The sequence below is a fragment of the Caballeronia telluris genome, from assembly GCF_001544495.1.
Lineage (GTDB): Bacteria > Pseudomonadota > Gammaproteobacteria > Burkholderiales > Burkholderiaceae > Caballeronia > Caballeronia telluris.
Map to the genome: position 1 here is coordinate 1 of NZ_FCNZ02000028.1, position 55,194 is coordinate 55,194.

Genomic DNA, 55,194 nt, shown 5'->3' on the forward strand with positions numbered 1-55,194 from the left:
TACGACGCCTGCCCGCATGCGCCTTTGGTGCGGGCCCAGCTGCACGGTGAAGGGCAGGCATCCTACAAACCTAAACTCAAACTGCCGAACGGTCACTTTGGAATCACGGGCGGTTCAGGGCCGGCGGGTCTGCGAGCGCGCTCGGGAAAGGCAACTAACCGTCTTTGAGCTCGTTCTCTGGCATATTGGGGCGTCCCGTGCACAGCTAATCGCGGTGACGAGCCGCACAGCAAAGTTAAACAGGCGGGCTCGGGGCGGTCGACAAAGGCGCGCGCAGTGATGCGCCCGGCTGAGAAGCACATGACGGCGCCTACTGCACCTAGAGCAGGAGCAGGCATCGTTGCCGCCGCTGAGTTGACTAGCAAACCGGTCGGCGTGAGCCCTGTCCAAACCCAAGGAATATCGAAAGACCTCACCTACCTCGCGCGAAATCCGACGACGTCAACTCGATAGTCGCCGCCGGATGGGCGAGCGCTTTGCGTGCCGCGATGGCGGTAATTCGCTGGTAGCCATCGCCGAAGCATTTGAGTGTGCGAGCGTCGCTTGCGCCCGGTTCAAGCCAGAAATACGCTTCGAGTGCCTCGAGGGCGACCACACACTCGACTGAGCCGATCGCTCGTACGAGGTCAAACGCGACACCGCGGTGATTTGCGAGGATGCGGGGTGCTGCCGCTGCGGCGTCCATGATTAAACTGTGTAATTGAAGTTAGGCAAGTGTTTGAACTCTGACCCGCGCAATAGAACGCAAGCCCGATGCGTTGCTACCAGTCGATACGGTGCTTGTCTTCCGTTTCCTGGTGCCGCCGGTCATCGTCGATATGCAGGTACAGGCTGGTCGTGGTCAGCGAAGCGTGACCCAGATTGTCACGAACGAGCCGAAGATCAACCTTTTGATCTGCCATGTGAGAGCCCGCGCTGTGACGCAGCCAGTGGGCCGACGCTTTCTCCAGTAAGTCTGAACGCGCCGAAGCACCATCTCGCTCGCGCAGTCGCGCAGCGGCTCTCGCAAATACGTCCTTGACGATCGCGTGCAGTCCGGCGCGCGTCAGTGGCGCGCATGCCTGCGTTCGGTCGTTGGCTGCGGTTGCCCCAATCGGCAAAACTAGCGGCGTCTCTTCGTTGGGCGACGGCAGTGCGCTCAGGCCCAGTTGCTGGCGGTAGCGCGAAAGCTCCATCATCATCTCGCGCGTCGCGGGGACGAGTCGCTCCTTGCCGCCTTTACCGTGAACGGCCAGCCACCAGCGAAGGGCGCCGTCGGCGTCGCGCCGCACGAAGAACTGGCCCATGCTGTTCGCGCCAACTTCAGCAATACGCAAACCACCCAGATACAGCAGCGTGAACAGCCACCGCACCCGGTAGGCGTGCGCACGCGCGCGATCGGTGTCGCGCGGCAGCGTCGCGATGGTGTCTTTGACTTCCTGCCAGAGCCCCGGCTCGAGATAGCGGGTGATGCGAGGAGCGGCGTGCTTCGTGCGCTGGCGGGATAGGGAAAGGGGATTGCCAGCCAAATAGCCCGCCTGCACGAGCCACGCAAACAACGCGTTGAGAATGACGATCGCCTGGCGCTGACTCGCGGGCGACAGGGGTCCATAGAAAGGCCGCCACCGTGCATCGTGGCGAGGGTGTTTGCGACCACCGCCGGCGACCCAGGTTGCGGCGGGTTGCGGATCGGCCAGGAATTGCTGGTAGCGCAGACAATCTTCGTGGGTGAGCGATGAGAGCGGCTTGCAGAGCGTTACGAGCGACCAGAGAAGCAGACGCTCGGCCTCCTTGCGATAACTCTCGAAGGTGGTCGTCGTGTCGTGAAAGCGCGAGAGCCAGGCGCGAATCGCATCGAGATCATTGCTGGCCGCGATCTGCGCCCGACCGTCCGTCGCGCGATTCGCCCCTAGACTACCGTCGAGCGTCGACGGAATCACGAGCGATTCGAGTGGCGCGGGTTGGAGTGCAATGGATGTCGGTGGCGGAAGAGCGGGCATCGAGTCTCACGCGGTTTCAAAGTCGGTACGACGCAAATGACTCAACATTATAGCACTAATGTCAAATATTTAAGTCGGCAAGGTTAGATAGGAATTGGAATACGTTGTATTATGAGCTATGTTCTTCGCCCTCACTGACCCATGTCCGACGTTCTTTCCGACGAAACCCGCCTCGCCGCCGATATCGAGCGCCTCAAGGTCGAGTTCCCAAAGACGCGTGAGCTCTATCGCGAGGTGTGCGCGCTACTGTTTTTCCGCTTCGGCGTCCCTCCCACCGCCAATCGCCTCTACAACTTGGTTCGGCGCGGCACCATGAGCACCCCGGCGTCGGTGCTAAGCGAGTTCTGGGCGGAGTTACGAGAGAAGAGTCGGGTGCGAATCGAGCACCCGGACTTGCCAAAAGAGCTGAGTGAGGCCGCAGGCGAGTTGATCGGAACGCTTTGGACGCGCGCGGCGGCCTCCGCACACGCCGAACTGACGTCACTTCGCGATGACGTCGAAGCGCGTCGCGCCGAGGGGGAGCAAAAGGTCGTCGCCGCGCGCGGCGAGCTTGGTCGGACTGAGACGGCGCTCGAGCAACGCACCGCGGCATTGCTTGCGGCGCAGGTCGAAATTCGAGAGTTGGAGCGGCAGCAGGCGCAAGAGGCGGCCGCACGCAAGGCACTCGAGGCGCAGGTCAAGCGTCTTGGCGACGAGGTCGTCGCGCGCGAGCGTGATCTCGACAAGGTTCGCGACACCTTCTCGCGTGATCTCGAAAAACTCCGCGAGACGGCGGGTCGTGCGGAGGAGCGCTTGCGCGCATCGGAAAAGCGTGCGCTCTTGGAAATCGATCGCGAACGCGGTGCAGTGGTAAAAGCGCAGAAAGAATTGGCGGAAGCTGCCAAGCGCGCCGAAAAGCGGGATGCCGAACATCGTCGAACAGTCGAAGCGCTGCAAGAGCAGCAGGGCGACGCTCGCCAGCAGACCGGGGTGTTGCAAGGCAAGCTGGCCGCGCTCGAAGAGGCATACAAGTCGCTCCAAGAGCAGTTGAAGTCGCTGCGCGCAACGACGCGTCCCTCAGCGCAACGCGCGCCCGCGGCAGAATCCCGTCCTTCAGCCAGGCGCGCAACGCGCAAGGCGACCGCTGGGAAAGCGGCGGGAACGAAGAGCCAAACGTAACCTTGGCGTCGTGGCGAGTTCGACCTCGCTCCCGTGCGTCCGGGAAAGGAGTGAAAAATTGAGAAGAACGGCAGAGAACAAACTGAGGGTGGTCGCAGTCCGCATCGACCCAGTCATCGAACAGAGGTTACGCGTGTTGGCGGAAGCGACAGGGCGAAAGCAGTCCTTTTTCCTGCAGCAGATGATCGAGGGCGGTATCGACGCGATCGAAGAAACTTGGCTGTCGTCCGATACGTTGGCGAAGGTTCGAAGTGGTGCTTTGCCAGATCTCCTGGACGAACACCGCACGACCTCGGATCTGTTCGACCACGGTGCGAGTGATCCGGCGCCATAGCGCACCCGGGGATCCAGATACGGCGCAATACATACATACACGCGATGCGCTGAGTCGCGAGAACGCCAGATTTTGCATCAAAAGGACACGACTCAACCACATCGACTATTCGTTGGCACGTCTTCGAGAACTGCGTGTCGGTTAGGCGCTTCTACCCACTCAACTGGCTCGCATTTCAGCGCTGGAACGAAGCGTAGAGCGACTCGTCGAGCCAAACAATCGGGATGCCGCGAGCTAAACGGCTCGTTGCCTAGCAGGTCGGGTGGCGCGTATGCGCAAGCGGCGGGCGGATCAAGCGGTAACCGTCCTTTTCGAGCTTGTATGGACCCGACGCCTTTCGCAAGCTAGCGAAAGTGAGGCTACGGCCACGATGAGTGTGCTGATTAATTTGCTTATGATACGTCGCTCCCTTGTTCGCACTCGATGTAGACGGAGACGGTGTCCGCCTGCTCCATAGCTGACCAGCAATCGCCGTGTCGCGCGCATCGCGTGTTGCCGGCTGAAAGCTGATCCGCGCTCAGGCGTAGACCCAGGGACGTGCCGCACGATCGGCGGCCTGATAAGCCGATATGCGTGCCTCACGCGCGACGGCCTGATCGACATCGTCCTGACCGTTGAGCAAGGCAACACGCTGCGACTCCGGCAAGCTGAAGGCTATCGGCTCCAAACCCGGTACGCGAATCAGGCAAGCGCGTAGATCGACTGTCAGCTCCGCGCCGCTCGCGGCAACGGGCATGATCGATGCAATCTGTTCTCGCGCGAGACGGATCGGCAGCACGCCGTTCTGGAAGCAGTTGTTATTGAAAATATCCCCGTAGCTCGACGCGATCACGCACTGGATACCGAACTCGTCGAGCGCCCACACCGCCATTTCACGCGAACTTCCACAGCCGAAATTCGCACCGGTCACGAGGATGCGGGCGTCGCGAAAAGGCGGCCGGTTCAGCACGAAATCCGGATTTTCGCTGCCGTCCGCGCGATACCGCATCGTCTCGAACGCCCATGGCTGAAACTGTCCGCGCTTCAGTTGCGAAATGCGCTCGATGCGCACGATGAGGTCGGTGTCCACATCGTCGAGCGCGAGGACGGCGGCGTATCCCTTACAGACTTCGAATGCTTTCATGACGCCCCCCGGATTTCGCCTGCCAGTGCCGATGCCGCAGCCGTTGCCGGGCTGGCGAGATGCGTCATCACGCCCGGCCCCTGACGACCCACGAAGTTGCGATTCGATGTGGATACGCAGCGTTCGCCGCTCGCACCCAGATCGCCGTTCGCGCCGACGCACATTGAGCAGCCCGGCTGACGCCATTCGAAACCCGCATCGCGGAAGATCTGATCGAGTCCTTCGCGCTCGGCCTGTTGACGCACCGGTTGCGAGCCCGGCACGACCCACGCGCTGACGTGCTTCGCGATCTTGCCGCTTTTCACGACTGCCGCCGCCGCCCGCAAATCGGTGATACGGCTGTTCGCGCACGAGCCGATGAACACGCGGTCGATCTTCGTGCCTTCCATGCGCTGCAAGGGCTTGAGTTGCATGTAGCACAGCGCGGCCTCGGATTGCGCGCGCCGCTGCACGTTGCGCTCGACAGCGGGGTCGGGCACCACGCCATCAATGCCCACCACTTGCTCAGGCGTCGTGCCCCACGTGATCTGCGCATCGACCCCGTCGACATCGACGGTGACGTCTTTATCGAACACCGCGTCGGCATCGGTTGCGAGTCGGCGCCAAGCGACGATGGCATCGTCGAACGCCTTGCCTTTCGGCGCATAGGGACGGCCGCGCAGGTACTCGAAGGTGACCTCGTCCGGCGCGATCATGCCGAGCCGCGCGCCCATCTCGATGGCGAGATTGCAGAGCGTCATGCGTGCTTCCATGTCAAGCGCGCGCGTTGCGTCTCCGGCAAATTCGAGCGCATGACCCGCCGCACCCGCGACGCCTAGCTGGCCGATCACGTGCAGGATCATGTCCTTGGCGGTAGCGCGACGCGCGGGCAGACCGCGCAGCGTGACGCGCATTTTCAGCGGCTTGCGCTGGCGCAGCGTCTGGCTCGCGAGCACCTGAACCTGTTCCGACAAGCCGATGCCCCAACCCATCGCGCCGAACGCGCCGTGCGTGCAGGTGTGACTGTCGCCGCAGACGAGCGTCGTGCCCGGCAACGTCAAGCCCTGTTCCGGCGCGATGACGTGAACGATGCCCTGACGTGCATCGTCGAGATCGAAGCGCTCGATGTTGAGCCGCTCTGTCTGTTCCCGCAGGGCGTCGACCAGTTCGGTGGCCCACGGCTCGTCGCCGCCGCGCCGTCCGGGTACGCTCGAAATCACGTGATCGGGCGTCGCGAACGTGAGCGAAGCATCGCGCACGGCGAGGCCGCGCCGCTCCAGCACGCGGATCGCTTCGACGGCGGTCAGTTCGTGCAGCAGATGGCGGTCGATATGCAGGGCCGTGGTGCCGTCGGACAACTCTTCGACGACATGGTCGGTCCAAATCTTGTCGAACATCGTCTTCGCAATCATTCGATATCCTTATTAGTTATACGGATGTCACCGTTGGCTCCTCCCTCGAAACCTTCACTTCAGCTCAAAGGGGAACCCATGCCCGCGAGCGCGGGCAGTTGGAGGATAAGGTCGGCGGAATGCCAGAGATGGCGCTTCATCGCCTGATAGGCCATGTCTGGATTGCCGGCGAGGATGCCCTCGGCGATGTCCTCGTGTTCGGCGAGCGCGTTCTTCATCATCTGCGCACTGCCGATGAGCTGGCGCAACTGAATCATGAAGACCGGCAATTGGTATTTGTCGATGAGTCCGCCCAGTTGCGGGTTCGCGCACATATGCACAATTTCCTGATGGAAGGCGCGGTTGTCGACGATGAAACGCTGGAAATCCGGGCGCTCGTTGTGAGCGCGGCCTTGCTCCAGCACGGCGACGAAGCGCTCGCGATTCTCGCCGATGTCGATATTTTGCGCGGCCATGCGGGCCGCGTATCCCTCGAGCGCCTCGCGAATCTGATAGACGTGCGCGACTTCCGCCGCCGACAGGCTGCGCACCACCGCGCCGCGATTCGGCACGACGTCCACGAGACCGTCCGCTTCCAGGCGACGAAACGCCTCGCGCAACGAGCCGCGGCTGATACCGAGCTGTTCGACGAGATCGCGCGAAATAAGCCGCTGGCCTGGCACGAGACGGCCATCGAGGATGCGGCCCTTCAGTTCGGAAGCAATCCGCTCGACAGTTTCGCCCGAGCGGCCGGCGCTTTCGAGATCGGGGTCGGCATCCACGGAAATAGGGTTATGAGGGAAGTCCATGAGCGCATTGTCCAACATTTTACGTTGACGCACCAGAGTTTTTGACATTTAATCCCTACAAAAGTGTTAGACACTTTTAATGACATCAAAAATCAGGAGACGTGCATGAAACTTTCAGTGCGCTTCGGCGCCCTCGCGCTGTCGCTGTCGGGACTGGCTTTCGCGGCTGTCGCTCAGGCGGACGACGTGGTCCGCATCGGTGGAACAAGCAACTACGGACCGGTTCTGCCGGTCGCGGCGGCGGAAGAGTTGAAACTCTTCGACAAGGTCGGCGTGAAGACGCAGTTCACCGGGTTCCCGGGCGGCGCCGCGTGCATGGAAGCGCTCGCGGCCGGTGAAGTCGACATGGTCAACTTCTTTCCGCCGGGACTCGCACTCGCCAAGCGCCGCGGCGTGAAAGCGACCATCGTCAGCGCCGATTCGCTGACGCCCCGCGGCTGGGACGTGATCGTCAAGAAAGACTCGCCGCTCAAAACCGTCAAGGATCTCGCGGGCAAGAAAGTCGGCATCTCGGCGACGGGGTCGACCACCGACTTCTTCGGCCTGTGGGCGGCGAACGAGGCGGGCGGTCCGGTGAACCGCATTCCGGTCGGCGGCCCGGGCATGGTGCCGAACCTGCTGTCCGGCAATGTCGATGCGATCGTCGCGTATCCACCGCTCAGCTACAAGATGCTGCAGGCGGGCACGGGCCGAAGCCTCGTCGACTTCGGCAAGGTGATGCCCGCCAATGTGCCCGACGTGTGGATGGCCTCCGACGAGGTCATCGCGAAGAATCCGGATGGCGTAAAGAAGACGCTGATCGCGCTCTACAGCGCTGTGGTGTACATGCAGGCGCATCCTGACTGGTCGATCTCGTTCATCCAGAAGCAGACGGGTCTGCCGCCCGAGATCGCCAAGCAGGAATACGACAACACGATCATGGGTCTTTCGCCGGACGGTGCGATCAAGACGGAATGGGTCGAGGAATCGCTCAAGCTCGCGAAACTCGCCGGTATGAACGACACGCCGCCCGCGAAGGATCTCTTCACGACGCGCTTCGTGCCCGTCAAGGTGGTGACGCCATGACGCCGTGGGCCACCCGACTCACGCAGGCGGCGATCGTCGCGGGCTTCGTGCTCGCCTGGCACGTGACGGTCGTGATGCGGCTCGTTGATCCGATGCTGCTGCCGCCGCCCGCCGACGTGTTCGCACGCATGATGCATCTGCTCGGCGACGCGCGTTCGCTGCACCATCTCGGCGTGACTCTTGGGGAAGTGACGCTCGCGGTCGTTCTGGTCACGCCGATCGGCATCGCGCTGGGTCTCTTCCTCGGCGAAAACGCTTATTGGGGCGCGGCGTTCCGGCCGCTCTTCTACTTCATGTCGAGCGTGCCGAAGTCGGTGTTCCTGCCGGTCTTCATCCTCGCGCTCGGCATGGGCTTCTCGCAGAAGGTCGCGTTCGGCATGTTCCAGGCGATCTTCGTGCTCGTGGTGGCCGCCATCGCGGCGGCTCAGAGCGTGCCCGTCGATTATGTCCGCACCGCCCGCTCGTTCGGCGCGACCCGCGCACAGATCTATCGCCATGTGTATCTGCCGTCGATGCTGCCGGTCATTCTCGAAGGCCTGCGCCTCGGCATGATCTTCAACATCACCGGCGTGCTGTTCGCCGAGATGTACGTGTCGCGAGCGGGTCTCGGCTATCTGATCGCCAACTGGGGCATGAACTTCGACATCGTCAGTCTGCTGGCGGGCATCGTGCTCGCGAGTCTGGTGTCGATCCTGGTAAACGAGGCACTTCGCTGGTACGAGCATCGCGTCGGCGCCTGGCGCGGTTAAAAGATGCACCCATCCCCGCACGAAACCACGAGCATTCGAATGAGCCAACCCAACGCAATCACCCGCACCGAAACCGCCGCGCTGCATATCGACGGCATCTCGCAAACCTATCAGTCGAAGAGCGGACCGGTGCATGCGCTCGACGACGTGTCGTTCAGCATCGACAACGGCAAGTTCATCGGCCTCGTCGGGCCGAGCGGTTGCGGCAAGTCTTCGCTCCTCATGATGATGGCGGGCCTGCTCGCACCGAGCGCGGGCTGTATCCGCGTGGGCGAGCGACGCATCACGCAGCCGGAGCCGGAAGAGATCGGCGTCGTGTTTCAGGAGTCGAGCCTGCTGCCCTGGAAGACCGCGCTCGAGAACGTCGAGTTTCCGCTGGAGCTGCGCGGTATCGACGTCGCGACGCGTCGTCAACTTGCGCGCGAGATGCTGACGCGCGTCGGCCTCGGAGAGTTTCTCGATCGCCGTCCGCACGAATTGTCGGGTGGCATGAAGCAGCGCGTGGCGATCGCGCGCGGCTTCTGCCAGAACCCGCGTGTCCTGCTGATGGACGAGCCGTTCGCCGCGCTTGACGAACAGACGCGCCTCTCGCTCGGCGACGAACTGCTGTCGATCTGGGAGCAGCATCGCAAGACGGTGGTGTTCGTCACGCACAGCCTCACCGAGGCCGTCTATCTTTGCGACGAGGTCGTAGTGATGGCGGCGCGTCCGGGCCGCGTGATCAAGCGCATCACGATCGACTTGCCCCGTCCGCGCACCTACAAAATGATGGCTACCGCTCGTTTCGGCGAACTGCGCGACGAGATCTGGGAACTCATCCGCACGATGGAGCACGCATGATCTCGCAGCTTTTGCCTCGCGCCAAGCAAGCGCCGGCCGAAGCCGGGCACGCCGGCTTGCCGCGCCGTCCGGCTTTGACGCCATCGGCGGTACGCATGCTCTGTATCGCGCTGTTGCTCGTATTCTGGGAACTCGCGCCGCGGCTCGGCTGGGTGCCGGAAGTGATGCTCGCGCCGCTCTCGTCGACGCTCGCAGCGGGCTTCGCCAACGGTTCGATGTTCGCGATCAATCTTGCCTCGACCGTGGGCGAGATGGCCGTGGCGCTCGCGCTGGTGTTCACGCTCGGCGGCGCGTGCGGGCTGCTGCTCGGCAGTGTCGCGGCGCTGCGCGACACGCTGCTGCCGCTCGCGTCCTCGCTGTATGCGGTACCGCTCGTGATTCTTTATCCGCTGCTGACAGCGTGGATCGGCATCGGTGTCGAGTCGAAGATCGTGTTCGGCGCGATCTACGGCTTCTTCCCGATGCTGCTCACGACGGCCGCCGGCGTGCGAACCGTCGACCGTCAGCTGCTTGTCGCGGCGCGCAGCATGGGCGCGCTGCGCATGCAGCTCGTGCGTCATGTGCTGGTGCCTGCCGCGGTGCCGTCCGTGTTGTCCGGCATGCGGCTTGGCAGCGCCATGACCGCGATCGGCGTGGTCGTGGCGGAGATGATGGCCGCGACCTCGGGCATCGGCTTCGTCATTACGCAGAACCGGACGCTCTTCAACACCTCGAACGTCTACTTCGGCGTGCTGCTGGTACTTGTGCTTGCCGTGGCGCTCGATCAGCTCGTCAATTTCCTTCAACGGATCGCCGCCCGGCGCTATCCCCAACCTGAAAACAAATCATGAAACCTGCCTCGCATGCCCGCGTGTTGCGTGAACGTCTCGAACGACGGGACATCATCGTCGTGCCCGGCGGTGGCTCGCCGCTCGAAGTCAAACTCATCGCGCGCGAAGGGTTCGAAGCCGCGTATCTCAGCGGCTATGCGACCGCCGCGTCGCGCTACGCGGTGCCGGATATCGGCCTCGTCGCGTACGGGGAAATCGAGAACGCCGTGCTCGCGACCACGCGCGTCGCGGACGTTCCGCTCATCGTCGATTGCGATACCGGCTACGGCGACGTCACCAACATGGCCCGCACCGTGCAAGGCATGGAGCGTCTCGGCGTGGCCGCGATCCAGATCGAGGATCAGGCGTGGCCGAAGCGCTGCGGTCACATGGACGCGAAGATCGTCGAGCCGCGTGAAGTCGCGTTGCGCAAGTTGCGCGCGGCACTCGATGCGCGTCTCGATCCTGATACGGTGATCATCGCGCGCACCGATGCGCGCGGACCGCACGGTCTCGACGAAGCGCTGGAGCGCTGCCTGATGTTCCGTCAAGCAGGCGCGGACGTCGTGTTCGTCGACGGTCCGCAGTCGCTGGAGGAGCTGCAGATCATCGGGCGCGAACTGGCGGGCGGACCGCTCGTCGCGAACATGTCGGAATCGGGACTGACACCGTTGCTGTCGGCGGCGGAATTGCAGGAACTGGGCTTCGCGATCGCGTTGTTCCCGAGCAGCACCGTGCGTTTGTGCGTGCGCGTCATCGAGGGCTTCCTCACCGACCTCAAGACGACCGGCGACTCCCGCGCGTGGGTCGATCGCATGGCGAGTCTGGCGCAGACCAATAGCGCGCTCGGCATCGATTCGATGCGCGCGTTCGAAGCCGGTATTCTCGCGGACGTTCAACGACGTCTCGGCCAATGATCCCATCTGGAGACTCAGGCATGACCTCGAATTACTATCCCTATCCGCCGGGCGGTCCGACCGTCACCGACCGCATTCTCAAGGGCGCGATCGACCTGCATCATCACGGCTACCCGGAAATCAGCTTCGAAGCGAAGACGCGTCTCGACGACGTCGACGAGATGTCGATCGCGCGTAACGCGGGCATGCTTGGCATCGTGCTGAAGTCGCACATGTTTCCGACGGTCGGCCGCGCGTATCACCTGCGCAACCTCGTGCCGGGCATCGAAATCTTCCCGAGCATCACGCTGAACTACGCAGTCGGCGGGTTGAATCCGCTCGCCATCGAAAGTGCTGCGAAGCAGGGCGCGAAAGTCGTTTTCATGCCGACGTGGAGCGCCGAGCACGACATCCAGCGCGGCGGCATGAGCCGGCACTTGCGGCACTTCATCGACCGCGCGGAAAGCACGCTGCGGCCGGGCAAGGGCATTCGACTCACTGGCAGCAACGGCAAGCTGCTTCAGGAAACGCGCGAATGCCTCGACTGCGCGCGCCAGTACGGCATGACGATCTGCACGGGCCACGTCTCGCCGCGCGAATCGCTCGCGCTCGCGCTGGAGGCGAAGGACTACGGCATCAACGAAGTCATCTTCTCGCATCCGGACAGCAATTCGGTCGGGGCGAATCGCGAGGAAATCCGCGACATGTGCGCGCTGGGCGCGGTGTGCGAGTTCTGCGCGCTAGGTTGCCTGCCGCCGCTCATGCGCATGAAGCCGAAGGATTTTGCGGATATCGTCGGCGATATCGGCGAGGACAAGGTGATCCTCACGACCGATTACTTCTTCGAATGGTCGCCGCCGGGTCCGGAGACGATGCGTATGCTGATCGGCACCTTCCTTGCGCTCGGCATGTCCGAGACCGCCGTGCGTAAGATGGTGCGGGAAAACCCGGCGCGCATGCTGGGCATGGACGCCGACCGGCTCACGAGCCTCGATGCTCAACAGGACGCGCATCGCGCACAAGCCACGCAGCCCTCGAACTGATTCTTTTAATAATCATTCGGAAAGCGAAACATAAGAACGGAGATGACTTTCATGATTCAGAAAGTTGCAAGCCGCGCGGGCTGGAAGAGCGCGGACCTCGCTCAGACGGAGAGCTGGTTTCATCGGCTGTCGAATGAAGCGATTGCGGACTTCGAGACGGCGATGCGCACGGCGATCGCGTCGGAAAAAGAGATGTTCGACCTGGACGTGCGCGACTTTCCGCTCGGCGAAGCGGGCAATGCCGCGCTTCGGTGTGTGCACGACGCTACGCAGGAGGGTCTCGGCGTGATGGTGCTGCGCGGCTTCCCGGTGCAGAAACATGCTCCCGCGCATCTGCGGCTTCTTTTCTGGGGGCTCGGACTTCACATGGGCGTGCCGCGGCCGCAAGGCAAGCAAAGTCAGTTCATGTCGGACGTGACGGATGCGGGCGGCGTCTATCGGAGCGCGAAGGGACGCGGCTACAACACGCGATCGAAGCTCGATTTTCATGCTGACAACGCGGACATCGTCGGCCTGATGTGCGTGAATGCCGCGATGAGCGGCGGCGAAAGCCTGATCGCGAGTTCGGTGCATGCGCACAACGTGATGCTTGAAGAGCGGCCCGATCTCGTCGCCTCGATGTACGAACCGTTCGTTTTCAGCCGTCAGGGGGAGGAAGCGCCGGAAGAGGAACCCTGGTACGAATCGCCGATCTTTTCGGTCACCGATGGTCAGTTCGCGTGCCGTCACGTGCGCAATCACATCAACGGCGCGCAGGCGGCCTTTCCGGATGTCGCACGCCTGAGCGCGCAGCAGACCGAAGCGCTCGATCTCTTCGATGCGATTCTCGCCCGCGACGACGTGCGATTCGCGATGCATCTGGAAGCCGGCGACCTGCAGTTCCTCAACAACCACACGCAACTGCACTCGCGCACCGAATACGAGGACTGGCCCGAGCCGGAGCGGCGCCGGCTGTTGTATCGCATCTGGCTCGCGATTCCCGATGCGCAGCCGCTCGCGCCCGGACTTCGGCCGACCTACAAGGACGTATCGACGCGTGCCGTGCGTGGCGGTTTTCGCGGCGTTGGCATCACCGAGGCGACGCGCGCGTTCGAGACGCGCATGGCCGCGCATCACGGGATGGCGATGCGCATCTACGGATAGTGTGCCGATGGAAAGTGGCTGGCCGCGCGTGTCGCGGCCAGCCTGATCGACGGAATCAGGGCTGCGCCATTCCGGCCATCGCGTCGGGTATCGTCTGCCTGAGCGAGCGGTAAGTGGTTTCGGTGATGATCCGTCGGAAGGTGCGCTCGGCGAAGTCCGCATCGCCAGACTTCAGCGCTTCGAAAAACTCGCGATGATGATGCACGACGCTGCCGCTGCGTGTCTCGTAATTCGCGTTGCTCTGCTGGTAGAGCCGCACGAGCGAACTGATCGAATGCCAGGTCGAATGCAGGAAAGTGTTCTCCGCGAGCCTGCAGACGAGTTCGTGGAATTCCCAGTCGACGTCGCGCAGCGAGCTCGCATTGTGTTCGGCTTCGGCCTGTTCGAGCGCCGCGAGCGATGCTTCGAGTTGCGCCACGACAGCCGGTTCGGTGCGACAGCGGCTCGCGACAAGCCGCGCGGCAAACCCTTCGAGCACCGCGCGCACGCCGGTCATGCGCAGGAAATCGTCTAGCGAGACTTCGGCGACATATGTGCCCTTGCCCCGCACCGTATAGACGAGTCGGTTGGCCTCCAGCGACTTCAGCGCTTCGCGCAGAGGGCCGCGGCTCACGCTCAGACGTTTTGCAAGCTGCGTTTCGACGATCCGCTCGCCGGGTTTCAGATCACCCGAGCGAATGGCGCCGACGATGCGCGCCTCGACCAGTTCAGGCAGTGAGTGTTGCTGGGGAAGATCCCATTTCTGATCGTGTGCGTTCATCTTCTTGCAGGTTCGAGGATCGCATGAGCCGCGCGACGCCGGATTTGCTGCGTCACGTCCGGGGCGGCTGCGATCCGAAATGGTATCAGATCATATTGCGCCTTCTTCCTTCAGCTTGTCCATTTGCGCGTCGGTCAGCCTGAGCAGGTCGCGGTAGATCTCGCCGTTGTGCTCGCCGAGTTCCGGTCCGAGCCAGTCGATGCTGCCGGGCGTCTGCGAAAGCCGCGGCACGACATTCGGTACGGCCAGTTCGCCGACGCGATCGTCGCGCATGTACTTGATGTTTTCGCGCGCTTTGTATTGCGGATCCTCGAAGATCTCGTCGATGCCATACACCGGACCGCACGGAACCTGGAACACCTCGCAACGCGCCAGGACTTCGTCGCGCGTGAACTTCGCGGTCCATTCGCCGACAGTGCGATCCACCTCAGCGCGGTCGCGATCACGCGCGGAAATATGACCCCACTTGCCATCGCCGGCGACTTCGGGTGTGCCCATCGCTTCGGCGAGGCGCGCGTAGATCTTGTCGCTCGTGCAGGCGATGGCGATCCAGCGTCCGTCCTTGGTCGGATAGTGGCTGTGCGGCACCACGTTGACGGTGCCGGGCCCCATGCGCTGACGCACGAAACCGTTCAACTGATACGACGGCGCAAGCTCGTCCAGGATGCGGAAGATTGGCTCGTAGAGTCCGATATCGACGAACTGGCCTTCGCCCGTGCGCTCGCGCGCCTGAATCGCGAGCAGCGCGCCGAGCGCGCCGTAGAGTCCCGCCATGTAATCGGGAATGGTCGCGGAACCCGGCGTAACGGGCGGCCGGTCGGGATAGCCCGCGAGAAACGACAGCCCGCCGAACGCATTGCCGATGCGCCCGAAGCCCGGCCGGTCGCGATACGGTCCGGTCTGCCCGAAGCCCGAGATGCGCACCATGATGAGCCGCGGGTTTACCTCATGCAGCACATCCCAGCCGAGGTCCCATTTTTCCAGCGTCCCGGGCTGAAAATTTTCCACGAGGATGTCCGCGTCCTTCACCAGTTGCTTTAGCAACGCCGCGCCGCCCGGCTTGCGCAAGTCGAGCGTGATCGACTTTTTGTTGCGGCATTCGGACAGCCACGGCAGCGTGACGCCCGCTTCGGTCATGGAACCGAAACGGCGTAGCGCGTCGCCGACATCGGGCAGTTCGGCCTTGATCACCTCCGCGCCGAATTCGCCGAGCTGGGTCGAGCAGAACGGTCCGGCCAGAAAGCTCGATACGTCGATCACGCGAATGCCGTCCAGCGGACGGATGGTCGTTCCTGCATTGGGTGCGGTCATGCGAAAGGTCTCCTGCGTCGATATGAAGTCAATGAGCGGCGTTGCGCGCAGCGATCTGCTCGGCCTTGTCGATCACGCGTTGCGCGCGATAGGCCAAGGGGTAGTCGATGAAATCGCCGTCGAGACGGACTGATGCGTTGCCTTGCGCTTCCGCCTGCGCGAACGCATCGACCACGGCGTGGGCGCGGCGCACTTCGTCGGCGCCTGGCGAGAAGGCGCGGTTCGCGGGCTCGACCTGTGCCGGGTGAATACACAACTTGCCCTGGAAACCGAGGCCGCGCGCGCGTTGCGCCGAAGTGTCCATGCCGTCGGCGTCGTCGAGCCGGACCCATACCGTGTCGATGGGCGGTTCGAGTCCAGCGGCGCGGGAAGCCAACACCAGCGCGCTCCGGTAGGGCTGGAGTTCGATTTCGTCGCGAGTCCATTCGAGATTCATGTCGAGGCAGAAATCGCCTGCGCCGAAAGAAAAGCGCCGCACGCGGCGTGTCGCTCGCGCGGCATGGCGCGTGAGCGCGTCGATGGCCGCGAAGCCCGCGCCCGTTTCGACGATCGGCATGATTTCGAGCGCGCTGGGCGCCAGACCGCGCCCGCGTTCGAGTTGCCCGATGATCCAGTCGGCGGTGTAGAGCTGCTCCACCGATTCGAGCTTCGGCAACACGATGCCGTCGACGCCGCGCACGACGACTGCTTCCAGGTCGCCGAGCGCGAAGTCCGTATCGAGCGCGTTGATGCGCACGAAGCCGCGCGTTGCGCGCCGCCGTTGCAGCGCTTCGATCACGAGCGCGCGCGTCGCGATCTTCTCGCTCGCGGCGACGGCGTCTTCGAGATCGAGGATCGCCGCATCGGCGTCGGATGCGAGCGCCTTTTCGACGCGCCGCGCGTGATTACCGGGCGTGAACAGAAAGGTTCTGGACAGACTCATCGTGCGTGCTCCTTCTATCGGTCGGTTTCGTGTTCGAGTGATTCCAGGCTTTTGCCGCGCACGTTCGGGCCCAGCAGTGCGAGCAGGATCGCCATCAGCACGTAGGCGACGCCCACCGAAGTGACGACATACAGCGGGTTTTTCAGCGTAAGCAGGGCGCTCGCGACCGCGAACGGCGTGATTGCCGAAGCGAGCCGTCCGATCAGCGCGGCGGTGCCGAGCCCCCGCAGGCGCACGCCCGTCGGCAGGATCTCGGGGATGTACGTCGCGAACCCGACCGACGAGATGAAAAAGATCGCCGTGACGAGCAGCAGCCCGACGCCCATCAGCGCAGCCGGGGCCGTCTGTTCCGCGTAAGCGATGCCCGCGCCGGCGGCGACCAGTGCCGCCACGACAAGCGCCCAGCGCCGCTCGAAACGATCCGCGAGAAAGATCCCGAGCAGTGGCCCGATGAAGCCGCCCATGAAACTGACGGCGGCGAACGTGAAGGTCGAGCCGAGCGTGAGGCCGCGCGACATGAAGAGCGTCGGCAGCCAGCTGATCAGCACGAACAGCCCGCTCAGATGGCAGATGTTGAACACGATGGCGAGCGCGAAACGGCCGCGCACGCCTCGCGAGAAGAGCGCGTCCCAGCCGAGATTGCGCACCGGGCTCAGCGTCGGCTCCGGCGCTGGCAAGTTTCCGCCATGACGCGCCGCGATCCTCGCTTCGATCGCCGAGAGCACGTCGGCCGCTTCGCGGTCGCGCCCGACGGAGACGAGCCAGCGCGGCGATTCGGGCATCAGCCGCCGGTTCGCGAACACGAGCAGCGCGGGAATGACGGCGAGCAGAAACAGAATGCGCCAGCCGATGTCCTCGCCCGTATTCGGCATAACGACGCGCGCCGCGAGCGCACCGAACGGCAGGCCGCCGTTGAGCAACAGCGCGACGGCCGACTGGAAGCGTCCGCGAAACCGCCGCGGCGTGAACTCGTTGAGATACGTGTAGCCGGTGACGGTGACCACGCCGATCGCGAACAGATTGATGGTGCGGAACGTGAGCAGCGTGCCGTAGTTCGCGGCGAATCCGCACGCGAGGCTCGACAGGCTATAGACCAGCACGCTCGCCTGAAAGAGCCGCCGCCTGCCGAGCCGGTCGCCAATCACGCCCGCTGCTATCGAACCGAATGCGGCGGCGATCAGTGGCAGCGAAATGAACGCGGCCGTCGTCGATGCGGTAAGCCAGCCGTGCTTGTGCAGCGCGGGCACGACGAAGCCGGTGACGGTCAGGTCGTAGCCGTCGAAGAACATCGCGACACCGAGGATCGCGAAAAACGTCCAGTGGAACGAGGAGAGTGGCAGGCGCTCCATCCGTCCGGCGATGTTGAGCGCCGGCGCGTGCGTGTCGGCGAGCGCCTCTGCGTCGTCGATGCTGCCCAGTGTGGCCTGTCTCATGCCGACCTCCGCGCGTCGTATCCGGCGATTTCGATGACCCGGTGCATGCGCGGGACGAGATCGATCGCGACGAATTCGCCATCGACGATGGCGGTGCCTTCTCCGCTCGCCTTGACTTGCTCGAACGCATCGATGATGCGGCGCGCCCGGGCGACTTCGCCGGCATCCGGCGTGAACGCGCGATGAACCGGCTCGATCTGCGCGGGATGGAACACGACCTTGCCGGAGAAGCCCAGTTCGCGCGAACGCGCCGCGTCCTCGAAGGTGCCCTGCGGATCGCGCAGGCCCGCGAGATAGGGCGCGTCGATGGCGTCGATGCGCAGCGCGCCCGCCGCGGCGACGATGGTCGAGCGCGCCCACAGCAGCGCGGTCGGCGTGATGGCAGCGCCGGTTTCCATCGTGTAGTCGCCCGAGCCGAAGAAGAAGGCACAGCAGCGTGGCGATGCATCGCCGATCGCGAGCGCGTTGAGCACGCCGCGCGGCGTTTCGAGCGTCACGATCAGGCGGATGGGCGCGCCGCGCCCGCCTTCGCGCGCCGTCAGCAGAACATCGAGCGCGCGCATCTGTTCGGCGGATTCCACCTTCGGCACGAGCACGGCGTCGAGGTGTTCGAGCGGCAGCGCATCGAGATCGTGGAGGCAGTCGTCGGTGCCCGGCGCATTGATGCGCACGACGCGTTCGCGCTCGCCGGTTTCGAGCGTCGGCAACACTTGGGACAAGATTTCGCGCGCTTCGTCGCGGCGCCCCGGCGGCACGCCGTCTTCCAGATCGAACGCGAATGAATCGACGGGCAGGTTCATCGCACCGACCACCCGGTCGCGGCGATGAGCGGGCGTGAGCAACATGGAGCGCCGGATGCGGCGTGTCGAGAGAGCGTTCATCGGTCGCTCCTTCGCGGCTGTCGCGGCCGGACGGGCGAGCATCGTGATGGAACAACAAGCGCCGGCAGGCGCCGGGCATATGCGCAAGAAGCCATTCGTTCGTCTCCTGATGAACTCGCCCTGGTGCGTTGCCGAGGCTGTCGAGAGTCATGATGTCATACTGTCGACAGTCGAACGACCGGGGTTTACACGAGCAATTCACCGCCCGCCGATCTCACGCGATGGACCGCCACACGCCGTCGCGCACGAGCGCATCGGTCTCCTGCCGCACGATGCGGTAGAGCGCCTTCATCGCGAGCGTCGCCTCTTTTTTTGGCGAGAACGCGATGGAGAGCACGCCCGGCAGCGTCGGCGCGACGATCGGCCGGGCTTTCAGCGTGCCTCGTTCGATGCGGCTTCTCACGGCCGCGAACGGCGCCACGCTGAAGCCCTGACCCGACTCCACCAGATCGAAGATCGCCACCATCGCGTCGATCTCGAAGGCGATGTTGAGCGTGAGCGCGCGCGCGTTCGCGGCGTCTTCGGCGAGCGTGCGCAGGCCATGCGGACGCGCCGGCAAAATCCACGGCAGACGCACGGCGTCGTCGAAGCGGATCGGCTCCATGTGCGGCGTGAGAATCTCGGCGTCGGACGGACCGACGAGCAGCAGATCGTCGGACAGTAGCGGTTCGATGCGGATCGTGCCGTGCGGCGTCACGTTGTACAGCACGCCGATATCGAGTTGCCCGGCGAGCAGCCATTCGAGCATGTAGCCGCTGAGGCCCTCGCGAAGACGCAGCTTCACGTCGGGGAATTCCGCGCGAAAACGTCTGACGAGCGGAACCAGCAGCACGTCGCCGAGCATCGGCGGAATGCCCATCGTGACGGTGCCGCCCGGAATCTTGCGCAGCGTCTGCATGTGATTCACAGCGGCATCGCTGCGCTCGAGGATGTCGGTGGCATTAGCGAGGAACTTGCGCCCCGCGTCCGTGAGCGACATGCCGTGGCCGTTGCGATAGAGCAGCGGCGGACCGAGTTCCTGTTCGAGCATCTGCACCTGGCGGGTGAGCATCGACTGGCTCACGCCGAGTTTCGCGGAAGCGCGCGACAGGCTGCCCTCGTTCGCGATCACCTTGAAGTATCTGAGCTGCTTGAGCTCCATGTCGTTCGTCTCCTGATCTTTGTCGTGATTGTCGCTACGCGCGTTTCCCCGCATATGCATAACAGGTATGCATGCGCGGCGCGCGGCGTCTCGCTACGCTTCATCTCACAGGCTGAACAACGGAGACGAAAGCGCAAATGGAAGAACTCAGACTGCTTAGCACAACGGCCATTCTTGGCTACGGATTCGCGCAAAGCGCATTCGAAGCGGGGCTCGCACGCAATCCGCATCTCATCGGCGCGGATGGGGGCAGTTCCGATCCGGGGCCGTACTACCTCGCGTCCGGCGAATCGTTCACGTCGCGAATGGCGACCAAGCGCGACATGAAGATCATGCTGGAGGCGGCGGTGCCGCGCGGCATCCCCGTGATCGTCAGCACCTGCGGCGGCGCGGGCGGCACGCCGCATCTGCAGATGATGGTTGAGATCACGAAGGAGATCGCGCGGGAAGCGGGTCTCTCGTTCAAGCTGGCCGTGATCCATTCGGAATTGCCGAAGGACGTGCTGATCGAGCACGTGAACGCCGGCAAGACGCGTCCGCTCTATGGCTTGCAGGACATGACGGCCGAACTCGTCGATGAAGCCGTGCGCGTGGTGGGCGCAATGGGACCGGAGCCGTATATCGCCGCACTCGACGCCGGGGTGCAGGTGATTCTGTCGGGCCGCAGCACGGACCCCGCGCCGTGGGCCGCGATGGCGATCCGCGCGGGCTTCTCGCCGGAACTCGGCTGGTACGCGGGCAAGATGCTGGAATGCGGCGCCGAACCCGCGCTGCCCAAGCGCGAAGGCTGCCTGCTCGCGACGCTCAGAAAGGACCACGTCGAACTCGAACCGATGCACCCCGACCAGGCCTGCACGCCGCGCTCGGTCGCTTACTTCGCGCTGCACGAGAACAGCAGCCCGATTCATCATCACGAACCGGGCGGCATGCTCGACACCTCCGAGTGCAGCTTCGAAGCGGTCACAGAACGCGCGGTACGCGTCTCGGGCATGCGCTGGAAACCCGCGCCCTACACGATCAAATTGGAAGGCGTGGCCGCGCGCGGTCATCGCGTGATCACGCTGTGCGCGACGCGCGATCCGGTCCTGCAGGCGCAGATGGACCGCTATCTCGCGCGCTCGCGGGAGATCGTCGAAGAGAAGGCGAGCGCCTTCGGAGCGCCGCCTGACACCTATTCGCTCGACTTTCGCGTCTACGGCCAGAACGGCGTGATGGGCGTGCGCGAGCCGCTCTCGTCCGACGCGCGGCATCCGCATGAAACAGCCATCGTGGCCGAGGTCGTCGCCGAGGACCGCGAGACCGCGAAGGCCGTGCTCGCCATTGCGCGCACGACGATCCTGCACTCCGAATTCCCCGGGCGTCTTTGCAAGGAAGGCAACATGGCGATTCCGTTCTCGCCGTCCGATCTCGATCTCGGGCAGGTCTACCGCTTCTCGATCTGTCATCTGCTCGAACCCGAAAACGCGCTCGCGCTCTTTCCTATCGACTACGAAAACATCGGAGACCGCCATGCCAGCCATTAAGGAATTCGCGAGCGTGTGCCGCAGCAAGAACGCAGGGCCGTTCATGGTCACGCTCGACATCGTGTTCGCCACGGACGAGATCTTCGATCGCGTCGCCGCGACCGGCGTCCTCAAGCCCGAACTGTTCGCCACGTTGTATGGCGTGAAGCCCGAGCAGGTGCAGTTCACGCCGTATCGCGCGGCGCGGGCGTTCAAGGCCACCTTGCCGCGGCTCGTTTCGTCGGGCGATATCGGCGACACGGACGTGTACGGTTCGCAGCAGCACGCACCGATGCTCGACATCGACATCCCGATCAAGCTGGAGAACACGCGATGAGCGAAGCAGAACTGCAGACGCGACGCGAAGCCGAAACCGCCGTCGAGCTTCAGACCTCGTTCCGGCAAGCGATGCGCCGGCTGGCGGGCGGCGTCGCGCTGGTGTCGACCGTGCACGAAGGCGTGCGCCACGGCATGACGGTGACGGCGGTGTCCTCGCTCACGATGGACCCGCCCGCGCTCGTCGTCTCGGTGAACCGCTACGCCTCGGCATTCGACGCGCTCGCGGCGAGCGGCCGCTTCTGCGTGAACCTGCTCACGCAGTCGCACGCCGATCTCGCCAGCGCGTTCGCCCGCAAGCCCGCTGGCGATGCGCGCTTCGCCAACGGCACGTGGCGCACCGGCGCGTCCGGCCTGCCGATGCTCGATGGCGCGGTGGCGTCCATCGTCTGCCGTCTGCACGATACGGTCGAGTTCGGCACGCACGCGCTGCTCATCGGCCGGGTCGAAGAACTCGATGTCGAACAGCAGCCGCTCGCGCCGCTCATTTACCTGAGCGGACAGTTCGGCGCGTTCTGGCCGCTGTCGGCGTAAGGAGACGCGCACATGTTCGATTCGAAATACGAGCGCAACAACTTTCCTCGCGTGCGGCCCGAGTGGCTCGCGCTCGTCGCGGAGAAGGCGGTCGAGCCGGAACTGCCGGTGATCGATCCGCACCACCATCTTTGGGATGTCGATACCGCGTTCTATCAGGCGCCCGAGTTGGTGGGCGACGTGTCGTCCGGGCATAACGTGGTGGCGACGGTGTTCGTCGAATGCAAGGCGCATTTCGATCAGGACGTTCCTGCGCCGCTCGCGCCCGTCGGCGAAACGCGCTTCGCGGTGGCCGAGGCGAAGCGCGCGGCGCAGCTCGAAGGCGGACACGACGCGCTGGTCAAGGGCATCGTCGCTTATGGCGATCCGCTCGCGCCGCTTCCGGCGGACGTGCTCCAGGCGCATGGTGAAGCGGGGCAGGGCCGGCTGCGCGGCGTGCGCGTGCGTGCCGCGTGGCACGCCGATCCGGCGTTCGCCGCGCCCGCCGACGGTCCTGACGAAGCCACGATCCGCTCGCCGGAACTCGACCGCTATTGCGGCGTGCTGGCGGACCTTGGCCTCGTGCTCGACCTGTGGGTCTATCACACGCAACTCGACGATGCCGCCGCGCTCGCAAAGCGTCATCCGACGCTGCCGATCGTGCTCAACCACTGCGGCGGGCCGCTCGGCATCGGTCCGTACGCGGGACGGCGCGAGCAGGTGCTCGCTGCATGGCGCACGTCGCTCGCGCGCGTCGCCGACAACCCGAACACGGTGGTGAAGATCGGCGGTCTCGCCATGCCGCGCACGGGCCTGTCCTTTGCCGATGCCGTGAAGCCCGCCACCTCCGCCGAACTGGCCCAACGCTGGTCGCCTTACGTGCGTACCTGCGTCGATCTGTTCGGCGCCGAGCGCGGCATGTTCGAAAGCAATTTCCCGGTGGACAAGGGCAGTTGCAACTACGTCTCGGTGTGGAACGCGTTCAAGGAACTGAGCGCGGCTTATTCCGCCGACGAACGGCATGCGCTGCTCTGCGGCACGGCGAATCGCGTCTATGCACTCGAAGTCGACGCGCTGCCGGATCGCGCGATGCGTTAAGCGAATGCCCGCGACTCGTGGGCGCCCATTCCCCGGCAAAGCGCAATACATAGTGGATGAACCACGCGCGCCCGGACCCCAAGGAGGAGACAAGTGAAGAACCGACGCATCTTCGTGTATGTGTTTCTGTTTTCGCTCACGAGCATCAACTATATCGACCGCGTGGCACTCTCGGTCGCGGCGCAGCCCATCGCGCACGAGTTCGGCATCAGTCCCGTGCAGATGGGTTTCCTGCTGTCGTCGTTCATCTGGACGTACTTCGCGAGCCTGATCGTGTGGGGTCTCGCGCTCGATCGCTGGGGCACGCGTTACGTCAACGCGGCAGGCATGGCGATCTTCTCGCTGGCGACGGTGGCGACCGGCTTCGCGTGGAGCTATGCGTCGATTCTCGTGACGCGGCTCGTAATGGGCGCGGGCGAGGCGTCGTCGTATCCGGCGGGCGGCAAGGTGATCCGCGAATGGATGCCGGCGCGCGAACGCGGCATCGCGGCCGCGACGCTCAATAGCGGCTCGTATGCGGGACCGGCCATCGGCGCGCTGCTCGTCGCATTCGCCGTGCAGCTCTTCGGCTGGCGCACGGGCTTCATCATCGTCGGCAGCTCGGGCGCGATCTGGCTCGTCTTCTGGCTGCGCTATTTCAGGAAGCCGGAGCAGGCGAGTTTCATCGGCGAGGAAGAGCGTGCGTACATCCTGCGCGAGCGCAACGGCGGCGCGCCCGAGCACAACACCGGTCCGGTGCTGTCCATCGGCGACATGCTGAAGTCCGGCAGCATCTGGGGCCTGCTCATCACGCAGGGCTTCGGCTCTTATGCGCAGTTCCTCTTTCTCACCTGGCTGCCGAGCTACCTGCAGACCGAGCGCCATCTCGACATCGTGAAGAGCGGCTATTTCACGGCCTTGCCGTATGCGCTCTCCGTGCTGCTCGCGCTCGCCATCGGCAAGATGAGCGACCGGCTGCTCAGTCCCGATGCGTGCCGCAAGGGCGGGCGCCGCAACATGGTGGCGTTCTCGATGCTGCTCACGTCGATCGTGCTCGTCACGCCATTCGTCGACGACGTGTGGCTCATGGTGGCCGTGTTCACGCTTTCGCTGACCGGCGCGCAGGCGGCACTCGCCATGAACATCGCGCTGATCGGCGACCTGTTGCCGTCCTCGGCGGAAGCGGGACGCGGCACCGGGCTCCTGATCACGGGCGGCGCCTCGTTCGCGATGATCGCCCCCATTGCGACCGGTTATGTCGTCTCGATCACGCACAGCTACAACAACGCGTTCTATATCGCCGGGGTGCTCGCCATCGCGGGCGCGCTCGTCGCGGTGCTGATGACCCGCACGCCGATTCGCCGCGACACCGCGTCCGCGCCGGTGGGCGAAGTGTCGGTGAGCGCGTGACGAAACCATGATGCGCGTCTTTGCCGCGCGCATCGAAACAGGAGATTGCGCATGACCAGCAAGACAAACAAGCAAATGACCCTCATCGGCTTTCTGCAGGCGCAGAACTGCTCGACGTATCCCGGCTCGTGGCGTCACGAAGGCGCGATGCAGGACTTCATGACACCCGAGTACTACCAGCGCATCGCGCGTACGCTCGAAGAAGGCAAGTTCCATCTCGCCTTCTTCGACGACCGCCTCGCGATGCCCGACATCTACGGCAACGATCAGGCGCAGACGGTGGAGCACGGCGTGCGCGCGGTGAAGATGGACCTGGTCTCGATTCTCACGGCGATGGGCATGGCGACCTCGAAGCTCGGCCTCGGCGCGACTTATTCGACCACGTACTACGAGCCGTTCCATATCGCCCGGACCTTCGCGACGCTCGACCTGATGACCAAGGGCCGCGCCGCCTGGAACGTGGTGACCTCGCTCAACGATTCGGAAGCATTGAACTTCGGCCGCGACGAGCATCTCGAACACGACCTGCGCTACGAGCGCGCCGACGAGTTCGTCGAAACGGTGATGGGCCATTGGGACTCGTGGGAACACGACGCCCTGATCCTCGACAAGGCGACCGGCCGCTTCGCAGATCCGTCGAAAGTGCATCGGCTCGATCACGAAGGCAAGTTCTTCAAGTCGCGCGGACCGTTCACTGTGCCGCGTTCGCAGCAGGGACATCCGGTGCTGATTCAGGCGGGGCAGAGCGGACGCGGGCGGACCTTCGCGTCGCGCTGGGCGGATCTCATCTTCGTTGTGTATCCGAACCTCGCGGTCGGCAAGAAGCAGTACGCGGAGATGAAGCAGGCGCTCGCCGATGCGGGCCGCAATCCCGACGACGTGAAGATCTCGACGGCGTGCTACACGATCGTCGCCCAATCGGATGAAATCGCGCAGAAGCAGCGCGAGTACATCGACTCGCTTGCCAAGCCCATCGACTCGTTGGCGCTGTTGTGCGAAGTGCTCAACACGGACTTCTCGAAGCGCGGCTACGACGACCCGTTCAGCGACGCCGAGATGGCAGGCATCTCCGGCTGGACGGGCTTCCGCGATCGCGTGGTGACGCTCTCCGGGAAGAAGAACCCGTCCGTGCGCGACTTCGTCGACTTCTCCAAGCGCGCGCGGATCGACGAATTCCCGGTGTTCTGCGGCACGCCGAAAACCGTGGCCGATCAGATGGAACAATGGTTCGTGGAAGGCGGCGTCGACGGCTTCGTGATCGCGCCGACGCACGTGCCTGCCGCCTACGAGGATTTCGTGCGCATGGTGGTGCCCGAACTCCAGCGGCGCGGCCTCTTTCGCAAGGACTATACGGGCGGCACGCTGCGCGAGAACCTCGGCTTGCCGATTCCGAAGTCCGGCGACTGGCGCAAACAGGCTTTTGCGCATGAGACGAAGATCAAGGCGGCTTAAATAGCTTGAATGAATGGCATCCGGCGCGAAACCGGATGCCGTCATCTCACGCGACGAGCGCGAGGCTTCGCAGCGTCCCGAGACAGGCGTTCGCGACTTCGCGCCCCTTCACGTTCATATGCTCGCGAAAGAACGCGACGTGCTCTTCGCCCGCGTGAAAATGATGCGGCGTCAGCACGGCCGAGAACACGGGCGTGAGCGTATCGAGCTGAACACTCATCAGTCCGTCGATGACGGCGGCCGCAACGAACTCGTGACGGTAGATGCCGCCATCCACCACGAGCCCGGCCGCGACGATCGCGTCGTATTTTCCGCTCATGGCGAGGCGCTTCGCGTGCAGCGGCAATTCGAACGCGCCGGGCACTTCGAAGCGGTCGACGAGCGCGGTGTCCACGTCGAGTTCGGCGAGGCGAGTGAGAAACGCATCGCGGCATTGATCGACGATGTCCCGATGCCAGCACGACTGAACGAGGGCAATGCGCAGTGCTTTCATAAAGCCGCCCGGTAGATATCGAGCGCGAAGGCTTCGGTCATCTCGCGCGGGTTGTTGATCAGAAGGCGCTGCTGTTTCATCGCGTCGGCGGCGAGCATCGGCAGATGCGTCTCCTCGACGCCCACTTCACGCAGTGTGCGCGGAATACCGGTTTCGGCGACCAGCGTTTCCATCGCCCGCACGAAGGCTTCGGCCTTGACTGCGTCGGTGGCATCGGGCGCGACCGCGCAGCCGAGCGTATCGGCGAGTTCGGCATAGAGGCTGGACGCCGCCGGCGCGTTGAAGCGCAGCACGTGCATCAAGACGAGCGCATTCGAGAGGCCGTGCGGCACGTGGAAATGGCCGCCGAGCGGATACGCGAGCGCGTGCACCGCCGCGACCGGCGCGTTGGAAAACGCTTGTCCCGCGAGCGTCGCGCCGAGCAGCATGGCTTCGCGCGCGGCGCGATTGCTGCCGTCGCGGCAGGCCGTGAGCAGATTCGCCGAAAGAAGACGCAGCGCTTCCTTGGCCAGCATGTCGGAAAGCGGATTCTTCAGGCGCGCGGACGTATAGGCTTCGATCGCATGCACCATCGCGTCGATGCCGGTCGCGGCGGTCGCGGCGGCGGGCAGGCCGAGCGAGAGTTCGGCGTCGAGCAGCGCGATGTCGGGATAGAGGATCGGCGAGACGACGCCGCTCTTGGTCGTTTCGCCCGTGGTGACGATGGAGATGGCCGTCACTTCGGAGCCGGTGCCGGCGGTCGTCGGCATGAGGACGAGCGGCAGGCGCGGTCCTTCAACGTTGCCCACGCCGTACATGCCGGTCAGCGGCTGGTTGGACGCGCACAGCACGGCGATGAGCTTGGCGACGTCCATCGACGAACCGCCGCCGAGGCCGAGCAGGATTTCGGCGCCGCTGGCCTTCGCCCGCGCGGCGGCGTCGAGGACGACGTGATCGGGCGGATCGGCGACGACGTCGTCGATCACCGTGACTTGCCAGTCGTGTGCCGCCAGGCTCTCCAGCGCGGGCGCGAGCAGGCCGCTCGAATGCAGGAAGCGGTCGGTGACGAGCACGAGGCGGGTCGCGCGATAGCGTTCGCGAACGAGCGCGCCGAGACGCCGCGCGCCGCCGTAGTCGATCAGAAGGGAGGGGACGGTGTTAAAGCTGAAAGCGTTCATGCCGGCGCCCGGGAGTCAGGAAAGGGAATCGGCGGTTTCGAGTTCGAGACTGCGAAAGCCGCGATTGAAGTATACGAGCGGCGCGGATTCGCTGAGCTCAACGGCTTCGATTTCACCGATCAGGACAGTATGGTCGCCTGCTTCGTAGACGTCGCGCGCGATGCACACGAGCGATGCCCGCGAGCCCGGCAGCATCGGCGGAAGCGGATCGTCGCCGGTGCCGTAGCGGAATTCGTGCGGGCCGAACTTGTCGACGCCCTTGCGCGCGAAATGCATGGCGATGTCCTTCTGCTCCTGCGCGAGGATATTGATCGAATAGCGGCGCGCCGAAAGGAAGGCCGGATGCGAGTCCGCCGTGTTCGCGATGCAGACCAGCACGAGCGGCGGGTCCATCGAGACGGACGAGAAGGAACTGGCGGTAAACCCCCAATGGCGGCCTTTTTCGTCCGTGGTCGAGACGATGGTGACGCCGCTCGGGAAGGCGGAAAGGGCGTCGCGAAATGTTTGTTTGTCTTTGAGCGTCATGAAAAAGTCTCCAGAGTTCGGGGCCATGGGCCCGCATTCAGTTCATGAATTGAAGTCTAGTGGCCCGCACGGAGCCGGACAATTTCGATGTCGCGATGGATTGATTGGAAAAACGGATAGATGCGCGCAAGGGGCCGAACGTTAGTTGAGCGGCGCATCGCTCGTCATCGCCGCGCCGAAGTTGGTCTGCAAATGGCGCACGAAACTGAGCGCGGCCGCGCTCAGTTCGGCATCGCGCGATCGAAGAATGCCAAAGCTGCGCAGCAGATTCACGTCGGTGACCTGCAGCGTCGCGCGATGATCGCGGGCGTAGCGCTGGGCCATCGAGCGGGGCAGGAAGGTCGCGCCGAGCCCCGCGTCCACCATGCCGAGCAGCGTGCTGAGATTCGCCGCCTGGTGCATTGGGCGCAGCGACAGCCCGCGTTTGGCGAACTCGCCGGCGAGCGTGTCGCGCAGCATCGAATAGCGGTCGAGCAGCATGAGCGGCACCTGCGCGAGTTCCTCCAGCGTGACTTCGCCGGCCTCGGCGAGCACATGCGACTTCGGCACGATGACGAGCATGTCCTCCTCGGAGAGCGCCTGAAAGCTGAGCTTGCTCGAATCGTTGTCGAACGCGACGACGGCGAGGTCCGCCTCGTTGCCTTCGATCTTCGCGACGACATCCTCGTACTGGAGGTCGCGCAACTGGATCTGGACGTCGGGATAGCGCTGGCAGAAAGAATGGATCAGCGGCGGCAGCATGACCGCCGCGATCATCGGCGTGGCGGCGATCACCACGCGCAGGCGCGCGCCTTCGGCGTCGGTCTGGAATTCCTGCATCAGCTTGCGCAGGTCGCGCAGCGCGGCTTCCGCGCGCTCGCGCAAACGGTTGCCGGCGGGCGTGGGTTCGACACGACGCGTCGTGCGGATCAGGAGCCGGGTCTTGAGCGTCGATTCGAGGCGCTGCACGCGGCTCGTGACGGAAGGCTGGGAGATATGCAAACGTTTCGCCGCCGCGCTGAAGCTCCCCAACTCGACCACGGCCAGAAAGGTTTCGAGTTCGACGAGGTCGAAACGCAGTGTCGGCGGCAGGCCCGCGTGCGCGTTCTCGTCCGGCTTGTCAGCCGTCATAAACAGGTCTCCGGTGCTTTTATCAGGAATGTCTATGAGTCTATCTCACAAAGCAAATAGTGTGGTCGCGCAGGGCTCGCCATAATCGATTGCACCTCGAAGCAACGACGAGCGCCGCGCCAAATGCTACGAATGGCACGCATTGCACCGGTTCGCATCGTTTGAAAACGGGCACGGCGCCCTCGCACCGAAAGACCGCAAGGAGACTTCATGAAAGACGAGATCAAGATCCTGACGCCCAACGGCATTCTGGGCTACGGCATTCCGGCCGCCGATTTCTGGCGCGGCATGGACCGGCAACCCGACGCGATGATCGTGGACGGCGGTTCGACCGATCCGGGCCCCTATTTGCTCGGCCTGCCCAAGACGCTGGTGACGCGCGAAGCGTATCTCCGTGACCTCTCGCTGATGCTCGACGCCTGCGCGAATCGCAAGGTGCCGATCTGTATCAGCTCGGCGGGCGGCCCCGGCATTCGCGAGCATGTCGATTTCATGGTCGACGTGATTGGGGAAATCGCGCGTAAGGAAGGCTACCGTTTCAAGGTCGCGAAAATCTATTCCGACATCGACCCGTCGTATGTGCGCGATGCGCTTGGTTCGGGGCGGATCGCGCCGTGCGCCTCGGCGCCGGAAATGGAAGTCTCGGACGTGGGCGCCTCGTCGCACATCGTCGCGCAGATGGGCGCCGAACCGTTCGCGAAGGCGCTGCGCGAGCATCCGGACCTCGACATCATCGTCGCGGGCCGCGCCTACGATCCCGCGCCGTTCGCGGGCCTCTGCATGCTGCACGGCATCGAACCGGGCATCTATTGGCACATGGGCAAGATCGTCGAGTGCGGCGCGAACTGCGCGGAGCCGAAAGGCAAGGTGATTCTCGCCACCGTTCGCCGCGACAGCTTCGACCTCGAACCGATGAACCCGCTCGAACGCTGCACGCCCGCTTCGGTGGCGGCGCACACGCTCTACGAGAAAACCCGGCCCGACTTGCTGACCGGTCCCGGCGGCGTGCTCGACCTGCGCGAAGCCACTTACGAACAGATCACCGAGCGCGCCGTGCGCGTGCGCGGCAGCCGCTTCATTCCCGCCGACGACTACACCGTCAAGCTCGAAGGCGCAGGCGTGGTCGGCATGCGGACGATCTTCATCGGCGGCATCCGGGATCCGATTCTCGTCGAACAGATCGACGATTTTCTCGGCCGCATTACCGCTTATGCGCACGAAACCTACCCCGAACTGCGTTCGGGCGAAGCCACGCTCAACTTCCACGTCTACGGCAAGAACGGCGTGATGGGCAGCTTCGAACCGCTCGCGCAGAACGTGCCGCATGAGATCGGCCTGCTCGGCGAAGTGACCGCGGCCACGCAGGAACTCGCCAACGCGATCTGCAGCAGCGTGCGCATCGACGTGCTGCATACGCCGTATCCGGGGCAGGTGGCGACGGCCGGCAACTTCGCGATTCCGCTCAACCCGCCGGAAAACCCGATCGGCCCGGTCTGCAAATTCACGATCTATCACGTGATGAAGATGGACTCCGCCGAAGCGCTGTTTCCGATCCAAATCGTGGAGGTCTGAACATGGTCGCAATTCACACCGAAAACAGGACCCTGCGCGACCTGGCGAAAGTGGTGCGCAGCAAGAATTCCGGCCCGTTCGAAATCACCTTCGACGTGATTTTCGACGACGTGCCGCTTTACGAGCGCGTGAAGGCGAGCGGCGTGCTGACCGAAGCGCTCATCTGCGAGCTCTACAACGTCACGAAAGACGACATCGTCACGCTGATGTTCTTCGACCCGGCACGCGCGTTCAAGCTGACGCTCAAGCGCTCGTGGGCGCAGGGCAGCGTCGGCGAACGCGACACCTTCGGCGCGCAGCAGCATGCGCCGCTTCTGACCATCGAGATTCCCGGCGTCTGAACGCCGAACGAGGAGGCACATAACATGGCAAACAACAAGCAGCGGCAACTCACGCTCATCGGCTTCATGCAGGCCCAGAACTGCTCGACGTACCCCGGCTCCTGGCGCCACAGCGCGGCGATGCAGGACTTCATGACGCCCGAGTACTACCAGCGCATCGCGCGCACGCTCGAAGAAGGCAAGTTCCACCTCGCCTTCTTCGACGACCGCCTCGCGATGCCCGACCTCTACGGCAACGATCACGCCGAAACCGTGGAGCATGGCGTGCGCGCCGTGAAAATGGACCCGACGCCGATCCTCACCGCGATGGCGATGGCCACCACGCATCTGGGCCTCGGCGCCACCTATTCGACGACGTACTACGAGCCGTACCATATCGCGCGCCACTTCGCGACGCTCGACCTAATGGCGAAGGGCCGCGTCGCATGGAACGTCGTGACGTCGCTCAACGATTCGGAAGCCGCGAACTTCGGCCGCGACGAGCATCTCGAACACGACCTGCGCTACGATCGCGCCGACGAGTTTCTCGAAACTGTGATGGGCCACTGGGATTCGTGGGAAAACGACGCACTGATCATGGACAAGGAAAGCGGCCGCTTCGCCGACGCGTCCAAGGTGCATCGTCTCGATCACCGGGGCGACTATTTCAAGTCGCGCGGCCCGCTCACCGTGCCGCGTTCGCAGCAAGGTCATCCGGTGCTGATTCAGGCGGGGCAGAGCGGCCGCGGCCGGGCATTCGCGTCGCGCTGGGGCGAGTTGATCTTCGTGGTGTATCCGAATCTCGCGGCCGGCAAGAAGCAGTATGCCGAGTTGAAGCAGGCGGTCGTCGAAGCGGGCCGTGATCCCGAGCAGGTGAAGGTCTCGACGGCGTGCTATACGGTCGTCGCCGAATCCGAGGAAATCGCTCAGCAGCAGCGCGAATATATCGACGCGCTGGCTAAGCCGATCGATTCGCTCACGCTCCTGTGCGAAGTGCTGAACACGGACTTCTCTACGCGCGACTACGACGCGCCGTTCACCGATGCGGAGATGAAGGCCATTTCTGGCTGGACCGGTTTCCGCGATCGCGTGGTGATGCTCTCAGGCAAGCCGAATCCTTCGGTGCGCGACTTCGTGGACTTCTCGAATCGTGCGCGCCTGAACGAGTTTCCGGTCTTCGCGGGTACGGCCAAGACAGTGGCCGATCAGATGGAGCAATGGTTCGTCGAAGGTGGCTGCGACGGCTTCGTGATTTCGCCGACGCATATTCCCGGCGGCTACGAGGACTTCGTGCGCCAGGTCGTGCCGGAACTGCAGCGGCGCGGCATTTTCCGCAAGGAATACGAGGGCGCGACGCTGCGCGAAAACCTCGGCTTGCCGAAGCCCGATTCTGGCGACTGGCGCAAGCAAGCCTTCGCCGGCGTGAACGGCGAGCCGTTGCGCAAGGCGGGCTGAGCGCAGCCCAACGAGGCAGTGAGCGCGTGCGCGGCGACGATCGGAATCGCGCACGCCATCAACCATAAGATCAGGCAGTAAGGAGACAACATGGTCAACGACTCGGACATCCGGCGCGTTGGAATTGCGAGCGCGATCGGCACAACGCTCGAGTGGTACGATTTCTTCATCTTCGGATCGGCGGCCGCGCTGGTCTTTAGCAAGCTGTTCTTCCCCGCGTTCGATCCGGTCGCGGGCACCATTGCGTCGCTCGCGAGCTTCGCCGTCGGGTTCATCGCGCGGCCGCTGGGCGGCATGGTATTCGGGCACTTCGGCGACCGCATTGGGCGCAAGGCGATGCTTGTCCTCAGTCTCACGATGATGGGCGGGGTCACGTTCCTCATCGGCCTCCTGCCGACCTATCAAAGCATCGGCCTCGCCGCGCCTGTCCTGCTCACGCTGCTGCGTTTCCTGCAGGGCTTCGCGGTAGGCGGCGAGTGGGGCGGTGCAACGCTGATGGTGATCGAGCACGCGCCCGCCAAGAAGCGCGGTTTCTACGGAAGCTGGCCGCAGATGGGCATTCCCGCGGCGCTGATGCTGTCCACCGGCGTGATGGCCGCGACCAACGCGCTGACCACGCCCGAGCAGTTCGCCGCGTGGGGCTGGCGTATTCCGTTCCTGCTGAGCGGCGTGCTGGTCGTGGTCGGTATTCTGATTCGCAGGCGCGTGTCGGAGTCGCCGAGCTTCAAGCGTCTGCAACGCTCCGACGCCAAGGCGCGTCTGCCGATCGCCACGGTGTTCAAAACGCAGAAGAGACGCACCGCGCTGATCATCGCTTCGCAGGCGGCCGAGAATACGAGTTTCTATATCCTCGCGGTCTACTCGCTCGTCTATCTCACGCAGAATCTGCATATGGCGCGGCCGCTCGCATTGCGCGCGCTGATGATCGCCGCATTCTTCACGTTTCTCGCGCAACCGCTGTTCGGCGCGCTGTCGGACCGGATCGGACGCAAGAAGGTGTTCATGGGCGGCATGATCTTTCTCGGTCTCTTCATCTATCCGTTCTTCGCGATGCTCGATACCGGCAGCTATCCGATGATCGTCCTCGCGATGACCCTCGCGCTCACGATCGGCCAGGGCAGCACTCAGGCCGCGCAGCCGAGCCTCTTCGGCGAGCAGTATCACGCGGCCATTCGCTATAGCGGTGTCTCGGTGGCATATCAGTTCGCCACGGTGATCTGGAGCGGTCCGACACCCATTCTCGCGGCGCTGTTCGTGCTGTGGGCGGGCAGCTACTGGCCGCTCGTGGCCTACGTGGGTCTCGCGGCGGTGATCTCCGTCTGCGCGATCATTCCGCTGCGCGAGGCGGCGGGACAGGAACTCGGCACCCTCGAACCGCTGCCAGCCGAGGAAACGGACGCGCCTGATCACCGCGTTACCGCCTGATTCGCCCGACAAGAACGACGCCCGGATTGCACGCCGGGCGCAAGGCATCGAACGCAGCATCCAGGAGACAGACATGGCAGAGACCACCAACATCACCGATATCCGGCGAGTCGCGCTGGCGAGCACCATTGGCACCACGCTCGAATGGTACGACTTCTTTATTTTCGCGTCGGCAGCGGCGCTCGTGTTCAGCAAGCTGTTTTTCCCGACCTTCGATCCGGTCGCGGGCACCATCGCGTCGCTCGCGAGCTTCGCGGTCGGCTTCATCGCCCGGCCGGTCGGCGCCGCGGTCTTCGGTCACTTCGGCGACCGCATCGGACGCAAGGCCATGCTCGTGCTCAGCCTCACGATGATGGGCGGCGTCACGTTCCTGATCGGCCTGTTGCCGACTTACGCGAGCGTGGGCGTGGCCGCGCCGGTCATGCTGACCGTGCTGCGTTTCGTGCAGGGCTTCGCGGTCGGTGGCGAGTGGGGCGGCGCCACGCTGATGGTGATCGAGCATGCGCCCGCGAAGAAGCGCGGCTTCTACGGGAGCTGGCCACAGATGGGCATTCCGGGCGCGCTGATCCTTTCGACGGGCGCGATGGCGCTGACCACCGCGCTGACCACGCCCGAGCAGTTCGCGACCTGGGGATGGCGCGTGCCTTTCCTGTTGAGCGGCATTCTCGTCGTCGTGGGGATCGTGATTCGCCGGCGTCTCGCGGAATCGCCGAGCATGGAGCGCATGCGCCGGTCGCACGAGAAGGCCACGGTGCCGCTCGCGACGATCATGAAGCATCACAAGCGCACGACCTTCCTGCTCGTCGCATCGCAGGCGGTGCAGTGCGCCGCGTTTTACGTGGTGGCCGTGTACTCACTCGTGTATCTGACGCAGAACCTACATCTGCCGCGCAGCGACGCTTTGCGCGCACTGATGATCGCCGCGGCCTGTACGCTCGTCGCGCATCCGACCTTCGGCGCGCTGTCGGACCGGATCGGACGCAAGAAGGTGTTCATGGGCGGCATGATCTTTCTCGGCCTCTTCATCTACCCGTACTTCATGCTGCTCAACACCGGCAGCTATCCGCTGATCGTGCTGGCGATGAGTGTCGCGATGGCCATCGGCGAGGGAAGCGTGCAGGCCGCGCAGCCGAGCCTTTTCGCCGAGCAGTACCGGTCGGGTGTACGTTACAGCGGCGTGTCGCTCGCATATCAACTGGCCACCGTATCGTGGAGCGGACCGACGCCGATGATCGCCGCGATGCTCATCGCGTGGGCCGGCGGTTACATGCCGCTCGTCGGCTATATTGGCGTGCTGGCGGTGATTTCGGTGGTGTCCATCGTGCCGCTGCGCGAAGCCGCGGGCATCCCGCTCGCACAGCTCGACAAAGAATATGCCGAGGCCGACGACGACGCGCCGTTCGTATCCGGCACCGCAAGAGGAGACCAGACCGCATGATTCGTTTTCAGATCGGCAAGGTCAGCGCGACCCTCGTGGAGGAGATGGTCGATCGCATGTTCGACTTTCTCAAGTTCTTTCCGCTCGCCACCGAAGAAGCGCTCGCCGAAAATCTTTCCTGGATGGCGCCCGGTCACTACGATCCGTCGACGGGCCGCATGCTGCTCAGCATGCATTCATGGCTGCTCGATACGGGCCGCCACAAGATCCTGATCGACGGTTGCGTGGGCAACGGCAAGGACCGGCCGGGGCGGCCGGACTGGTGCGGCCTCGACACGCCGTTTCTCGACCGGCTGGCGGCGGCGGGCGCGACGCCCGACGACGTCGACTACGTGCTGTGCACGCACCTGCATGCGGACCACATCGGCTGGAACACGCGGCTGATTGGCGGCCGCTGGGTGCCGACCTTCCCGAACGCGAAGTACGTGTTTTCAAGGCGTGAAAACGACTTCTGGCAGGCGAAGCTCGCGGCGGACGCCAAGGGTCCGCACCTGATCGCGTATCAGGACAGCGTGCTGCCGGTGGTCGAGGCGGGTCAGGCGCTGATCGTCGACGACTATGCGGAGATCGCCGATTGTCTCGTGCTCGAACCCGCACCGGGACATACGCCCGGCCATGTCGCGATCTGGTTGAAGTCCGGCGATGCACGCGCCGTGCTGACCGGCGACATCCTGCACCATCCGATTCAGGTGAAATATCCGGAATGGAGCTGCTTCGGCTGTATCGACCAGAAGCAGTCGGCGGAGACACGCAAGCGTGTACTCGAAGCCACCTGCGAGCATGGTGCGCTGTTGCTGCCCGGGCATTTCATGCCACCGCATGCGGGCTACGTCGACGAAGGCGAGAATGGCGGCCTGAAGCTGCGATTTACCGAATGAACGAGCGATAAAACGATGACTCTGCAGACTCTCCTTAAAGACCCGACTCTCCTGCATCACGAAGCCTTTATCGACGGCGAATGGCAAGGCGCCGACAGCGGCGCGACCTTCGAAGTCGTCGATCCGTCGAACGGTGCGTCGCTCGGCCGGGTGCCGATGATGGGCGCGGCGGAAACGCGTCGCGCGATCGACGCCGCGAATGCCGCGTGGCCCGCCTGGCGCAAGAAGACACCGAAGGAACGCGCGGCTATCATGCGCCGCTGGTACGACCTGATGCTCGCCCACGCCGACGACCTCGCGCTCATCCTCACGACCGAGCAAGGCAAGCCGCTCGCCGAGGCGAAGGGCGAGATCGTGTACGCGGCGTCGTTTATCGAATGGTTCGCGGAGGAAGGCAAGCGCGTCGCGGGCGATACGCTCGCGACACCCGCCGCCGACAAGCGCATCGTCGTGACGAAAGAACCGATCGGCGTGTGCGCCGCGATCACGCCGTGGAACTTTCCGGCCGCGATGATCACGCGCAAGGTCGGGCCGGCGCTCGCAGCGGGCTGTCCGATCGTCGTGAAACCGGCTGAAGCGACGCCGTTCTCCGCGTTCGCGATGGCCGTGCTCGCCGAGCGCGCGGGCGTGCCGAAGGGCGTGCTCAACATCGTCACCGGCGACCCGAAAGCGATCGGCGGCGAGATGACGGGCAATCCGGTCGTGCGCAAGCTCTCGTTCACGGGATCGACGGCAGTCGGCCGGCTGCTCGCGGCCCAGAGCGCGCCGACGATCAAGAAAGTTTCGCTGGAACTGGGCGGCAACGCGCCGTTCATCGTGTTCGAAGACGCCGATATCGACGCCGCCGTGGAAGGCGCGATTGCGTCGAAGTATCGGAACAGCGGGCAGACTTGTGTGTGCACGAACCGGTTTTACGTGCACGAGCGCGTCTACGATGCTTTCGCGGCCAAGCTCGCCGAAGCAGTCGGCAAGCTCAAGGTCGGACGCGGCACGGAAAGCGGCGTCTCGCTGAGGCCGCTGATCAACGAGGCGGCGGTGCTGAAGGTGGAATCGCACATCGAGGACGCGCTGACCAAAGGCGCGTCGATCGTCACCGGCGGCAAGCGTCACGCGCTCGGCCACGGCTTTTTCGAGCCGACCGTGCTGACGGGCGTCACACCCGACATGAAAGTCGCGAAGGAAGAGACGTTCGGTCCGCTCGCACCGATCTTCCGGTTTTCGTCGGACGAAGAAGTCGTGCGCATGGCAAACGACACCGAATTCGGTCTCGCGGCGTATTTCTACAGCCGCGATATCGGGCGGGTGTGGCGCGTCGCGGAAGCGCTGGAATACGGCATGGTCGGCATCAATACGGGGCTGATTTCCAATGAGGTCGCGCCGTTCGGCGGCGTGAAGCAATCGGGACTCGGCCGCGAAGGCTCGCATTACGGCATCGACGATTATGTCGTGATCAAGTATCTGTGCATGGCGGTTTGATTCAGGCGCCGCTGCATGGGCCGGTCGTGTCGCGGCGCACGAGTTGTATCGGCAGGATGTCGTGCGTGGGCGCCTGCATGCCGCCCGCGCGAATGCGTTCGACCAGGCGGCGTGCGGCGGTGCGCGCCATCGCGTCCACGGGTTGTCGAATCGACGTGAGCGCGACGAGCGGCGAACCGGCCAGCGGCATGTCGTCGAAACCGATGATCGACAATTCCTCGGGTACGGCCACGCCTCGGCGCTTCGCCGCTTCCAGCACGCCGACCGCGATGGTGTCGTTGCCCGCGACGATGGCAGTAACGCGATCTTGCTCGTTCAGCATCGCGATCGTGCTCGAATAGGCCGCTTCGGACGTGTAGTCGCTCCACACGAGCGAGACCGATTCCGGGTTCATGCCCGCTTCGCGAAGCCAGACGAGCGCGCCTTTCGCGCGGTCACGACTCGTCGACGTGTTCTTCGGCCCCATCAGCAAGCCGATTCTTCGATGACCCAACCGGTACAAATGCTCCGCCGCCACCGCGCCCGCATGCACGTTGTCGATCTCGACCGTATCTACCGGCACGTTGTCCACCGAACGCACTACCAGAACGAGCGGAATGCCGCGCCTTTGCATCTCCGCGACGACGGGCGAATCCAGCGTGGCTGTCGCGAAGATGAGACCGTCGAGATAGCCGTCGATCAACGGGCGAAACGCGAGCAGATTGTCCGCGTCGTTCATCGAATCGATCAAGAGCGTTATCTGGTAGCCGTATTCGTCGAGCGCGTCGTGCAGGTGCGTGAGCAGGAGCGTCATGAAACGGTTGTGCAAAGCACCGACGACGACACCGATCAGACGCGTCGACTGTCTGCGCGTTTTCCTGCCTTGCGTCGGAAGGCGGTAGCCGAGTTGCGCGGCGAGTTCGCGCACCGCCTTGCGCGTATCGTCGCTGATCGCCGAATGCCCGGCCAGCGCGCGCGAAACCGTGGATGCGGAAACGCCCAGCCGTTTGGCGACGTCTTCAAGACGGACTTTTTTTGCATCGGTTTGCATGAGCGGAAGACTTTTAGTTCAGGGTAAGTGGCTACCGTTTGCACTGCGCTTGCATGAACATTTGCGTTAAATTTGCAGCTATCGTAGCGCAAGCCCCACGCAAAAGGAAACCCACCATGGCTATTCAGTATCTCAAGCACGGCCGCAGCGCCGAAGACTCCTCGCAGGATGCCGCGAAGGTGCGTGACGTCGTCACCGGCATCCTCGCGGACGTCGCCAAGCGCGGCGACGAAGCCGTCGCCGCGCTCTCGCAGAAGTTCGACAACTGGTCGCCGGAACGCTTCCGTCTCTCGGAAGAGGAGATCGGGGCATGCGTGCGCAGCCTGTCGCAAGGCCAACTGGACGACATCAAGTTCGCGCAGGCGCAAGTGCGCAACTTCGCGAAGGCACAGCGCGATTCGATCCACGACATCGAAGTGGAAACGATGCCCGGCGTCGTGCTCGGACACAAGAACATGCCGGTGGACAGCGTCGCGTGCTACGTGCCTGGCGGGAAATTTCCGCTCGTGGCATCGGCGCATATGGGCGTGGTGACGGCCAAGGTGGCGGGCGTCTCGCGCATTCTCGCCGCGTCGCCGCCGGTGCAGGGCAGGCCGAACCCGGCGGTCATCACGGCCATGCATCTCGGCGGCGCCGACGAGATCTATACCTTCGGCGGCGTGCAGGCGATCGCCGCGATGGCGCTCGGCACGCAGAGCATCGACTCCGTGTCGATGATCGTCGGCCCCGGCAACGCGTTCGTGGCCGAGGCCAAGCGGCAGTTGTTCGGGCGCATCGGCATCGATCTGATTGCGGGTCCGTCGGAGACTCTCGTGATCGCGGACGACAGCGTGGATGCGGAAATGTGCGCCACGGACCTGCTCGGTCAGGCCGAGCATGGCTTCAACACGCCGGCCATTCTGCTGACCAACTCGATGCAACTTGCACGCGACACCATCGCTGAAGTCGAACGGTTGCTCACGATCCTGCCGACGGCCAATACGGCCGGCGTCTCGTGGCGCGATTACGGCGCGGTGATCGTCACCGATACCATCGACGAGATGGTGGAAGAGGCCGACCGCATTGCTTCGGAACACGTTCAGGTCATGACGCGCGATCCGGATTACTTCCTCGCTAACATGAAGAATTATGGCGCGCTGTTCCTCGGTCCGCGTACCAACGTCGCATATGGCGACAAGGTGATCGGCACCAATCACACGTTGCCGACCGGCAAGTCGGCCCGTTATACGGGCGGCTTGTGGGTGGGCAAGTTCATCAAGACCTGCACATACCAAAAGGTACTGACGGACGAGGCGAGCGCGAAGATCGGCGCGTACTGCTCCCGGCTCTGCGCGATCGAGGGCATGATCGCGCACGGTGAACAGGCGAACATTCGCGTGCGCCGCTACGGTTATCAGGATGTGCCGTACGGTTCCGCCGTGCCGGGCTGACGCATGATGAACCTCCCCACGTTTGCGGGCTTCAAGCTCGACGGCAAGACCGCGCTCGTGACGGGCGCGGGACGGGGTATCGGCCTCGCGGCCGCGACCGCCCTCGCCCAGGCGGGCGCGCACGTCTTGCTCGCAGCGCGTTCCCGCGATCAACTGGACGTTGCCTGCGAGGCGATCCGTGCCAGCGGCGGTGCTTGCGATGCCGTTGAGCTCGACGTGACGCAGCCCGCCTGGGTGAAAGAAGTCGTTGCATCGCGCGGGCCGTTCAATATCCTCGTCAACAGCGCGGGCATGAACCGGCCGAAGCCGCTCGTCGACGTGAACGACGAGGACATCGACGCGATCATGGCGCTCAACGTCAAGGCGGCCTTCTATCTTTCGCGCGCAGTCGCCAAAGGGCTGCTGGAAGCGAAGCAGATCGGGTCCTTCATTCACGTTTCATCGCAGATGGGTCATGTCGGCAGTCCTGGGCGCACGGTGTACTGCGCGACCAAGCATGCGATCGAAGGCATGACCCGTGCGCTCGCCTGGGAACTGGGTCCGCATGGCATACGCATCAATACGGTGTGTCCCACGTTCATCGAAACCGCTTTCACTACGCAGATGTTCGAAGCGCCCGGCTTTAGAGACTGGGTGACATCCAAGATCGCGCTGGGTCGCGTCGGACGTATCGAGGACGTCATGGGAGCTATCGTCTTTCTGGCGGGCGATGCGTCGTCCCTGATGACGGGCAGTGCGCTGATGCTCGACGGCGGATGGACCGCCGCGTGACTTCCGGAACACGCTTTCAGGCAATACGAGGCTTACCATGAACAAGGGACATATCGATACGAGCAAACCCGTTGCGATCGTCGGAGCAGGGCTGGTGGGCGCGGGCTGGGCGATCGCCTTCGCGCGCGCGGGGCTCGCCGTGCGCGTGTACGACGCGAACGCGCGCATCGCGGAAGCGGCCATTCCCTGGGCGACCGGTCAGTTGCGCGCGCTTCACGCTCATGGACTGATTGACGAATCGCCTGAGACGGTCGCAGGCCGCCTTCAAATGGTGGATTCGCTCGAAGCTGCGATCAGCGACGCGGCCTACGTTCAGGAATCCGTCCTCGAGCGTCTGGACGTCAAGCGCAAACTGATGACGGATATCGATGCGGTCGCGGACGCCGATGTGATCATCGGCAGTTCGAGTTCGGGTATGCCGGCGTCGGCATTTTCCTGCGACCTGACGATTTCGCCGCGCGTGATCATCGCTCATCCGGTCAATCCGCCTTATCTCGTCCCGGTGGTCGAACTCGTGCCGTCCACGCAAACGGTCGCCGAGACCACGGCATTCGTGGAAAAGCTGATGGTCGGGATAGGGCAAAGCGTGGTTCGTGTGCGCAAGGAGATCGAGGGCTTCGTGCTCAACCGACTTCAGGCGGCGTTGCTCAGAGAGGCGTGGGCATTGCAGCGCGACGGGGTGGCGAGTTGCGAGGACATCGACAAGACCGTGAGAGACGGGCTCGGCTGGCGATGGTCGTTCATGGGACCGTTCGAAACGATCGATCTGAACGCGCCCGAAGGTGTTGCCGACTATGCGCGCCGGCTCGGCCCGCTTTATTACTCCATTGCGAAGTCCCGAGTGGATGACGGACCGTGGGATCCCGAGTTGATCGCGCGCGTCGAACATGACCGTCGGCAGCATTTGCCCGCGGACGAACTGGCTGCCCGGCGGAACTGGCGAGATGCAAAGCTGATGGAATTCGCGGCGCGGCAAGTCGAATCGGGCGAATCGTGATGGCGGTCGAGAAAGGCTTGCAAAGCGCGCGATCGTCCGCCTGCGAGTCGCGAGATCGCCACCGTTAGTATGCTCTCCGCTTTACTCCGGCGGTTTCTCAGGCGGATCAACATGAACGTGGGCGTGACGGCAAGCCGTTTGCTGCGGAGCACTCAGTTGCTAGCTGATTGCTTGGACGAAGACGCAGCCCGTCGCGCTCACGAAGCTTTTGACCGGCGGCTTGCCGTTGCGCCGGGAAGCCGACCCGCGGACACGGGAGTGCACAGGGGACTTTTCACTTGCAGCGGTGAGAGGTCAGCTTACGTAGTGACCCTAATCGAATCAGATACTTCGAATTGCAGTCCGCAGCGGCATCACAACGAAGAAGCGCTTTCACCTCAGGCGTCGGCCGCAAGCCGTTATGTGATCAATTCTAGGTGGCGCGCGCCGTCCGGCACCGCGTCGACGACGAGCCGGCGATCGAACGTCGCGAGCGTGCCACGGTGCGCGCGCGAGAGCGCGAGCAGGTAGGTATCGGTCACCTGATCGGTCGCAAGGATCCGGCTCGCATCGACGTGTTGTGCATCGAGCAGGCTCACGTCGTCAGCCCAAAACTGGTGGCTGGGATGCGCCCGCAACTGCGCGATGAGTGGTGCGACAGCTGCCGGCGTCTCGAGCGTGTTGGGGTAACGCGGATTGCCGATGATGCGCAGCACGCCGTTTTCGGTCAGCGGACAGGTTGCCCAAGCTGCGTGCCCGACCTGGCCAAACCATGCGTGCGCGGCCTCATGCTGCACATGGCCAGCGTCGAATAGTGCGATCAGTACGTTGACGTCAAGCAGATAGGCCATCAGGGCGTCTCGTCGCGCATCTGATTGACGAGATCGAGCGTTACCGGGCGCGCCGCGCGCGTGTTCGGCAGGACCGGCAGTCCATTGCGCATCGTTGGGGCGGCCCCTACCGGCTGCAGCGCCGCCCGCGCGAGCGTCGACAAAACGCGACCGATCGAGACGTGCTCGCGCTCGGCGCGGGCGCGTACGACGGCCATCACGTCGTCGTCGATATCAAGGGTTGTCCGCACGGGTCCTCCAGGTCATCACGCTGCAAACACCCAATTATAGTCAGACCGCATCAAACATCAAGCATCGCGCATCAAGTGCGGGCGTTCCCGAACCCAAGTTTTCCCAAAGGGCGCCGATGCTAAGCGGAACGCTGATTGTCGATGCGAGCTCGACCACGGGCGTCATTTGAGTTGACATACAGCGATTTTAGCGCACTTCCATTAGGATACCATAGTAAAAGATCAAATATTTTTAACCGCGTTGCGATCACGAACACGGACCCGCGTCCGCCGAAAACGACTTTAGCCTCGTCCGGACCGACGTCCTTCGACTTACGGTGAGGATGTAGCCAATGTTTCTAAGGCGCGTCGTCGCCGCGCTCATGTTGTAAGTTCAACAACAATAAGATGTCTTCTCAGACCTTGTGCGTCGGGATATTTGTAAACGGAGCTAAGGCTTGAGGTGTCGGCGCCGCCGTCGATATGAGCTGCGCGGTTTCCTGCATCATCGGGATGAGACGCGTCACCGCTCGTTTGAGCGTCCACTTGCCGGCAAGCACGGACATCTGCAATGCTGCGCCGACGCGATGTCCCGAATCGAAGATCGGCACAGCGAGTGCGAGATCGCCGCGAAAGTACTCCTCATTGCAATACGCGAAGCCGCGTTCGCGCGACTGGCGCAATTCGTCCATCAGGATATCGATATCCGTGATCGTGTTCGGCGTGTACTTGACGCGCTCGCACGCGAGCAGCTGTTCGCGCGCCTGATCTTCGTCGAGCGCGGATAAATACGCGCGCCCCGCTGACGAACAGTAGATCGGAATGCGTCGCCCGACCGGCATGTGCACGAGCAGTCGCATCAGACTGGGAAAGCGGCCGATATAAATCATGTCGGTGCCTGCCGGCTCCGCGAAGTTCACCGTTTCCCCCGAATTGCGGTTGAGTTCCAGCAGGAACGGATTCGCGCGGCTCAACAACGAATGCGATTCGAGATACCGGCAGCCGAGCTCCAGCGTGCGCGACGACAGCGAATAGCGCTTCGTCACCGGATCCTTGACGAGCAGGCCGAGCGCTTCGAGCGTGAAGGTGAAGCGTTGCGTCGCGCTCTTCGAAATGCCCGCGAGCGCCGCGATTTCCGGCAGATTCAGCGCGCGATTGTCCGGACCGAAGACGTTGAGCACGTTGATGCCGCTTGCGAGCGACTGCACGTAGAGCGTCGATTCCTCGGGCGATGAATCGGCCGGTCCTTGGCCTTGAATGGTGTTCGTCATGGGGAAGAATACATTGAAAGGCAATTCCAACGTATTGAAGCACAATATCCTCGCGAACGCGACGCCGCCGCCGCTACAGGCCGGCGAAGCGGGGCTTATTTTCGGGAAAACCCCTAAGCTCAAGGGATATCGTCGAGCGATTAGCTTGTTGACGCCGCAAAAATGGACGGTTATAACAAATATAAACGCGATACAGACGCATCGTTTAGCGATACAAGTTGAGGCAAAAACGAGGCGCGTCGCCCATCATCCAAAAGGGGGATTCCATGTTGAAAAAGCTGAATGTATTGATGGCGGGCGTCGTGTGTGCCGCCTCGTTGTCGGTGGCGCATGCGGAGCCCGCGCCGTTGCGCGTCGGCGCAACGCCTACAGCCGTGCCGTTCAACTTCCTCGATCCGAAGACCAACACGCTGCGCGGCGCGATGATCGACATCGCCGATGCCGTCGGCAAGGAAGCGGGCTACAAGACGAACGTCGCTCCGATTCCGTTCGCGTCGCTGGTGCCGTCGCTACAGACGGACAAGATCGACCTAATTTCGTCGGCATTCGCGAAGACGCCGCAGCGTGCGCAAGTCGTCGACTTCACGCAGATCGTCGTCGAATATGGCGAAGGGCTGATCGTGCCCGAAGGCGACAAGACCAACTACACGAACCTGTCCGAGCTGAAAGGCAAGACGGTCGGCGTGCAAATCGGCACGTTGTATGTCGATCCACTGAAGGCCACGCCCGGCGTCAAGGAAGTGAAGATGTACGACACCATGGCCGATCTCGTGCGCGACGTGAAGCTGCATCGTCTCGATGCCGCCATCGGCGACGGCCCTGTCATCGCGTATCAGGTGCGCACGCAAGGTGTGAGCGGAGTGCGCTATGTCGAGAGCTACAAGCCGTCGCTGCCCACGAACATCGCGCTGGCCGTGCGCAAGGGCGACGACGCGCATCGCACGCAGCTCGACGCCGCCATCACCAAGCTCAAGGCCGACGGCACCATCGACGCGATCCTGAAGAAGTGGAACGTCACTCACTAACCCGCAACGACTGATTGCGCAACGCAGGATACGCCGATGTTCGAATCATTCGCGAGCGATGCGATCGAATTCGCGCCCGTGCTCATGCAGGGCGTGCTGACGACCATCGCCATTACCGCCGCCGCGCTCGTGATCGCCACGCTGCTCGGCCTCTTCTGGGCGCTGTTGCGCGTGAGTGGCGTCGCACCGCTCGCGCATGCGAGCCGCGTGTTGACGAACGTGCTGCGCGGCGTGCCGATCATTGTCATCTTGTTCTACATGTACTTCGTCATGCCGGACATCGGCGTAGGTCTCACGGCGTTCCAAGCGGGCGCGCTGGGCCTGGGCATCGCGTATTCGTCGTATATGGCGGAGGTGTTTCGCGCGGGCATCGACGCCGTGGATTCCGGGCAGTACGAAGCGGCGCAAGCCATCGGCATGTCGCGGCTCAAGCTGATGCGCCGCGTGGTGTTGCCGCAGGCGTTTCGCATCGCGTTGCCGCCGTATGGCAACAACGCCGTGATGATGCTAAAGGACTCGTCGCAGACCGCGGTCATCACGGTCGTCGAGTTGTCGATGCAAAGCAAGCTGATCGCATCGGCGACGTTCAAGAGCGCCACGATTTTCACGCTCGTCGCACTCATCTATCTCGTGATGAGCTTGCCGATGATGTACGGCATCGGCCGGCTTGAACGGCGCTTCGGGAAAGGCAAATGATCAAGATCGAGAGTCTCCGTAAATCATACGGCGCGCATGTCGTGCTGCAGGACATCAACGCGGAAATCAGGAAGGGCGAAGTCGTGTGCCTGATCGGGCCGTCGGGCTCGGGCAAGTCAACGCTTCTGCGCTGCATCAACGGACTGGAGCAGCATGACGGCGGCCGCATCACGATCGATGGCGTTCCCGTCGATGCGAAAAGCCGTCAGATCAACGCGATCCGTCAGCGCGTCTCGATGGTGTTTCAGCGTTTCAATCTGTTCCCGCATCGCACGGCGCTCGAAAACGTGATGGAAGGTCCCGTTCACGTGAAGGGCGAGAGCGTCGCGCAAGCCACGGCGCGCGCGAAAGACCTGCTCGCGTCGGTGGGGCTCGCGGAAAAGACGCAGCATTATCCGCGGCAGTTGTCGGGGGGGCAGCAACAGCGCGTTGCGATCGCGCGGGCGCTCGCCATGGAGCCCGAAGCGATTCTCTTCGATGAGCCCACGTCCGCGCTCGATCCCGAACTCGTCGGCGAAGTGCTCTCGGTGATGCGCGCGCTCGCGAACAAAGGCATGACGATGGTCGTCGTCACGCACGAAATGGACTTCGCGCGCAGCGTGTCGGATCGCACGTTGTTTCTCGATGGCGGACGTATCGCCGAACAAGGGCCGTCGCGCGACGTGCTCACGCAGCCTAAGAACGAGCGCGTGCGCGACTTTCTCAAGCGCGTTACGCACGCGGAGTCGCTGACATCATGAAGCGCGACGCATTCGAACCGGCCAGCACGCTGTGGTCGCGCACGGCGGCGGCGCGCAGTCCCGCGAAGACGCTCGGCGAAGACATCGAGGTCGATGTCGCCGTGATCGGCGGCGGCTTCACGGGTTTGTCGGCGGCTTACCATCTCGCGGATTCCGGACGGCAGGTTGCGCTGTTCGAAGCGTTCGAAGTCGGGCATCGCGCCTCGGGGCGAAACGGCGGGCAAGTCGTGCCGGGCTTCAAGCCGACGCCGGCCGCGCTCATCGATCGCTTCGGCCGCGACGTCGCCGGGCGGATGACGCGCTTCGCATACGGCAACGCCGACTATCTGTTCGATCTCGTCTCCGCATTGCAGATCGATTGCGCCGCGACGCGCACCGGCTGGATTCAGGGCGCGTTCTCGCAGGCGTCGGTCGGCTATCTCGAGCGGCGCGCGCGCGAGATTAACGCGCACGGCGGCGATGTCGAATTCCTTTCCGCCGACGCCATGTTCGAGGCAACGGGCTCGCGCTTCTGGCCCGCCGGTCTCGTCGAACGGCGCGCGGGCGCGGTGCATCCGCTCGCGTACGCGCGCGGACTCGCGCGCGCGGCGTCCCAGAGCGGCGTCGCGTTCTACGAGCATTCGCCGGTCGATGACATCCGCGAGCATCGCGGCGGCGTCACGCTGCGCGTCAGCGGCCATACGGTGCGCGCGAGGCGGGTCGTCATCGCAACGGACGCTTATACCGGGCAGCTGTGGTCATCGGTGGCGCAATCGTATGTGACCGTCGCGAGCGCGCAGATCGCGACCGAGCCGCTGCCCGCGCCGCTGCAACAGGCGCTGATGCCGCGCCGCGCGGGCATCTCCGAAACGCGCAAGATCACCTACTACTGCCGCATAGATCCGGAAGGCCGCTTCGTGATCGGCGGACGCGGACGCGCGGCGGATCACATCGATCCCGCGACGGAGCAGCAGCTCCGCGCCGCGGCCATCGCGCGCTTTCCGCAGCTCGAAGGCATGCGCTGGGCGCATCGCTGGGCGTGCCGCGTCGGCATGACCGTCGATGATCTGCCGCGCGTGCACGAGCTCGCGCCGGGGATCTGGACCGCCTACGGTTATTGCGGACGCGGCGTCGCGATGGCGACCGCGCTGGGCCGCGTGCTCTCGGACGCGGTCAACGGCGTGCCCGCCGGCGAACTCGATTTTCCGATGACGCCGGTGAGCCGCATCCCGTTTTATCCCGCGCGCCAGCTCGGCGCCGCGCTCGCGATCAGCTGGTACAGGCTGCGCGATGCGCTCGGCCATCCCGCGTGAAGCGCGGCGTCCATCGCACTCAAAACAGGACATGAACACAATGGCAGAGGCGCTCGATCCGGTGGATGTGGCCATCGTCGGCGGCGGAATCATCGGCGTCAGCACGGCTTACTGGCTCGCGAAAGCGGGCGTGCGCACGGCGCTCTTCGAGAAGGGCACGCTCGCGTGCGAGCAGTCGTCGCGCAACTGGGGATGGGTGCGCACGCTGTCGCGCGACATGCCGGAAGTGCCGCTCGCGCTGCTCGCGAATCGCCGGTGGCGCGAGATTCAGGAACAGGTCGATGTCGGTTATCGGCAGAACGGCTTGCTGTATCTGCAGGAGAACGAGCGCGATGCGAGCGATCACGCGCGCTGGTTCGAAAGCGCGAAAATCTACGGCGCGGAGGCCGAATTCCTGACGAAGCGCGACGCGCAGCGGTTGCTGCCCCAAAGCGCGCGCGCATGGACGGGCGCGATGCACAGCGCAAGCTGCGGCGTCGCCGAACCGACGCAGGCGACGGCCGGCATCGCGGCGCTCGCGCGTCAGGCGGGCGCGACGATCGTCGAAAATTGCGCGGTGCGCGGCATCGAAAGCAGCGCGGGGCGCGTGAGCGCGGTCGTCACGGAGACGGGGCGCGTGCGTGCGCAGAACGTGCTGGTCGCGGCGGGCGCGTGGTCGCGTCTGTTTTGCGGCAACTTCGGCGTCGAGTTTCCGCAACTGAAAGTGCGCGGCTCGGTACTACGCACGGCGCCGTTCGACGCAGGCATGTCGGTGTCGATCAACGCCAAGGACTTCACGTGCCGCAAGCGCGCGGACGGCGGCTATACGGTGTCGCAGTTTTCCGCGTCGCTCGGCGAGCTCGTTCCGGACAGCTTCCGGTTGATGAACAAGTTCCTTCGTCCGTGGATCGCGAACCGGTCGATCGTGCGCGTGCGCCTGAATCAGCGTTTCCTCGAGGAATGGAAGATCCCGAGGCGCTTTCCGTCCGAGCGCGAATCGCCGTTCGAGCGCTGCCGGATGCTCGATCCGCTTCCGTACGCAAAGGGCATCGATCAGGCGTGGACGCGCTTGCGGGAAAGCTTTCCCGTGTTCAACGGCGCGCGCATCGCGCAATCGTGGGGCGGTTACATCGATGTGACGCCCGATGCCATGCCGGTCATCGGGCCGCTTCACGATGTGCCGGGGCTTTATCTGGCCTCGGGCTTTTCGGGGCACGGTTTCGGCATCGGACCGTCGGTCGGTGAGTGCGTTGCGGCGCTGATCCGCGGCGACAAACCGCCGGTCGATCTCGAGCCTTTCCGTCTTGCTCGATACGCTTAAGTGGTATTCAGGCGCGCCTCTTTTCAGCAGACTTCCCCCTTCCTCCCGCCCTGCACCATTTGCTCTTACGTCGCCGAACTCGGGGACCTGGTTGACTTGCGGCAACTCGACCAAGGAAATTGGGATGCGCTTTGGCACGACTGGCGCGAGGCTACACAAGCCGTTTATTGATCTACAATAATTCCTATTGGACCATTGACGGAGCCTAAACATGGTGGCAGAGACCAGGACGTTGACGGCACAAGTGCCCGTCGAACTTGCTCAGGAAGTAGATGCGTTGTCCGAGCGTCTTGAGCGGCCCCGCCAGTGGATCATCAAGAAGGCGCTGGTGCAGTTCCTTACTCGCGAGGCAGAGAAGCGACGCCTGATTCAGGAAGGTCTGGATGACGTCACCGCGGGCCGTCTGATCTCGATGGACGAAGCTCGTGCATGGGCAAATAGCCTGGGCGCGGACAACGAACTGCCGGCACCGAAGGCGTGAGCGTCAAAGTCCTCCCGACCAGCAAAGCGATGTCCGATTTGAGCGCGATCGCGGCGCATGTGAAGAAATACAACGACGCCGCCATCGGCAAGCTCGCCGCGATTGAAGCGGCACACGAGTCACTTCAGGAGCAGTTGAAGACGCTGCGCGGAACGACGCGCTCCCCGACGCGGCGCATGCCCGCCGCAGACTCCGCTCCGCCCGTCAGGCGAGCGGCCCGAAAGGCAGCCGTTGGCAAAACGTCGAGAGCGAAAGCTCGCACGTAGATAATGACCGCGTAGGCGCCAGAGAGTGGCGAGCAGTTCACGGCCGGCCGGTGCGTCTGTCGCGCCGACGGTCTAAAGAAGCAAACGGATGAGAAGATCAGCAGAGAACAAGTTGCGGGTCGTGGCGGTGCGCATCGACCCCGTCATCGAACAGCGGTTGCGCGTCCTGGCCGAGGCCACGGGGCGCAAGCAATCCTTCTTCTTGCAGCGGATGATCGAGGGAGGCCTCGACGCGATGGAAGAAATCTGGCTGTCGCCGGACACCCTGGCCAAGGTTCGAAAGGGCGATTTGCCCGAGCTGCTGTCCACACACAGCACGACCTCGGATCTGTTCGACCTGGATGCGGTCGATCTGCCTCATAGCAGCCGCGGTTCCGCGTCGTCGTAGCGGTTCGGTAAGATCGCGTTCGTTTTCAATAGAGAGGGAGAGACGCCAATGAACAAGCAGGAACTGATTGACGCGGTTGCGTCGCAGTCGGGGACGAGCAAGACCGCCGCCGAAGAGGCGATCAATGCGGTGTTTGAGACGATTTCGAAAACGGTGGCTGCAGGCGACACCGTTCAGCTGATCGGCTTTGGATCGTTCGGGACCGGCGAACGCGCCGCGCGGAACGGGCGCAATCCGCAGACCGGTGAGGCCATTGATATCGCCGCGGCCAAGACGGTAAAGTTCACCGCCGGGAAAGGCTTCAAAGACGCCGTCAATCAGGCGTGAGCGCAGCAACGATCGGGTGGCGCGCGACGGCCGCAGGCGGGTGGTTTGCCGTCGCATCACTCGTTCGACGGGTCCCGACCTAATCAGAAAAGCTGAGTCTCGAGCGGTATGAGGTTCACCCATTTCACCGCGGTGCGGCGCTCCTGTCCGTCCGGGTGAATGGAGCGAATCATGACGCGTTGCGCGCGGGCTTCGCCCAGAACTTCCGCGATCCGGCCTTCATAGCGCACCAGGGTGCCGCGCGCCGGCTTGCGTTTGAGTTTCGTGCGACGAGGCAGAGCGGACATTTCCTGACGGGCTGACATGCGATGATGCGATTATCGCCTGTCCTCACACCACGGCAGGTTTTTTCGTTCATTCCCATGCGAGAGTGTCAATCATGCGCCGCATAGCCGTCCGTCACTCGCCGATTCATGGTCGTGGTGTGTTCGCCGCGGCGACTATCTCCGTCGGTGATGCAATCCTCGAGTACAAAGGCGAGATCATCTCGGCGAAAGAGGCACAGCGCCGGTATGAGCGGTCCACCGCGGAAGACGGACACACCTTCTTCTTCGGGCTCGACGACGGGCGCATGATCGATGGCGCACAAGGCGGCAACTCCGCGCGCTGGATTAATCACAGTTGCGCGCCTAACTGTGAAGCCGAACAGGAGGGCGACCGGATCTTCATCCGGGCGACACGCAAGATTGAAGAGGGCGCAGAGGTCTTCATCGACTACGCGCTCGACGTCGAAGGGCGCCGAACGGCGGCGCTCAAGCGCCTTTACGCATGTCGGTGCGGCGCTCGCCGCTGTCGCGGCACGATGCTCGATGCGCGTCGGTAGCGCACTTATTGTGAGGCGCACCTGGCGCACGGTGATCCGTGAAATGACCGTCGAAACGGAACGGCAACTGCTTTCCCGGCGCACGGAAATGAATTAGCCTGATCGCTCTTCATCGACGACATTCCCGAGTGCGACGACGATGCAGCAAAGCATGCAACAACTCGATATATTTGCCGACAGCCGCGACGTGGTACTGCGCAACGACGTCGTGGAGCAATTGCAGCGTCGCCATGCGGGGGGCGCGCGCGCCTCACTGACGCAGCTCGCCAGTGAATACCCTGCAGACAGCGCGCTGCCTGCGATGACGGTGCTTGTTCGCGAACTCGAGAACGAGTCAAGCCTTCCACTGGCCGACCACACGGAGCTAACCGCAGTCCGCCGACACCTTGAGGATGAAGTGACGCCTGCCGCCCAACGGGTGATGCCTGCACAGGACGCTCATGCATGGTCGACACCGTGCTGGCGCTCGCTCGCCGAGCGCGCTGCACCGCTGGTCTTTTGCAGGAGCCACACCGAAAGTCACGCCGCGCCGCTATGGCTCCGCGCAGGGGACTGGGCGGCAGCCACTGACGCCGTCAACACGATCGAATCGTGGTGGCGCATCCCGTCGCCACTCGCCTGGATGACCGAAGCGCGCTATCGAGGGGCCGGTCTCGATGCGGCGTGGCCGCTGTTAGTGGAAATGGCGTGGCTGGCACCGTCACGATTCGCCGCATTGATTGCCAGGCTTCGGGACGCTTTGCTGGATGTGCTGCGTCGGCGCTTCGATGCTGAGTTTCCCGGCACAGGCGAAATCGAGGACTATGTTTGGTTTCCGGCCTGGCTACTCGTTGTCAAGCCAGCGCTCGCGGGTCGGCTGGGGGAGGCGCGCGTGCAGCGAGAGCTACCTGCGTCGCGTGCCACGGCCTTGCTCGGGGAGATTTTGCGTCGCGAACATGAAGGCGACCAGCACGAATTGGTGAGCTTACGCGAAGAACTCAGCTGGCTGCATACGGGCCTGTTTGACGCATACATGGCAACACGGAAAGTGCAGCATCGATGACCGCATCCGCTCGCTTCACCGGCATGACCTTCACTTGCGAGCCAGCGGCCTTCGTAACAGGTGAGTTCGCTGACTTTCGTACCGTGCTGCCTTCGGCTGGATCTCGAAGCGCCTCCGACGAACTGCCTTTGTCCGCCCGCCGAGCGACCATCACCCGCGCGGCGCGGACAGCGGGCGCTGCGCGTAAAATACGAGGTCAGCCGCACACATGGGAACGGACTTGAACCGGTGCCAGCCAGCGAACGGTTCGAGGTCCGCTAGGATAGGCAATAAATGGCGGTAGAAAATTAGAGAGACTCGGGTGTACGGGATGGCCGCGTGCGGCGAAGTGTAGCGAGAAAGAGGCGTGAGGTGTGCGACGGTCGTTCATCGCGTATGCTTTCCAGCTTTGTGCACACTCAACATTGACGACCGATTGGCTCGCTCCCCCTCCAAAGAGACGCGTGGAAACAAAAAAGATGACCGATGTGCTCGTGCCTGAAGGCGCCTACAGGGGCACGCTCAGCGATGTGGTCGCGCTCCTGGAAGACGGCCGGGGTGCCGCAGCGCGGAGCATCAATGCACTGATGACTGCGACCTATTGGTTGGTCGGCCGTCGGATTATCGAATCGGAGCAGGGCGGGCAGGGGCGAGCTGAGTATGGGCAGGCGCTCTTGCAACGCCTGTCAGCGGATCTGACGAAGCAGTTTGGAAGGGGCTTCGGCGCTGACAATCTGGAACTGATGCGCCTCTTCTACCAGAGCTATCCGCCGAGCGAGATTACCGAATCGGTGATTCGGAAATCTACGACCCGCGCCTCGCGAACAAAATCCGAATCACCGATTCGGAAATTCTCGCTCCAGCAGTTGGCTGAACGTTTTCCATTGTCCTGGACCCATTACGTGCGACTAATGCGACGGACGCGATCGCCGGAAGAGCGGTCGTTCTACGAAGGCGAAGCGCTGCGTGGTGGATGGAGCGTGAGACAGCTCGAACGCCAGATCGGCAGTCAGTTTTACACCCGCACGTTGATGTCCAACGATAAGCGCGCAATGCTCGCCAAGGGCGCCGTCGCAGCTCCGGGCGACACGATGAAGCCCGAAGAAGCGATCAAAGACCCTTACGTTCTCGAGTTCCTTGACTTGAAGGACGAGTATTCGGAAAGCGACCTTGAGGACGCCCTCATCCACCGGCTCGAGGACTTCTTGCTTGAGCTGGGCGGCGACTTCACGTTCGTAGGGCGGCAGCGGCGATTGCGCATCGGAGACAGCTGGTTTCGTGTAGATCTGCTCTTCTTCCATCGACGACTGCGCTGTCTCGTAATCATCGATCTCAAACTGACCGAGCTGAATCATGCGGATGTCGGGCAGATGCACATGTACTGTAATTACGCGAAGGAACACTGGACACTGCCGGGCGAAAACCCGCCAGTCGGCCTGATCCTTTGTGCAAGAACCAACGAAGCGATCGCACGCTATGCGCTCGACGGCCTGCCCAACAAGGTGCTTGCCGCCGAGTACCACACAGTGCTTCCCGACGAAAAATTGCTCGCGGAGGAGTTGGCGAAAACGCGTAGGGAATGGGAAGCGCAACATCCCGTTTTGCTCGACGGAGGCGATCGCTCTCCGGACTGACAGACCGATAGCAGAGTTGTCACCTGCTCGCTGCTCCCCAACGCATTAGTCGTTGGTCTCTTGGTCGGCCTAGCGCCACCGATCCGAAAACGCTCATCCGCGCGGCGCGCGATTACGAGGCGACGCAGGCGCAGTTTGCGATGGAGTGTGCCCTGTCCGCGCTGCATTGATGGAGGCCGGCTACGGCTACGAAATCCCGGTAATTGACGTCGTCGATGCCTAGATGCCCTCGTTGCCGCGGCGCTCGCGGGTCGGGTTCCGAAGGCAGCGGTGGACGATTGCGTGCGACGCCTGATTCGCAATGCGGATTCGCTGGTGGGGCGAGCGTTGCACACGCGCATGGAAGCCGCCGCCGGGCCCTGAAAAAGAGGAAGGGTATCGGCCGATGCAGCGCTTGCGCTGCTCACGCCTTCGCGTGAGTCCGGCATGGCCCCATCGTTCACAGCCAAGGCCCCAAGGCCGGTTACGCGCCCGCATCCTTCCTTGACTTCTCGAGAGCCTCGATACGCTGGTCTCAATGGATCAGGAGATGCACAGCGTATGAAGACAATCGCAGTTGACCGAAAACATCACGTCCCCGCTACTTCGCCTGGCGTGCTCAAGCGGACCTCCCTGGAAGCTGACCGTGAACTCGCTCATTTACGGGAAGTGGTGACGGCAGTACGTACAGCATCAGCTCCCTTGCCGATAAGCGTTCGTTACTGGCAGGCACGCCTCCATGAGCTTCGCATCGCCTACGCGTTGCTTCCCGTCCAAGT

Annotated in this window: 57 protein-coding genes (1 of these 57 only partly in view); 37 read left to right on the forward strand and 20 right to left on the reverse strand. The window is 63.7% G+C overall.

Annotated features, from left to right (window positions below; translation table 11 throughout):
- Positions 1-412: 412 nt before the first annotated feature.
- Together AWB66_RS26605 and AWB66_RS26610 are read right to left on the reverse strand one after the other, a co-directional pair.
- Complete coding sequence (locus AWB66_RS26605) at positions 413-685, reverse strand: DUF1488 family protein (RefSeq protein WP_087633075.1); 273 nt, start codon at positions 683-685, stop codon at positions 413-415.
- Positions 686-761: 76 nt separating this feature from the next.
- Entirely contained in the window at positions 762-1,979 is a 1,218-nt protein-coding gene (locus tag AWB66_RS26610) for a tyrosine-type recombinase/integrase (protein WP_087633076.1), read from the reverse strand.
- A 141-nt stretch (positions 1,980-2,120) separates the two neighbouring features.
- Here AWB66_RS26610 and AWB66_RS26615 point away from each other — a divergent pair, with 141 nt between their 5' ends.
- Positions 2,121-3,137, forward strand: coding sequence for a DNA-binding protein (locus AWB66_RS26615; protein WP_087633077.1), 1,017 nt, complete (start codon positions 2,121-2,123; stop codon positions 3,135-3,137).
- A 58-nt stretch (positions 3,138-3,195) separates the two neighbouring features.
- A complete protein-coding gene (locus AWB66_RS26620; RefSeq protein WP_087633078.1) occupies positions 3,196-3,471 on the forward strand; it encodes a hypothetical protein in 276 nt (91 codons plus the stop codon).
- Between the two features lie 517 nt (positions 3,472-3,988).
- On the opposite strand, the gene leuD is transcribed toward AWB66_RS26620, so the two are convergent.
- The 3 genes from leuD to AWB66_RS26635 are packed head-to-tail and all read right to left on the reverse strand — an operon-like array spanning position 3,989 to position 6,773.
- Entirely contained in the window at positions 3,989-4,594 is a 606-nt protein-coding gene (leuD, locus tag AWB66_RS26625) for a 3-isopropylmalate dehydratase small subunit (RefSeq protein WP_087633079.1), read from the reverse strand.
- Positions 4,591-5,985, reverse strand: a complete 1,395-nt coding sequence (gene leuC, locus AWB66_RS26630) for a 3-isopropylmalate dehydratase large subunit (protein ID WP_087633080.1) — start codon at positions 5,983-5,985, stop codon at positions 4,591-4,593. The genes leuD and leuC overlap by 4 nt, the downstream gene beginning before the upstream one ends.
- A 59-nt stretch (positions 5,986-6,044) precedes the next feature.
- A complete protein-coding gene (locus tag AWB66_RS26635) occupies positions 6,045-6,773 on the reverse strand; it encodes a GntR family transcriptional regulator (RefSeq protein ID WP_159462945.1) in 729 nt (242 codons plus the stop codon).
- A 105-nt stretch (positions 6,774-6,878) separates the two neighbouring features.
- Between AWB66_RS26635 and AWB66_RS26640 the strand changes: the two genes are divergently transcribed.
- Genes AWB66_RS26640 through AWB66_RS26670 form a run of 7 tightly spaced genes read left to right on the forward strand, consistent with a single transcriptional unit; the run spans position 6,879 to position 13,318 of the window.
- Positions 6,879-7,838 carry an ABC transporter substrate-binding protein gene (locus tag AWB66_RS26640; RefSeq protein ID WP_087633082.1) on the forward strand — a complete coding sequence of 320 codons (960 nt, stop codon included), beginning with the start codon at positions 6,879-6,881 and terminating at the stop codon, positions 7,836-7,838.
- Entirely contained in the window at positions 7,835-8,587 is a 753-nt protein-coding gene (locus AWB66_RS26645; protein WP_159462946.1) for an ABC transporter permease, read from the forward strand. Before AWB66_RS26640 ends, AWB66_RS26645 begins: the two co-directional genes overlap by 4 nt.
- 39 nt (positions 8,588-8,626) lie before the next feature.
- Complete coding sequence (locus AWB66_RS26650) at positions 8,627-9,427, forward strand: ABC transporter ATP-binding protein (RefSeq protein ID WP_087633084.1); 801 nt, start codon at positions 8,627-8,629, stop codon at positions 9,425-9,427.
- Positions 9,424-10,257 (forward strand): ABC transporter permease, encoded by an 834-nt coding sequence (locus AWB66_RS26655; protein WP_087633085.1) that lies wholly within the window; start codon positions 9,424-9,426, stop codon positions 10,255-10,257. The genes AWB66_RS26650 and AWB66_RS26655 overlap by 4 nt, the downstream gene beginning before the upstream one ends.
- Positions 10,254-11,153: an isocitrate lyase/PEP mutase family protein gene (locus AWB66_RS26660; protein ID WP_087633086.1), complete on the forward strand. Its 900-nt coding sequence runs from the start codon at positions 10,254-10,256 to the stop codon at positions 11,151-11,153. The genes AWB66_RS26655 and AWB66_RS26660 overlap by 4 nt, the downstream gene beginning before the upstream one ends.
- Positions 11,154-11,173: 20 nt before the next feature.
- Entirely contained in the window at positions 11,174-12,175 is a 1,002-nt protein-coding gene (locus tag AWB66_RS26665; RefSeq protein ID WP_087633087.1) for a DUF6282 family protein, read from the forward strand.
- Between the two features lie 51 nt (positions 12,176-12,226).
- Positions 12,227-13,318, forward strand: coding sequence for a TauD/TfdA family dioxygenase (locus AWB66_RS26670; RefSeq protein ID WP_159462947.1), 1,092 nt, complete (start codon positions 12,227-12,229; stop codon positions 13,316-13,318).
- A gap of 55 nt (positions 13,319-13,373) precedes the next feature.
- Here AWB66_RS26670 and AWB66_RS26675 read toward each other — a convergent pair whose 3' ends face one another.
- From AWB66_RS26675 to AWB66_RS26700, 6 genes are all read right to left on the reverse strand, one after another.
- Positions 13,374-14,078 carry a GntR family transcriptional regulator gene (locus tag AWB66_RS26675; protein WP_087633089.1) on the reverse strand — a complete coding sequence of 235 codons (705 nt, stop codon included), beginning with the start codon at positions 14,076-14,078 and terminating at the stop codon, positions 13,374-13,376.
- A 90-nt stretch (positions 14,079-14,168) separates the two neighbouring features.
- A complete protein-coding gene (locus AWB66_RS26680) occupies positions 14,169-15,389 on the reverse strand; it encodes a CaiB/BaiF CoA transferase family protein (RefSeq protein ID WP_087633090.1) in 1,221 nt (406 codons plus the stop codon).
- 28 nt (positions 15,390-15,417) lie between these two features.
- Positions 15,418-16,311 carry an HpcH/HpaI aldolase/citrate lyase family protein gene (locus tag AWB66_RS26685; protein ID WP_087633091.1) on the reverse strand — a complete coding sequence of 298 codons (894 nt, stop codon included), beginning with the start codon at positions 16,309-16,311 and terminating at the stop codon, positions 15,418-15,420.
- A 14-nt stretch (positions 16,312-16,325) separates the two neighbouring features.
- Positions 16,326-17,744, reverse strand: a complete 1,419-nt coding sequence (locus tag AWB66_RS26690) for an MFS transporter (protein WP_087633092.1) — start codon at positions 17,742-17,744, stop codon at positions 16,326-16,328.
- Complete coding sequence (locus tag AWB66_RS26695; protein ID WP_159462948.1) at positions 17,741-18,625, reverse strand: HpcH/HpaI aldolase/citrate lyase family protein; 885 nt, start codon at positions 18,623-18,625, stop codon at positions 17,741-17,743. The genes AWB66_RS26690 and AWB66_RS26695 overlap by 4 nt, the downstream gene beginning before the upstream one ends.
- A gap of 214 nt (positions 18,626-18,839) precedes the next feature.
- Positions 18,840-19,766 (reverse strand): LysR family transcriptional regulator, encoded by a 927-nt coding sequence (locus AWB66_RS26700; RefSeq protein WP_159462949.1) that lies wholly within the window; start codon positions 19,764-19,766, stop codon positions 18,840-18,842.
- 137 nt (positions 19,767-19,903) lie between these two features.
- On the opposite strand from AWB66_RS26700, the gene AWB66_RS26705 reads away from it, so the two are divergent.
- The 6 genes from AWB66_RS26705 to AWB66_RS26730 all read left to right on the forward strand — a co-directional run bounded on the left by AWB66_RS26705 (position 19,904) and on the right by AWB66_RS26730 (position 26,056).
- Positions 19,904-21,289, forward strand: a complete 1,386-nt coding sequence (locus AWB66_RS26705; RefSeq protein WP_087633095.1) for an acyclic terpene utilization AtuA family protein — start codon at positions 19,904-19,906, stop codon at positions 21,287-21,289.
- Positions 21,276-21,605: a DUF4387 domain-containing protein gene (locus AWB66_RS26710; RefSeq protein ID WP_087633096.1), complete on the forward strand. Its 330-nt coding sequence runs from the start codon at positions 21,276-21,278 to the stop codon at positions 21,603-21,605. Before AWB66_RS26705 ends, AWB66_RS26710 begins: the two co-directional genes overlap by 14 nt.
- A complete protein-coding gene (locus AWB66_RS26715) occupies positions 21,602-22,138 on the forward strand; it encodes a flavin reductase family protein (RefSeq protein ID WP_087633097.1) in 537 nt (178 codons plus the stop codon). The genes AWB66_RS26710 and AWB66_RS26715 overlap by 4 nt, the downstream gene beginning before the upstream one ends.
- A 12-nt stretch (positions 22,139-22,150) precedes the next feature.
- Positions 22,151-23,215, forward strand: coding sequence for an amidohydrolase family protein (locus tag AWB66_RS26720; protein ID WP_087633098.1), 1,065 nt, complete (start codon positions 22,151-22,153; stop codon positions 23,213-23,215).
- Positions 23,216-23,308: 93 nt separating this feature from the next.
- Positions 23,309-24,604: an MFS transporter gene (locus AWB66_RS26725; RefSeq protein WP_087633099.1), complete on the forward strand. Its 1,296-nt coding sequence runs from the start codon at positions 23,309-23,311 to the stop codon at positions 24,602-24,604.
- Between the two features lie 51 nt (positions 24,605-24,655).
- Entirely contained in the window at positions 24,656-26,056 is a 1,401-nt protein-coding gene (locus AWB66_RS26730) for an LLM class flavin-dependent oxidoreductase (protein WP_087633100.1), read from the forward strand.
- A gap of 46 nt (positions 26,057-26,102) precedes the next feature.
- Here AWB66_RS26730 and AWB66_RS26735 read toward each other — a convergent pair whose 3' ends face one another.
- The 4 genes from AWB66_RS26735 to AWB66_RS26750 form a co-directional block, all read right to left on the reverse strand.
- Positions 26,103-26,549 carry a 6,7-dimethyl-8-ribityllumazine synthase gene (locus tag AWB66_RS26735; protein ID WP_087633101.1) on the reverse strand — a complete coding sequence of 149 codons (447 nt, stop codon included), beginning with the start codon at positions 26,547-26,549 and terminating at the stop codon, positions 26,103-26,105.
- Positions 26,546-27,706 carry an iron-containing alcohol dehydrogenase gene (locus tag AWB66_RS26740; protein ID WP_087633102.1) on the reverse strand — a complete coding sequence of 387 codons (1,161 nt, stop codon included), beginning with the start codon at positions 27,704-27,706 and terminating at the stop codon, positions 26,546-26,548. Before AWB66_RS26740 ends, AWB66_RS26735 begins: the two co-directional genes overlap by 4 nt.
- A gap of 15 nt (positions 27,707-27,721) precedes the next feature.
- Positions 27,722-28,231, reverse strand: a complete 510-nt coding sequence (locus tag AWB66_RS26745) for a flavin reductase family protein (RefSeq protein WP_087633103.1) — start codon at positions 28,229-28,231, stop codon at positions 27,722-27,724.
- Between the two features lie 141 nt (positions 28,232-28,372).
- Positions 28,373-29,341, reverse strand: a complete 969-nt coding sequence (locus AWB66_RS26750; protein WP_087633104.1) for a LysR family transcriptional regulator — start codon at positions 29,339-29,341, stop codon at positions 28,373-28,375.
- A gap of 210 nt (positions 29,342-29,551) precedes the next feature.
- On the opposite strand from AWB66_RS26750, the gene AWB66_RS26755 reads away from it, so the two are divergent.
- The 7 genes from AWB66_RS26755 (at position 29,552) to AWB66_RS26785 (ending at position 37,905) form a co-directional block, all read left to right on the forward strand.
- Positions 29,552-30,913, forward strand: coding sequence for an acyclic terpene utilization AtuA family protein (locus tag AWB66_RS26755; RefSeq protein WP_087633105.1), 1,362 nt, complete (start codon positions 29,552-29,554; stop codon positions 30,911-30,913).
- A 2-nt stretch (positions 30,914-30,915) separates the two neighbouring features.
- Positions 30,916-31,254: a DUF4387 domain-containing protein gene (locus AWB66_RS26760; protein ID WP_087633106.1), complete on the forward strand. Its 339-nt coding sequence runs from the start codon at positions 30,916-30,918 to the stop codon at positions 31,252-31,254.
- Between the two features lie 24 nt (positions 31,255-31,278).
- Entirely contained in the window at positions 31,279-32,688 is a 1,410-nt protein-coding gene (locus AWB66_RS26765; RefSeq protein WP_087633107.1) for an LLM class flavin-dependent oxidoreductase, read from the forward strand.
- Positions 32,689-32,778: 90 nt separating this feature from the next.
- Positions 32,779-34,113 carry an MFS transporter gene (locus tag AWB66_RS26770; RefSeq protein WP_087633108.1) on the forward strand — a complete coding sequence of 445 codons (1,335 nt, stop codon included), beginning with the start codon at positions 32,779-32,781 and terminating at the stop codon, positions 34,111-34,113.
- 73 nt (positions 34,114-34,186) lie between these two features.
- Positions 34,187-35,551 (forward strand): MFS transporter, encoded by a 1,365-nt coding sequence (locus tag AWB66_RS26775; protein ID WP_235021245.1) that lies wholly within the window; start codon positions 34,187-34,189, stop codon positions 35,549-35,551.
- On the forward strand, positions 35,548-36,429 hold the full coding sequence (locus AWB66_RS26780; RefSeq protein ID WP_087633109.1) for an MBL fold metallo-hydrolase: 882 nt from the start codon (positions 35,548-35,550) through the stop codon (positions 36,427-36,429). The genes AWB66_RS26775 and AWB66_RS26780 overlap by 4 nt, the downstream gene beginning before the upstream one ends.
- Positions 36,430-36,444: 15 nt before the next feature.
- Entirely contained in the window at positions 36,445-37,905 is a 1,461-nt protein-coding gene (locus tag AWB66_RS26785) for an NAD-dependent succinate-semialdehyde dehydrogenase (protein WP_087633110.1), read from the forward strand.
- Between the two features lies 1 nt (position 37,906).
- Here the strand turns inward: AWB66_RS26785 and AWB66_RS26790 are convergent, their stop codons facing one another.
- Positions 37,907-38,935: a LacI family DNA-binding transcriptional regulator gene (locus tag AWB66_RS26790; protein ID WP_087633111.1), complete on the reverse strand. Its 1,029-nt coding sequence runs from the start codon at positions 38,933-38,935 to the stop codon at positions 37,907-37,909.
- Between the two features lie 116 nt (positions 38,936-39,051).
- Here AWB66_RS26790 and hisD point away from each other — a divergent pair, with 116 nt between their 5' ends.
- From hisD to AWB66_RS26805, 3 genes are read left to right on the forward strand one after another with little or no spacing between them, the layout of a single operon-like run.
- Positions 39,052-40,365: a histidinol dehydrogenase gene (gene hisD / locus AWB66_RS26795; protein WP_087633112.1), complete on the forward strand. Its 1,314-nt coding sequence runs from the start codon at positions 39,052-39,054 to the stop codon at positions 40,363-40,365.
- Between the two features lie 3 nt (positions 40,366-40,368).
- Complete coding sequence (locus AWB66_RS26800; protein WP_087633113.1) at positions 40,369-41,136, forward strand: SDR family NAD(P)-dependent oxidoreductase; 768 nt, start codon at positions 40,369-40,371, stop codon at positions 41,134-41,136.
- Between the two features lie 37 nt (positions 41,137-41,173).
- Positions 41,174-42,133: a 3-hydroxyacyl-CoA dehydrogenase gene (locus AWB66_RS26805; protein WP_087633114.1), complete on the forward strand. Its 960-nt coding sequence runs from the start codon at positions 41,174-41,176 to the stop codon at positions 42,131-42,133.
- A gap of 398 nt (positions 42,134-42,531) precedes the next feature.
- Here the strand turns inward: AWB66_RS26805 and AWB66_RS26810 are convergent, their stop codons facing one another.
- From AWB66_RS26810 to AWB66_RS26820, 3 genes are all read right to left on the reverse strand, one after another.
- Entirely contained in the window at positions 42,532-42,963 is a 432-nt protein-coding gene (locus AWB66_RS26810) for a TA system VapC family ribonuclease toxin (protein ID WP_087633115.1), read from the reverse strand.
- A complete protein-coding gene (locus AWB66_RS26815; RefSeq protein ID WP_087633116.1) occupies positions 42,963-43,193 on the reverse strand; it encodes a CopG family transcriptional regulator in 231 nt (76 codons plus the stop codon). The genes AWB66_RS26810 and AWB66_RS26815 overlap by 1 nt, the downstream gene beginning before the upstream one ends.
- Before the next feature lie 395 nt (positions 43,194-43,588).
- Positions 43,589-44,443 (reverse strand): IclR family transcriptional regulator, encoded by an 855-nt coding sequence (locus AWB66_RS26820; RefSeq protein ID WP_087633117.1) that lies wholly within the window; start codon positions 44,441-44,443, stop codon positions 43,589-43,591.
- Positions 44,444-44,709: 266 nt separating this feature from the next.
- Between AWB66_RS26820 and AWB66_RS26825 the strand changes: the two genes are divergently transcribed.
- The 8 genes from AWB66_RS26825 to AWB66_RS26870 all read left to right on the forward strand — a co-directional run bounded on the left by AWB66_RS26825 (position 44,710) and on the right by AWB66_RS26870 (position 50,958).
- Positions 44,710-45,468, forward strand: a complete 759-nt coding sequence (locus AWB66_RS26825; RefSeq protein WP_087633118.1) for a substrate-binding periplasmic protein — start codon at positions 44,710-44,712, stop codon at positions 45,466-45,468.
- A gap of 36 nt (positions 45,469-45,504) precedes the next feature.
- Positions 45,505-46,164, forward strand: a complete 660-nt coding sequence (locus tag AWB66_RS26830; protein WP_087633119.1) for an amino acid ABC transporter permease — start codon at positions 45,505-45,507, stop codon at positions 46,162-46,164.
- Positions 46,161-46,904 (forward strand): amino acid ABC transporter ATP-binding protein, encoded by a 744-nt coding sequence (locus AWB66_RS26835; RefSeq protein WP_087633120.1) that lies wholly within the window; start codon positions 46,161-46,163, stop codon positions 46,902-46,904. Before AWB66_RS26830 ends, AWB66_RS26835 begins: the two co-directional genes overlap by 4 nt.
- Positions 46,901-48,196, forward strand: coding sequence for an NAD(P)/FAD-dependent oxidoreductase (locus AWB66_RS26840; protein WP_087633121.1), 1,296 nt, complete (start codon positions 46,901-46,903; stop codon positions 48,194-48,196). The genes AWB66_RS26835 and AWB66_RS26840 overlap by 4 nt, the downstream gene beginning before the upstream one ends.
- Before the next feature lie 31 nt (positions 48,197-48,227).
- Entirely contained in the window at positions 48,228-49,496 is a 1,269-nt protein-coding gene (locus AWB66_RS26845) for an NAD(P)/FAD-dependent oxidoreductase (RefSeq protein WP_087633122.1), read from the forward strand.
- A gap of 211 nt (positions 49,497-49,707) precedes the next feature.
- On the forward strand, positions 49,708-49,977 hold the full coding sequence (locus AWB66_RS26855) for a CopG family ribbon-helix-helix protein (protein ID WP_087633123.1): 270 nt from the start codon (positions 49,708-49,710) through the stop codon (positions 49,975-49,977).
- A 354-nt stretch (positions 49,978-50,331) separates the two neighbouring features.
- Entirely contained in the window at positions 50,332-50,631 is a 300-nt protein-coding gene (locus AWB66_RS26865; protein ID WP_062643499.1) for a hypothetical protein, read from the forward strand.
- A 48-nt stretch (positions 50,632-50,679) separates the two neighbouring features.
- Complete coding sequence (locus AWB66_RS26870) at positions 50,680-50,958, forward strand: HU family DNA-binding protein (RefSeq protein ID WP_087633125.1); 279 nt, start codon at positions 50,680-50,682, stop codon at positions 50,956-50,958.
- An 83-nt stretch (positions 50,959-51,041) separates the two neighbouring features.
- Here AWB66_RS26870 and AWB66_RS26875 read toward each other — a convergent pair whose 3' ends face one another.
- Positions 51,042-51,263 carry a hypothetical protein gene (locus tag AWB66_RS26875; protein WP_235021246.1) on the reverse strand — a complete coding sequence of 74 codons (222 nt, stop codon included), beginning with the start codon at positions 51,261-51,263 and terminating at the stop codon, positions 51,042-51,044.
- A gap of 74 nt (positions 51,264-51,337) precedes the next feature.
- Between AWB66_RS26875 and AWB66_RS26880 the strand changes: the two genes are divergently transcribed.
- From AWB66_RS26880 to AWB66_RS26895, 4 genes are all read left to right on the forward strand, one after another.
- The gene (locus AWB66_RS26880; RefSeq protein WP_062643501.1) at positions 51,338-51,781 is read left to right on the forward strand and encodes an SET domain-containing protein; all 444 of its coding nucleotides are present in this window, start codon (positions 51,338-51,340) and stop codon (positions 51,779-51,781) included.
- 151 nt (positions 51,782-51,932) lie between these two features.
- Positions 51,933-52,823 (forward strand): hypothetical protein, encoded by an 891-nt coding sequence (locus tag AWB66_RS26885; protein ID WP_087633130.1) that lies wholly within the window; start codon positions 51,933-51,935, stop codon positions 52,821-52,823.
- 458 nt (positions 52,824-53,281) lie between these two features.
- Entirely contained in the window at positions 53,282-54,436 is a 1,155-nt protein-coding gene (locus AWB66_RS26890) for a PDDEXK nuclease domain-containing protein (RefSeq protein WP_200819072.1), read from the forward strand.
- A 540-nt stretch (positions 54,437-54,976) separates the two neighbouring features.
- On the forward strand, positions 54,977-55,194 hold the 5' portion of the coding sequence (locus tag AWB66_RS26895) for a hypothetical protein (RefSeq protein ID WP_087633127.1). The gene runs 91 nt beyond the window's last position; only the first 218 of its 309 coding nucleotides appear in the window; its start codon is at positions 54,977-54,979; its stop codon lies off the right edge, out of view.

Bases quoted from the DNA above. Each gene is read 5' to 3' on its own strand.
- AWB66_RS26800 (WP_087633113.1), top strand. From the start codon at position 40,369: ATGATGAACCTCCCCACGTTTGCGGGCTTCAAGCTCGACGGCAAGACC.
- AWB66_RS26605 (WP_087633075.1), bottom strand. From the start codon at position 685: ATGGACGCCGCAGCGGCAGCACCCCGCATCCTCGCAAATCACCGCGGT.
- AWB66_RS26880 (WP_062643501.1), top strand. From the start codon at position 51,338: ATGCGCCGCATAGCCGTCCGTCACTCGCCGATTCATGGTCGTGGTGTG.
- AWB66_RS26750 (WP_087633104.1), bottom strand. From the start codon at position 29,341: ATGACGGCTGACAAGCCGGACGAGAACGCGCACGCGGGCCTGCCGCCG.
- AWB66_RS26840 (WP_087633121.1), top strand. From the start codon at position 46,901: ATGAAGCGCGACGCATTCGAACCGGCCAGCACGCTGTGGTCGCGCACG.
- AWB66_RS26755 (WP_087633105.1), top strand. From the start codon at position 29,552: ATGAAAGACGAGATCAAGATCCTGACGCCCAACGGCATTCTGGGCTAC.
- AWB66_RS26720 (WP_087633098.1), top strand. From the start codon at position 22,151: ATGTTCGATTCGAAATACGAGCGCAACAACTTTCCTCGCGTGCGGCCC.
- AWB66_RS26790 (WP_087633111.1), bottom strand. From the start codon at position 38,935: ATGCAAACCGATGCAAAAAAAGTCCGTCTTGAAGACGTCGCCAAACGG.
- leuD (WP_087633079.1), bottom strand. From the start codon at position 4,594: ATGAAAGCATTCGAAGTCTGTAAGGGATACGCCGCCGTCCTCGCGCTC.
- AWB66_RS26810 (WP_087633115.1), bottom strand. From the start codon at position 42,963: ATGGCCTATCTGCTTGACGTCAACGTACTGATCGCACTATTCGACGCT.
- AWB66_RS26825 (WP_087633118.1), top strand. From the start codon at position 44,710: ATGTTGAAAAAGCTGAATGTATTGATGGCGGGCGTCGTGTGTGCCGCC.
- AWB66_RS26745 (WP_087633103.1), bottom strand. From the start codon at position 28,231: ATGACGCTCAAAGACAAACAAACATTTCGCGACGCCCTTTCCGCCTTC.
- AWB66_RS26855 (WP_087633123.1), top strand. From the start codon at position 49,708: ATGGTGGCAGAGACCAGGACGTTGACGGCACAAGTGCCCGTCGAACTT.
- AWB66_RS26805 (WP_087633114.1), top strand. From the start codon at position 41,174: ATGAACAAGGGACATATCGATACGAGCAAACCCGTTGCGATCGTCGGA.
- AWB66_RS26835 (WP_087633120.1), top strand. From the start codon at position 46,161: ATGATCAAGATCGAGAGTCTCCGTAAATCATACGGCGCGCATGTCGTG.
- AWB66_RS26615 (WP_087633077.1), top strand. From the start codon at position 2,121: ATGTCCGACGTTCTTTCCGACGAAACCCGCCTCGCCGCCGATATCGAG.
- hisD (WP_087633112.1), top strand. From the start codon at position 39,052: ATGGCTATTCAGTATCTCAAGCACGGCCGCAGCGCCGAAGACTCCTCG.
- AWB66_RS26845 (WP_087633122.1), top strand. From the start codon at position 48,228: ATGAACACAATGGCAGAGGCGCTCGATCCGGTGGATGTGGCCATCGTC.
- AWB66_RS26740 (WP_087633102.1), bottom strand. From the start codon at position 27,706: ATGAACGCTTTCAGCTTTAACACCGTCCCCTCCCTTCTGATCGACTAC.
- AWB66_RS26730 (WP_087633100.1), top strand. From the start codon at position 24,656: ATGACCAGCAAGACAAACAAGCAAATGACCCTCATCGGCTTTCTGCAG.
- AWB66_RS26785 (WP_087633110.1), top strand. From the start codon at position 36,445: ATGACTCTGCAGACTCTCCTTAAAGACCCGACTCTCCTGCATCACGAA.
- AWB66_RS26665 (WP_087633087.1), top strand. From the start codon at position 11,174: ATGACCTCGAATTACTATCCCTATCCGCCGGGCGGTCCGACCGTCACC.
- AWB66_RS26690 (WP_087633092.1), bottom strand. From the start codon at position 17,744: ATGAGACAGGCCACACTGGGCAGCATCGACGACGCAGAGGCGCTCGCC.
- AWB66_RS26765 (WP_087633107.1), top strand. From the start codon at position 31,279: ATGGCAAACAACAAGCAGCGGCAACTCACGCTCATCGGCTTCATGCAG.
- AWB66_RS26735 (WP_087633101.1), bottom strand. From the start codon at position 26,549: ATGAAAGCACTGCGCATTGCCCTCGTTCAGTCGTGCTGGCATCGGGAC.
- AWB66_RS26650 (WP_087633084.1), top strand. From the start codon at position 8,627: ATGAGCCAACCCAACGCAATCACCCGCACCGAAACCGCCGCGCTGCAT.
- AWB66_RS26865 (WP_062643499.1), top strand. From the start codon at position 50,332: ATGAGAAGATCAGCAGAGAACAAGTTGCGGGTCGTGGCGGTGCGCATC.
- AWB66_RS26715 (WP_087633097.1), top strand. From the start codon at position 21,602: ATGAGCGAAGCAGAACTGCAGACGCGACGCGAAGCCGAAACCGCCGTC.
- AWB66_RS26775 (WP_235021245.1), top strand. From the start codon at position 34,187: ATGGCAGAGACCACCAACATCACCGATATCCGGCGAGTCGCGCTGGCG.
- AWB66_RS26890 (WP_200819072.1), top strand. From the start codon at position 53,282: ATGACCGATGTGCTCGTGCCTGAAGGCGCCTACAGGGGCACGCTCAGC.
- AWB66_RS26870 (WP_087633125.1), top strand. From the start codon at position 50,680: ATGAACAAGCAGGAACTGATTGACGCGGTTGCGTCGCAGTCGGGGACG.
- AWB66_RS26705 (WP_087633095.1), top strand. From the start codon at position 19,904: ATGGAAGAACTCAGACTGCTTAGCACAACGGCCATTCTTGGCTACGGA.
- AWB66_RS26645 (WP_159462946.1), top strand. From the start codon at position 7,835: ATGACGCCGTGGGCCACCCGACTCACGCAGGCGGCGATCGTCGCGGGC.
- AWB66_RS26780 (WP_087633109.1), top strand. From the start codon at position 35,548: ATGATTCGTTTTCAGATCGGCAAGGTCAGCGCGACCCTCGTGGAGGAG.
- AWB66_RS26770 (WP_087633108.1), top strand. From the start codon at position 32,779: ATGGTCAACGACTCGGACATCCGGCGCGTTGGAATTGCGAGCGCGATC.
- AWB66_RS26675 (WP_087633089.1), bottom strand. From the start codon at position 14,078: ATGAACGCACACGATCAGAAATGGGATCTTCCCCAGCAACACTCACTG.
- AWB66_RS26660 (WP_087633086.1), top strand. From the start codon at position 10,254: ATGAAACCTGCCTCGCATGCCCGCGTGTTGCGTGAACGTCTCGAACGA.
- AWB66_RS26885 (WP_087633130.1), top strand. From the start codon at position 51,933: ATGCAACAACTCGATATATTTGCCGACAGCCGCGACGTGGTACTGCGC.
- AWB66_RS26610 (WP_087633076.1), bottom strand. From the start codon at position 1,979: ATGCCCGCTCTTCCGCCACCGACATCCATTGCACTCCAACCCGCGCCA.
- AWB66_RS26680 (WP_087633090.1), bottom strand. From the start codon at position 15,389: ATGACCGCACCCAATGCAGGAACGACCATCCGTCCGCTGGACGGCATT.
- AWB66_RS26875 (WP_235021246.1), bottom strand. From the start codon at position 51,263: ATGTCAGCCCGTCAGGAAATGTCCGCTCTGCCTCGTCGCACGAAACTC.
- AWB66_RS26830 (WP_087633119.1), top strand. From the start codon at position 45,505: ATGTTCGAATCATTCGCGAGCGATGCGATCGAATTCGCGCCCGTGCTC.
- AWB66_RS26695 (WP_159462948.1), bottom strand. From the start codon at position 18,625: ATGAACGCTCTCTCGACACGCCGCATCCGGCGCTCCATGTTGCTCACG.
- leuC (WP_087633080.1), bottom strand. From the start codon at position 5,985: ATGATTGCGAAGACGATGTTCGACAAGATTTGGACCGACCATGTCGTC.
- AWB66_RS26640 (WP_087633082.1), top strand. From the start codon at position 6,879: ATGAAACTTTCAGTGCGCTTCGGCGCCCTCGCGCTGTCGCTGTCGGGA.
- AWB66_RS26820 (WP_087633117.1), bottom strand. From the start codon at position 44,443: ATGACGAACACCATTCAAGGCCAAGGACCGGCCGATTCATCGCCCGAG.
- AWB66_RS26655 (WP_087633085.1), top strand. From the start codon at position 9,424: ATGATCTCGCAGCTTTTGCCTCGCGCCAAGCAAGCGCCGGCCGAAGCC.
- AWB66_RS26685 (WP_087633091.1), bottom strand. From the start codon at position 16,311: ATGAGTCTGTCCAGAACCTTTCTGTTCACGCCCGGTAATCACGCGCGG.
- AWB66_RS26760 (WP_087633106.1), top strand. From the start codon at position 30,916: ATGGTCGCAATTCACACCGAAAACAGGACCCTGCGCGACCTGGCGAAA.
- AWB66_RS26670 (WP_159462947.1), top strand. From the start codon at position 12,227: ATGATTCAGAAAGTTGCAAGCCGCGCGGGCTGGAAGAGCGCGGACCTC.
- AWB66_RS26710 (WP_087633096.1), top strand. From the start codon at position 21,276: ATGCCAGCCATTAAGGAATTCGCGAGCGTGTGCCGCAGCAAGAACGCA.
- AWB66_RS26635 (WP_159462945.1), bottom strand. From the start codon at position 6,773: ATGGACTTCCCTCATAACCCTATTTCCGTGGATGCCGACCCCGATCTC.
- AWB66_RS26700 (WP_159462949.1), bottom strand. From the start codon at position 19,766: ATGGAGCTCAAGCAGCTCAGATACTTCAAGGTGATCGCGAACGAGGGC.